Source organism: Bartonella sp. AU16XJBT (assembly GCF_028618665.1).
GTDB lineage: Bacteria > Pseudomonadota > Alphaproteobacteria > Rhizobiales > Rhizobiaceae > Bartonella.
The window spans coordinates 173014-215404 of sequence record NZ_JAQITF010000004.1; the positions used below are offsets into that span (position 1 = coordinate 173014).

Below are 42391 nucleotides of genomic sequence, written 5' to 3' on the forward strand. Positions count from 1 at the left end.
GGTTCTATTTCAGAGTAAAAGAACAAAGACGTCTGATGAAAGAACAGCCGCAGCGTTTTTGTTTCTCTAAAAAAAGCTGCAAAGAGATCGTGCAGCAAAACTTAGCACTGAACACAGAAATAAGTTCCCATGCGTTTAAAAAATGGCTCTCTTTTTCGCGAAAAAATTATGTCATCCACGCATGCCTCTCTTTCATCATTATGGTGTTCAAAGTTTATGTCTATGTGACTTTCTATACAAAGATGAATTTTTCGATCGATGAGAAGAGATTTATCTCTATGTACATTTTCTTTTTTTTCTTTGTTCTTTTATGGATATGTATTTTAGCAACGGTTCCTGTTATTATCATCCTTCGTGAAATTTTAACCTCTCGGCTCAACAAGAAGATTCAGCAATTGGAAGAAGTGACTAAAGAACCCCAATCAATCAATTTATAAAAGGAAGAGAATAAAATGGATTACGGTATGGCGGTAGCGTCCACGGTGGTTTTGATGGCTCTGTTGGGGGGCATTCTTGATTTTTTCTTAATAATACCTATTGCGGCACTGTATATTTCTTTTATCAAGCGTTTGATCTCGTATTATAAGGTTACACGGCAATTAAATGCCGCGCTGAAAAAGCGCGCGTAACCTTCATTCATCTCTTCTTTTTCCCTCCATCCTTCTCACAACCTTCATGCTCTTGATAAAGCACACACACCCTGTCTTTACAATTCCGCGCTTTTACGATTTTATTTATTTACAGAAAACTGTAAAGAGTTGATAACCATTCCAAGACTATTGATCACCAGCCTTTCTCTCAACGCCCCCACACCATTGCAACCTTTCTACCCGTGCCGTGTCCAAATCTTTATGCCTTTATATCGTGGGGAGATACAGAGGGCATATTGTTTCTTTCCATTTTATGTTTGCCTTTATTTGAAGAAGGCTGATGGCAATCAATAGGTTTTGGCAATGGGTTTGGAATGGTTATTGAATCTCTACTCATTTCTGCAAATAAGCAAAATCGTAAAAGCGTGTAACTGTAAAGGCAAAAGTGTGTGATTTATCAAGAGTATGGTGGTCGTGGGATGATAGGGCGAAAAGGGTGCTAATGGAGGCGTAGAGGTGAATGGAGACAAGATATTTGAGAGAGGGTTGTAGGGCAGCGGGTGAAAGATAAAGAGCGTCTAGGGAAGAGGCGTAAATAAGTTGGAATGGATAGGGATGAAAAGATTGAAATGGTGAGAGAACTGGCGGAAAGGCTGGTGATCAATAGTTTTGGGATGGTTATCTGGTCTCTACTAATCTCTGCAAATAAGTAAAATCGTAAAAGCGTGTAACTGTAAAGGCAAAAGTGTGTGATTTATCAAGAGTATGGTGGTTTTGGGAAGGATAGTTGAGCGAAAAGGGTGCAAATGGAGGCGTAGAGGTAAATGGAGATAGAATATTTGAGAGAGGGGTTATAGGGTTGCGGGTGCAAGATAGAGAGTGTCTAGGGAAGAGGCGTAAAGGTTGGAATAGCGTGTTGAAATATTGGGAATAAGGTATCGTGTGGAGAATTTTGTGATGGAAAAGTCGTGTGTAGAGCATGGGGTTTGAGGAAGGTATGAGGGGGCACTGAAAAGATAAGAAAGATGAAGATCGGTGGGGGAGATGCAAGAGAAGGAAAGCAGCTTAGTTTTTTGGGGAGATGATATTTTTTATTTTCTGCAAATTTGCAAAATTGTGAAACTGGAAAGGGATGCTTTTTTCTCAATAGAGTCGGAGCATCATGACTTTGATTTGCAGTAGTCTTTTTCTGTGCTTTGGATAATCCTTGATAATTTTTTGAACGATAGCTGTTGTAGCGCTGTATATTTCTTTTATCGAACGCTTTTTACCATAAAGTCACGCGGCAATGAGATACTGTGCTGAAAAAGTGTGTATCGTATTCGTTATGAGGAGAGGCATCATTTTAGATCATGCTATTGCTTTACGGCTTTTAGAGAGGGCATAGGGGCATAGTGTCATACGTTGTTTTTTCATTTTACGTTTGCCTTTGTTTGAAGGGGGCTGATGCCAATAATAGGTTTAGGCGATAGACTTGGATAATGAGCCTGGAATGTTCATCAGTTTGCTACTCTTTTCTGTAAATAAGCAAAATCGTAAAAGCGTGGAACTGTAAAGGCAAAAGTGTGTGACTTATCAAGAGTATGGTGGATTTGGGAAGGATAGTTGAGCGAAAAGGGTGCTAATGGAGGCGTAGAGGTGAATGGAGACAAGATATTTGAGAGAGGGTTGTAGGGCAGCGGGTGAAAGAGAGAGTGTGTCTAGGGAAGCGCTGTAAATAAGTTGGAATGGCGTGTAGTAGCGTAGGGAGGAAAGGGGTCGTGTGGAAAATTGGGTGATGGGAAAGCCGTGTGTGAAATGATGCTAAAGAGATAAGGAGTATGAGGTGCATGTGCGGTGTGTTGTTTGCTTTTTTATTAAACGTTTGAATTTTACAATGAAATCACGCGGCAATGAGACGCTGTGCTGAAAAAGTGTGTATCGCATTCGTTATGAGGAGAGGCATCATTTTAGATCAAGCTATTCCTTCATGGTTTTGAAGGGTGCATAGGGAGTATGATGTCATACGGTGTATTTTTATGTTATGTTTGCCTTTGTTTGAAGAGGGATTAAAGCGATAGGCTTGGAATGTTTATCAGCTCTCTGCTGTTTTGTGTAAATGAGCAAAATTGTGAAACTGGAAAGGGATGCTTTTTTCTCAATAGAGTCGGAGCATCATGACTTTGATTTGCAGTAGTCTTTTTCTGTGCTTTGGATAATCCTTGATAATTTTTTGAACGATAGCTGTTGTGGCATTGTATATTTCTTTTATCAGATGCTTGATGTCATATCACAAGGTCACGCGGCAATGAGACGCTGTGCTGAAAAAGTGTGTATCGCATTCGTTATGAGGAGAGGCATCATTTTAGATCAAGCTATTGCTTTACGGCTTTTAGAGAGGGCATAGGGGCATAGTGTCATACGGTGTATTTTTATGTTATGTTTGCCTTTGTTTGAAGAGGGATTAAAGCGATAGGCTTGGAATGTTTATCAGCTCTCTGCTGTTTTGTGTAAATGAGCAAAATTGTGAAACTGGAAAGGGATGCTTTTTTCTCAATAGAGTCGGAGCATCATGACTTTGATTTGCAGTAGTCTTTTTCTGTGCTTTGGATAATCCTTGATAATTTTTTGAACGATAGCTGTTGTGGCATTGTATATTTCTTTTATCAGATGCTTGATGTCATATCACAAGGTCACGCGGCGATGAGACGCTGTGCTGAAAAAGTGTGTATCGCATTCGTTATGAGGAGAGGCATCATTTTAGATCATGCTATTGCTTTACGGCTTTTAGAGAGGGCATAGGGGCATAGTGTCATACGGTGTTTTTCATTTTACGTTTGCCTTTGTTTGAAGGGGCCTGATGCCAATCAATAGGCTTCAATGGGGATGGTTATTGGAAATTTGCTTTTTTCTGTAAATAAGTAAAATCGTAAAAATGCAGAACTGTAAAACCAAGCGGGCCTGCTTTGTCAAAAAAGAAAAAGTAGGGATTGAATTATACATTTTGTTTTTTCATGTGGTATTTTATGGTGTCCAGGATTTGTTGGCTTATCTCCTTATGGGGTAGCCAGCGTAAACCTTTTGATGTTGTTTTTTGTCCTAAATGAATGGGGATGAAATCAACCTTGTTTTTGTGTGCGCACTCAATAATCATTTGATCATGAGTGTTGGAACCAAAAATATGAAGAATACACGGGGGGTGAGGCAAAAGAGCCAACTGCTCAATTAACGCGCAAGAAAATGCATGGGCGGGCGAATGAAGCCATAATACGCAATATTTTAGATCACGCCATTGGCTCACAGCTTCTAAAAATTGTGTTCGTGATGTTGCACAATCATAATTCAACGGTACGCACATATGCTGTTTTTGCAACGCTTCAAACTGGACTTTATGCGAAAGAAAGCGTGCGGCGATAATGGCTTCTTTTGGCTTGAGGGATTGACACAAAGGAGCAAGCATCCCTGTGCCCCCTACGATTAGATAACGATAGTGCGGTTCCTTTTTTTTCATGTCCCCTCCCTCTTTGCTTGAAGCGCGTTGCTTTAAAAATGTGCACTTTTCATCAGAAAGTCATTCACAACGTGTTTGTATCTCTTTACTTATAACTTGCCAAGTACAACCTTCGTCATTTGATGCAAAATCCTCGTTGGAAGAGGCGATTTGACATTGGAGGGCATACCCATAAAGCGTGTGCACTAGCAGCAATAGATGCTCACACGGTTATGCACATTTTGGGGTGGTTCTCCTATGAGAGATAAGCCCAACAGGGTTATTTAAAAAGGCATTATAGGCTAAATTATCAAGAGAATTTTTTAAAACGTTTCAATATGAGCCTTGATAAAGGGGACTTGTGAGAAGAATACCCTCGAGCCGCTGCGATGGTTTTGACAAACTGGCGGACCGCAGCACTTGGAAATGAGTCTCATCTTGATGATGATCTGGATTTGTTATCGGCAAGGGGGGGGGCACGCAAATCAACCCAATGAAGGGATGTACCCCGCTTCACGAGGCAATCCGCTAAATAATTGGCTAATATTCATGAAAGTTGACGCACAGACCCCAAAACAATTGCTCTATTCAAAAGCTTTCCCCTTTTTCATGATAAGTCTTATGCAAGGCTTATGGTGGATTGTAAAAAAATGATGCATATCATCATGCTGTTTATAAAGAGCCATTGTGTTTGTATCGCATGGTGATCGAATGAAGCGACTTTAACAGTATTGTTTAAAAAAACACCTAAAACTTGAAAGAAAACGTTGGCACTTTCATTCATGCTAAAACACTTTATCACAAAAAGAGTTGTTTCAGAGGGATCGTCTATTGGCTTGCAAGATCTCCAATGAAAATGAAAGAGCTCTATTGTGAATGTTTATGATCATTGGCTCTTCGTTGCATGAGAGTGCGTTAAGATGTTCTCATTGTAAATTTTATTAGATTGAATTTTTTAGATTGCATAAATCACTTTCTTGCATGTCATGAAGTGGGAGGAGGGGGAAATGGCTGAGAGAAGAATAAAAATGCCTTTTATGAACATTCTCAAAAAGGTTGTTATGGCAGCAGCAAGAATAGGCTGTTGCAGCCGCCAATGGTGTGGCTTGTCGTGGGGCGTGGGGTGGGTGTCCGTGGGGGCGAGGTGGCTGTTTGTTGCGGCTGGGGTGGCTGTTTGTTGCGGCTGGGGTGGCTGTTTGTGGAGGCTGGGGTGGTTGTTTGTGGCGGTGGGGGTGTTGTTTGTGGAGGCGAGGTGGCTGTTTGTTGCGGCTGGGGGGGGTGTCCGTGGGGGCGAGGTGGTTGTCCGTGGAGTGGGGTGGCTGTTTGTGGCGGCTGGGGTGGCTGTTTGTGGAGGCTGGGGGTGTTGTTTGTTGCGGCTGGGGTGGCTGTTTGTGGAGGCTGGGGTGGTTGTTTGTGGAGGCGAGGTGGCTGTTTGTGGCGGCTGGGGTGGCTGTTTGTTGCGGCTGGGGTGGTTGTTTGTGGAGGCTGGGGTGTTGTTTGTTGAGGCTGGGTGGTTGTTTGTGGCGGTGGGGTTAGGTGGAGGTGTTATGATGGCGCTAGATGATCCTTTTAAAGCGATGGGGGTGATGGTTTTTATATATTGATCAGAGTGTTACTGTTATATCCTTTATGGATAGGAGTATTTAGGGGCACCATCATGAAATGGCTGTGGTGGGCCTTGGTGTGGGAGTGTTGAGAAGATGGTTTCTTTAAAACAAGCCCGTAAAGGGGCGGTATTGAAAGATTGGCACCATAAGGAATATAAGAACTTTGCAATACACGTATCTTGTGAAGCATTCTGTTTGACGACAATGGATTTTACTTGAGAGATTATTTGTGCAAGAAAGAAAAAGAATAACTCATTGCGTAAAAAAGGAAGAGCAAATGAAGGGGGAAAATTCAACGGGGGGGCAAAGGCTGCGTTCTTTTGTTCTTGAAGAGACCTTTCTTTCTTATAAAGAGCACAGCATCATTTGCCTTATTTCTATCCTGATTGGGATAGGTCATAGCGCTCTTTTGATGCCCTTAGAATTTAAATGGAAATTGACTGTCGACCAAGATAGCACGCTTTTGGCACTCTTTGTGCTGCGTGAAGTCATCATGGTGTGTGTGTTTGCTTTGATGCCTGTTCTCTTGGTGCTTTATTTCATCTTAATGCATTTGTTGAAAAAAAAGATTCAGCAGTTGGATGAGGTTCTTCGGGAATGGGTCTTAATGGGGGGGCGACAAAATAATCCCTCAAAAAACGATAAAGAAAAAATAAACCGTGTTTTTATCGTATTCCTTTGCTTTATCGTTTTGTTTGAAATGTTTTTTACAGCGGGGATTGTCATGCTTATTCTGGAATTTTATTATTTTGTCTTCAAGCGCGTGAGAATGTATTGTCGCGTCAAAAAGGAATTGAAACGCGTGAAAGAAGAGCCTAACAGAGCGCTTGCGCAGTGATCGTGAGGGAGAAGATGCAAGGTTTACGCATTCTCGTGACACAAGAAGAGGGGGGAGAAGAATCATCAGGCAAAGAGGGGCAAGAAGTCTGAGGGGAAAGAAGCCCATTGTCGTTGGTGATGATGATGAGGCTCTTATCATTTGGAAAGTAAGAGCGTTTTTTTAATCTGGGGGATTTACCAGAAAACAAGGGAATGGCATATATCGCACTTTTCGTCGTGCTTAAAAGAGTGGGCGTGAGAAAAGAAATATGTTTGTCTAAAAAGGGAAGTGCAAATGAAGGGGAAAATTTCAAAATTTTATAACGGACTGCACGATTTTTTTGAGCAAGAGTTTTTTTTGAGCAAGAATGTATTGTTCTTTGTTTCCTCTCACTCATCATTGAGCTGGGGAACAGGATTTTCTTTTTTCCAGCTTTGGAACAAGAAAAATTGACAGGGTGGCAGGATACACCCCTTTTTCACTCTTTCTGCCTACTTTGGGAAGTGAGTGTCGCGTGTGTTGTTGCCTTGATTCCAATTATGTTGATCGTCTGCATAATATTGTGGCGTTTGTTGAAAAAAAATACTCGAAAATTGAAAGAAATACACCGGCAACGGGGGGAAATAACCCGTCACCAAAAGCATCGGTATAAAAAGGGTGATAGGTAAAAATAGATGATATTCTTGTCATGGTATTTGGTCTCGTGCTTCTGCTCGTGACACTTTGGACTGCGTGTTTTCCCATAACGATTTTGGAACTTTATTATGGTGTCTTTAAGCAGGCGAGAAAATATTACTGTTTAAAACAACAACTGAAAAGCGTGTGAAAGAACAGGAGATAGCGTTTGAGGAATCATGAGCGGGCAAAAAATGGTTGAAGAAATGATGAGAAATTCGAGATTGATGGTTATTGCTCTCTATCATATTTTGCTTCTTAAGATGTTTTGGGGTTCTTTATGGTTTTGTCCTAAAACCTTGCTGAGCAGAGTTGAGGGTGGACTTTTGGGGCAGAAAAAGCTTGAATTGTTGACTGTCATTGTTTAAAGGCAATACGGTGATTAAAGGCAATGTGGGCTGAGAGGTATGAGGTTCTAAAGCCTAGAGTGAGAAATTGGGATTTCCTTATCACATTTTTTCTCTTAAGATGTTTTGATGTTCTTTGGGGTTTTGTCCTAAAACCTTGCTGAGCAGAGTTGAGGGTGGACTTTTGGGGCAGAAAAAGCTTGAATTGTTGACTGTCATTGTTTAAAGGAAATGCGGTGATTAAAGGCAATGTGGGCTGAGAGGTATGAGGTTCTAAAGCCTAGAGTGAGAAATTGGGATTTCCTTATCACATTTTTTCTCTTAAGATGTTTTGATGTTCTTTGGGGTTTTGTCCTAAAACCTTGCTGAACAGAGTTGAGGGTGGACTTTTGGGGCAGAAAAAGCTTGAATTGTCGACCGCCCTTGATTAAAGGAAATGCGGTGATTAAAGGCAATGTGGGCTGAGAGGTATGAGGTTCTAAAGCCTAGAGTGAGAAATTGGGATTTCCTTCATCGTTTGAGTGGAGAGGGTGGTTAAGGGGCTAAGGCGCCACGAATATTATGATTTCTTTATAATTTTTATCATGACACAAGTCATAACGGCTTGTGCACTTTTCTTAATTCCGGATTCCAGTGATATTGGGGTTTTGCATGCATCATCATGCGTAAATTGAAAAAAAAGATCCAGAAACGAGAAAAAAACAATCTTTGTGCGAGAGCAAATAAGCTCTCTACCGTATGGGTTTTTTCAAAGAGTGAGAGGGAAAAATGCAGGAGCAAAATTGGGTATCAGAGCAAGAAGCGCATTCTTTTTCGTTTCAGCAAGCGTTGCTTTCAGCAAAGGATTATAAAATTATCTTCGCTATTGCGGTTATTATTATCATCTGGATAATGATGCTAAAATTACCAGAGGTCTTAAATTGGCAGCTGATAGGGTGGCAACATGTTGTGCATGCCGTTATCCTGAAAACAACAGACTTCATAATCGGTTGTGCCCTTTTATTGATTCCGGTGATGTTACGGCTTCGTAAAAAAGTGACGTGTGAATTGCAGGAAAATATTCAAAAACTAGACCAAGCGCTCTCTGAGCGAGAGCAAATAAGTTCTCTGTCGCACGGGCTTTGTAAATAATGAGGGGAAAAAATGAACATTGATCCTATCGTCGTACGTCTCTTAGATCCCGCATTCTGGGTGGTTATTGCTGTTTTCATAATTATTATCATGCTTGTTTTGGCTCTTTATATCTCTGTCTTTAAACGGATGAAAATGAATGTCCAAGTGAAAGGCGTGTTGGAAGAAGTGCTTAAAGAAAATGATCTCGCGCTTCAGCAGTTTTGGAAAGATGAAGGCGTGCTGCAGGAGAGGCGTTTGAAACTAAAGGAAAAGGAAAAAGAACCCTTTGTCGATTATGATGATCATGAAATTCTCACGATAGAAAGTGCAACAGTGCTTTTAAAAAGCTTGGGGTGGTCCGTGGACATTGAGGGAAAAGGAGATTATTTGGCAACGCTCTTTTTACCTGATCGTGAAGTGCAGTTTCTCTATAACGAAGAACAAGTGGAAGACTTTTCACCCTTTGATCGCGGGCTTCTCATTATGAGTGGTATTTTTGCGGCCGCTTGTCAGACCATTAATCCTCATAATTCGGGGGTTTTGCCAACGATGTTTATCAATTTTGTGCCCAATGGATTGGAAATTTTTGAAGAAAAAGTAAGCGTTGCACGTTTTAAAAAAGCCCTTGATAAAACTTTAAAATGGACAATGGAAGATGATTGTTTGCATGAAATGCTTTGCTCTCAATATCGTATTCCACCTTGGGAAAAAGACTCTTTAACATGGTCAACGGCTGAAGCAGAGTTGGCTCCTTATGCTTTGCTGCATCTTGGTGCTCTTGCCTTGCTGGGGGATGTGGAGACTTTAGGTTCTTATGACGAACGTTTTGCGGCAGGCGAGACACTTGGCTTTGATGAAACCATTGAAAAAGTTCATCTGGAACGCGCGATGGTAATGGCGCAAGAGGTGAAAAAGGCTGGAAAATTCAGTTACGGTCTGCTGGAACAGGTTGCTCTGATGTTCTCTATAGACGTGGAGGGCTATCAGATTTTTAGAGTGAGAGACCCTAATTTGTGCAATAAAAAACGCACTTTGCATAAAAATTTAGTCGAGGAGAAAAAACAAGAATTAAGGGAACAAGGATACACTGTGAGTGATAAACCATGTGTCTTTGAAAAAGGGGGCGTAAAATATTCCCCGGATATTACTTATATCAAAGATGGTGAACCTGCATTTATGGATATATAAAAATTGATTAGTTTATGCACTTGTTGAAGTCCCCCCTGATTTGAAGAAAAGCATTCTTGTTGAAAGGGGGAAGCGCCACCATTGAGATGCTTTGATACCAAAGCAAAATAAAAGGGCTCGAAAGAATCAAGAAGTACAGCATGTTTTAAAAAAATAATCTGAAAATAATTTGATTCTTAAAAATAGGGGCGGACAAATGATGGAAAATTTGTCCTTTTCTTGTTTTTTTGAAGTCTATTTCTTTTTTTTTAGAAGACGCGCTTTATGCTTTCATTATGTGAAAAAAAGCACGCTAGAGATAAGAAAATATTCTGCTGAATAAAGTAGAATACATCATGATTGACTGCGTAAAATGCTATGGTTTTAAGTAGGGTGATCTTTTACACATTCTGTTGTTTTTTGTAAAAGTGTATGATGAATATTTGAGGGCAAGATTTTCCCATAGAGCTTATGAAAACACTGTTGTTTCCGGCGTGGGGGGTGAAGTATGCAAGAGGCGAAAACGATTCAAGAAAAACTGGATTTTCTACCAATTGATATAGCCAATTGATATAGATTGAGAAATTTCGTTCTTTATAGGGGAGAGAGCGTGATAAAAACGTTCTTTGACGGCGTGGCGATACTCCTTTCAGGTGTGGATATTGGTATGAAAACTTGTGGTGTTTTCGTGTAAGTGCCTTGTTCATCGAGGCTTGGACATGAATCCTATGGTGTGGAGGGTACCAAGGCTATTTTCTTGAAAACAGAGAATTTACTGGAAGAACTGAGATTGTGGCCATCATTAATGAAAGAGGTGTGAGGGGAGAGCCTGGGATCTAAAGTTTTTGTCTTTTGAAATGTGGGAAAGTAAAAAATGTTGTCTTTTAGGAGAGTAACATTGGATCAATAAAAACAAAGGCCCCGTTTTAAAAGGGCCTTTTTATTTAATTTTGCTCTGTATACAAAATGTATACAATTTTACTCTAAGAACTTTTAGTGTCTTATGCTTTAGTAAAAATCAGCTGTATGAAATATATAATAAGGGAGCCTAAAAAGCTAGCGAAGGCATTTAATAAATTTATTCCTTTTCCATATATATTATCTATTAATGCTTGTTCTGATGCAGTTCTATTATTTATTTTCAGTATATTCAATGTATCCGATGGGCTCCCTACGGGTTTAAAAAACTGTAAATGCGTTTTCTCACCAGTATAAGGAGCAACAATAGGAGAGGGCTGTTTATTGACTATACGATCAGACTTTTGAATCGCAAGAGCTAAACCACTTGTAATCGCCCCCGCTATAAAAAAATATCTGATATTCATAGTTTTTTTCTCCTATATTTACTTCTATAAATAAATATCGATAAACAAAGGTCCTCTTTTAAAAGGGCCTTTTTGTTTAATTTTCAATGTATACAAAATGTATATAATTTTATTTTAAGCGCTGTTTGTATTTTATATTTTAACAGCAATTATTTTTATAAAATATACAATAATCAATCCTAAAAAACTAACTATTGCATTCAATAAACTTTTTGCTTTTTCATATATATTGTTTATTGATTCTTGTCTGTTATTTATTCTCAGTATATTCAATGTATCCGAAGGGCTCCCTACGGGGTTTAAAAACTGTAAATGCGTTTTCTCACCAGTATAAGGAGCAACAATAGGAGAGGGCTGTTTATTGACTATACGATCAGACTTTTGAATCGCAAGAGCTAAACCATTTGTGATTGCCCCTGCTACGAAAAAATATCTGATATTCATAGTTTTCTCCTATATTTATTTCTATAAATAAATATCGATACGGATCATATATAGATTCACTTTAAATGACTATAGTAAAAATACAACAGTCATAAAAAAGAATAAACTTTGTCTATATTTTGACAAAATTTACTCTTAATTGCCTAAATCAATTCTTTCTGATTCCATTTTTGGATATTTTAAAAAAGCTTGAAAGCTCTGTCCGGAAGTGGAATCCCGTAAGATGGGTGACAAAAGAACTGCTAACAAAATTCTTTTTGTGCCATTGACTAAAGATTTATAAAAATGAGGGTTCATTAAAATGAGATGTGGTGAAAGTTGTGTCAACCCCGTGAAGGGAAGGGTGCGCTCTTTTTATGCTTAAATACACCCTCTATGAGATTGGGTACGTGCCATGAGGGTTAGGCATGTATCCCTTGAGGGGAAGGGTGCACTCTTTATGAGGGCTAGAGTGCACCCTCTATGAGATTGGATACGTGCCATGAGGGTTAGGCATGTATCCCTTGAGGGGAAGGGTGCACTCTTTATGAGGGCTAGAGTGCACCCTCTAGAGATTGGATACGTGCCATGAGGGTTAGGCACGTATCCCTTGAGGGGAAGGGTGCACTCTTTATGAGGGCTAGAGTGCACCCTCTATGAGATTGGATACGTGCCATGAGGGTTAGGCACGTATCCCTTGAGGGGAAGGGTGCACTCTTTATGAGGGCTAGAGTGCACCCTCTAGAGATTGGGTACGTGCCATGAGGGTTAGGCATGTATCCCTTGAGGGGAAGGGTGCACTCTTTTGAAGGCAGAGTGCACCCTCTATGAGATTGGATACGTGCCATGAGAGGGTTAGGCATGTATCCCTTGAGGGGAAGGGTGCACTCTTTATGAGGGCTAGAGTGCACCCTCTAGAGATTGGATACGTGCCATGAGAGGGTTAGGCATGTATCCCTTGAGGGGAAGGGTGCACTCTTTTGAAGGCAGAGTGCACCCTCTAGAGATTGGATACGTGCCATGAGAGGGTTAGGCATGTATCCCTTGAGGGGAAGGGTGCACTCTTTTGAAGGCAGAGTGCACCCTCTAGAGATTGGATACGTGCCATGAGGGTTAGGCATGTATCCCTTGAGAGGAAGGGTGCACTCTTTTGAAGGCAGAGTGCACCCTCTATGAGATTGGATACGTGCCATGAGGGTTAGGCATGTATCCCTTGAGGGGAAGGGTGCACTCTTTTGAAGGCAGAGTGCACCCTCTATGAGATTGGATACGTGCCATGAGGGTTAGGCATGTATCCCTTGAGAGGAAGGGTGCACTCTTTGAAGGCAGAGCGCATCCATAGGGAAAGGCATATCTCATAAAAATAGAGAAAGCCCAGGAGATTCATTTTCTATTTTATCTCCACCGGTTTTTGTATTTACTATAGATATTTACTGTGTCTCCTAATATTTGAGAGGGTTATAGAGTGAGACTCACTGATCATGTCTTTATAATGAATACTGAGATCTCTATGAGAATTAAGATATTTTTGTGCTTTTTTTTTGTTTTTTTTTTGATTTTCTTAAGTCATGCAAGATTCATGAGGCATTTTCCTATAGTTTGGTTTTTGCTTGTACCAATAGCAGTGGTTTAATATTTCAATTATTTCAACGGCTTTATGAATACCGCCCTTAAAGAATGCTGCTTTATCATAATCAACTTTTGTATTTTGGGAGGCGGATCTCGATAAGGGGAGAAGGCTGGTACAGCTATTTTGGGTTTATCTCAGCAGAAAGAAAACACTTGTGGGAAGAATATGAGGTGCTATGCGCTTTTCTCACATTTTGCGACTCACGCTTTTGTTTCTCTAAAGGAGGAGAGTTCTCATGGAGGAATGCTTCTCATGCAAAACAGAACGCTCCAAACGGAATATGGGGGCTATCTTTTAATATTTCTCAATACGCGTCATATCCATTTCGCGGCTTTATCGGTGAAGGGGGATAAATCCCAAATGATATCAAACTTATTGCGCTCCCCATCTTTACGCTTCATATATAAAAGAGAAAGGCGGCATTCATCATACATTTTGCCAGTGCTCAATGATATGAGAGGCTGTGGGGGGAGATGATCGTTCGTGATGACGGTTCTTGGAGCGTGATAGTGTTGATTAAGAGGCATTATGATTCTTTATCATTTTGTTTGAAGTGTTTTATTTTACATGAGCTCTCCTGGGGTTCTGCTGTTTGTAACGGGTAAGGGGAGGGGTTGATAAACTCAATATAAAACAGCGTCGAAGGAAGAGAAGCTTAAGAGCGTTGGCTCTCTTAATTCTAATTCTAAGATTTTTAAGATGAGCAATAAAAAACGAATCCATCACCCAATTGCCATGATACAAGCCTTTCAATAAAGAAAAAATATCAGCGATTCTAATATCAGTGATTCTGTTGTGTCGTAAAACAGCGTATGCTGTAAAATCCCTCGTCCTTTGTGGGGGGGTATAAAGCAGCCTGATAGGTTGAAGTGTTTTTTTTGAAGGTGTGGTGAATATTTTTAAGCGCGATAAGCGCGCTTTAAGTTTTAGGTAAATTCTATGCATGGGAAAACCAAAAGTGAATGAGAAGCCAAGAGGGATAAGAACCCAGGCTGTTTGCAGGCCCGATTGAGACTCCTCGTCCTTTGAAGGGAGGAATGTTCAGTCAATTTGACAAAAGAATGACCTATTTTGCAGGGAGATCTTATGGAAGAATATCACAAAGTTAAGAAGGTTTAAGACAATACAGTCATAAAAAAAAGCCCTCCGCTACAAACAGAAGGCAATAACAGGAAGCTTTTCAACATTGGGTAATAAGAAATATCAAAAAAAGTAAATCTAAAAAAAATGCATTAAATACAAAAATTCACCTTTAAACAAGACTACTTCTTATAAGTAGCAGAGAATTGAAAATAGAGCAATATAAAGAATACTTTTTACAAAAAAAATTCTCTTTATGCCTTAAAAAGTCATGAATAGTTCTTTTCCATTGAATGTTTATTCTGAAATTCACTGTCAATTAAGTCTTTAAAGATGTTATGAGGCATGCAACCATACTTATGCTTCAATAAAAAAACGAACAAGCCCTTCATAGTTATGGACCAGCGTGGGGGGAGAGGCTTTGTTTTTTTAAAGGGTATGCCTCTTGATTGCCGGGGTTTTGTGAGGTTCGTGTGTCTGAGGTGTGGTGGAGATGGAGGGGGATACCATTTGGTGTGTTGCGCGGCGTGTGTGGGGAAATTTTCCCTTGAGAGTGGGGCAACGTCGGCTGCTGCCCTGAATGGCGAGAGGGATTATTCAGAATGTTTATGGTTTGCATATCCCCAATGAAAGGCAAGTAAGTCTAAACAATCTCGTAAATGATCGGCAAGGGAGTTTTGTTTGCGTTTTGAAGGACTTAATTCTTTGATCGCTTGGCCATAACCGATAACCCGCTCAAGCAGTGAATAGCCAAGAATACCAAGTTGTACTTTGATTGTTTTTAAATGATTGGAGGCTTCTATTTGCCGTTCAATGGGGTGGGTATAGCTTTGGCTACAGGAAACTTTTTCACGGGTGGTGTCAAGGCTCATGTGGAGGTTTGCCTGACTGTGTCGCCAGTAAAAATAAAAACGTTCTGCGGCTTTATATTGGGCCTTACTCAGATGTCCCTTCGCATATAAAAGCGCAATGGGATTTCTTTGTGCATTGACAAGGGCTTTGATGGTGCGCGGGTTGCTGGAACTTTCTGGATGCGTGGGCTGAAAATAAGGGTTGCTGGTTTCAAGGGGGATTTCTTGCGTCTTTAAATGACCCTTATGCTTTTCTTTCTCTTGGGGGGCGTTCTCGTAAGGCTTAAGAAGGGGTGTATTTTTTTTCTCTTGATGGTTCATATCATCTCCTTGAATAAATTATCGTTTGATTTTCGTTTAAAAAATGTTGCTTGGTTTCATGAATAGAGGGCGTGAGAGGGGAGACGTGGAGGAGGAAGGGGGCGTGAAGAGAGGGGGCATGGGTTGGCATGTGTGGGCGTGTATGGGCGCTTAGGTTATTTGCGGGTGCGGGTTGGGGCGCGTGGGTGGTGGCGTGGGCTGCTGAGGGTGTGCGTTGAGGCGTGTAAGGGCAAGTGGCGCAGGGCATGTTCATAAAAGAGAGGATTAGAGAGAAGGTGGGGGGCTTGGGGGTGGAGAGAGGGGGTGTGGTCTTGGAGTGTGGCTAGGATTGTTGTGCTGTGGGGGGGTGGAAAAACCATGGATTTGGTTCTTGAAAAGAGGGGTGTTTTGTTGCATTGTCTTTTGTTGTCGTGTGGATATTTTTCTTGAGTGATGTGTTTCTTGAGTGACTTGATGCGGGAGGAAAGTGATGGTGCGCAGGGTTTTGTCTCTGAGGGGATTAGTGTTGAGCGGCATTGTGGTCTTTGTCTCTGTGGCTATTTATATAGAAATGAAGGCTCTTGGGATGACGTGGGGCGTCTTTTTACGCGCTTTGGCATTTTATGGCATTCCCGGCATTGTCCTTATGTTTAGTTATGGAGTCATGCAGCGGCGGGGTGTAACGAAGGGTTTGTTCTTCAAGATGGTGTTGTTTAGCATCATTTTGGCTGCTCTTTCGGATTTTATTTATAAGCAAGCCGAGCATTTTGGTTTGACTTGGCTTTGGTTCTCAAATAAATGGGTGTTTTGTGTCCTTTGGGGCATTATCCTTGGGCTTGTTTATAAAGGGGCAAGTTTATAGAGAGGGAGGGCGTTTTGGGTTTAGGATTTCATTCTTTGAAAAGCTTTGCCTTGATTTGCTTGTTGGGCTTTATCCTTGGTTTGGCATATGGGGAGGTGAAGCATCTTGATGTGCCTTGGCATTGGGTTTCAAATGAGTGGGGTTCGATTTGCATTTTTGTATTTCTTGTTCATTTTATGAGCACTTTTTTTCATGAGGCAACGCTGTGTGTTGGTGTGATGTTAGGTTGGTTCTTAAAAAGGATGGGGTTTTTGCTTACATCGTAGGCGTTTTCTTTCATTTTATTATTTGTGGGGAGATATAAATGTCGCAGGGTTTGTGGCTTGTACTGTTGGTGTCTTGCCTTTTTGGGCTTGTCCTTGGTTTGGTGCATTGGGGTGTGGGGAGACTGCTGGTTTTCTGGCAAGAGTTCGTGAAGCCGATCCTATTTTGTTGTCTGATGGCTGTTATCCTTATGCTTTTTGCTGTGGGTATCAGGGATATGGATAGCGTCAGGGTGATGTTCTTGATGGGGTTGGTCTTTGCACTCTTGTTGAAGGGGCTCTTGGAGTTCTTTCTACGCAAACAGAGCGATACTCTGTTGCAGAGGGCGTTGCGTGTTTTGAATTTTCTGCTGTTTATTTGCATTTGGGTACTTATCTTTTTCTTTGTTTCTTTGGGAGCAAAGCATCTGGGTTTGAGTTGGCTTTGGTTCTCGAATCGGGATGTATTGACCATTATAAGTACATTTTTCTTTATTTTGACTTGTCAGGGAGCGAAGTCTGCGCGTGTGATGAGGAAGGCATTTTTTTAGAGGATCGTGTTTTGGGGTGGATATTCCACATAAACGTCGGCTTGTTTTTTAAAAAATTGAAATGTTGCTTGGGCTATCATGAAGGGGTATGGAGGAAGGTATGTATTGGTGTGTGTGTGGATTATATGAATTCCATGCTGCGGTTCGGGTGTAGAAGGAGATGTGGGCTGATGTGGGGGAGAAGATGTGTGAAAGCCCCGTATTGCAGGGTGCGTATGCGGAGAGTGTGCGCGTGGGGATTTGTGGGGGGGATTGGGTGTTTTTTTGTTCTTGAAAAGAGGGATGTTTTGTTGCACCATGAACGTTTTCCTTGCGTGATTTAATGGGGGAGCTTTAAGTGATGTCGCTTGATGGGGTCATTTTGCCGTTGTTGATGCTTTTAGGCATGATGAGTCTTTCCGTGGCTTCTATTTATATCAGTGCGCGTATCGCTATGAAGCGTTTAGGGCTTACAAAAAAGGCTTTCTTTAAAAATAGTGTCTTTTGCTTCTTTGTGGGTCTTGCCTCTCAGTGGGGTTATGGGATGGCGGAGCATCTGGGTTTGAGCTGGCTTTGGTTCTCAATCCCCTGGGTGCTTTATGTTCTGTGGGGCTTGATCTTTGGTCTTGTCTTTGCTCTTATTGATCTAAGGGCAAAGCGTTTTGGGTGACACTTAGGTGTTTTTTTTAATTAATTGGGGTATTTTTTTAATTGAGCGTTTTCTTTCATTTTATTATTTGTGGGGAGATATAAATGTCGCAGGGTTTGTGGCTTGTACTGTTGGTGGTATTTTGGGGCCTTTTTGCTGTTGCTTTGGTTTTTCTTGATAAGCTGGCTGCGCGTCGTGGGGTTACAAGATGGCGGTTTTGGGGGCGATGGGTGGTCTTTTATGGCTTGGTGAGTGTCTATCTTGGTTTTATTTCTGTGGGTGCGGGGCGTTTGGCTTGGAGCCAGGAGCTGTTGTTGAAAGGGGCGGTGTTTTCTTTTCTTTTTGGTGCTGTCCTTGGTTTGGGGCATTGGGGCGTCACGAGTCTGCCGGTTGCTTGGCAAGAGTTCGTGAAGCCGATCCTATTTTGTTGTCTGATGGCTGTTATCCTTATGCTTTTTGCTGTGGGTATCAGGGATATGAATGGTGTCAGGGGAATGTTCTTGATGGTGTTGGTCTTTGCACTCTTGTTGAAGGGGCTCTTGGAGTTCTTTCTACGCAAACAGAGCGATACTCTGTTGCAGAGGGCGTTGCGTGTTTTGAATTTTCTGCTGTTTTGTTGCATTTTGGGAACTGTCTTTAATTTTACTCGTTGGGGAGCAGAGCATCTGGGTTTGAGTTGGCTTTGGTTTTCAAATGAGGATATCTTGATCTTCATTACTGGATTTCTTACTCCTTTTATTTATCATGGCGTGAAGTCTGTGCGTGTGATGAGGAAGGCACTCTTCAAGCGAGGGGTGGTGTAGGGGCGTTAAAGATAACGCCGTGGGGGTGGTTGTTCAAAAGAACAGCGATAGCGGTAGGTTTGGGGATCAAACCAAAGACCGACTTTGCCTTCAAAATCACCAGAGCGTTGTTTGGCAATATTCATAATGACACCGGGGCGTTTGGCTAAATCTGCTTTTTCTTGGGCTAGCGAGGCGGCGAAGATTTTGTCTTCTAAGGATCGATTGCGCCAAATGGTGATGATGTTAAAAGCATTGGCACCAATTTCTGAGGCACCTTTGATATCTTCTGTTCCGGGGATATCTTTATCGAGACCCCCTTTGCGGGCATGGGCGACAAGATGAATATGCACACTGTTTAAAACAGCCCAATCCACCATTTTATAAACCGCTTGTTCTTGTCCCGCATAATCATCAGAGGCAATGCCAAGGCGCATCAGACTGTCGATAATAAATTGATCGCAACCATAGCGTGCGCGGCAATAATCAAAGACATCAAGCAAGGTGTCGACACTTGATTTACCAACATGTTCATAAAGAATAAGCCCATTGTCTAAAAAATGCAAAATACGTTCAATGGTCTCTTTTGTAGGCTTTTCTAAGCCGCCCGTTTGTTTGGTTAAACGCCGGAGGGATTGTTCTCCTTTCATCTCTAGAGATGCTAAGCAAAGACGGCTGTTTTGCGCAATCCAATGGGGAATACAGTCGGACAACAATTGGCTTTTGCCTGCTCCACTGGCACCGCTCCAAAGCGTTAATTCTGCGGGGCGAAAATGCAATTTGTCCTTCAGTTTCGGATAGGGAACCGTATAGCCAAGATGTTTTTCAGGCTCTGGCCAAAAAAGCCCAATCACTTGATCTTTATAGTCTGAGGCGCGCCGTAAGCCTTCTGGTGCAAAGCTTTTTGCTGAAGAAAAAGCTGCTTTTATGGTGGCTGCATCAATGCCTGCGGTTAAACAATCATTGGCATCTTTGCGGGGTAAGCGGACACGGTAGCAACGGTGGCGTCCAAGCCTGCTGGCAATTTCATGGGCGGCTTCTTCTCCAGGCTGGTCCATATCGGTGGCTAAAAAAATGGTTTCAAAAGCTTCTAAATGATCAAATTCATTTTCAATCCAATTGTGTTTCCCGCCCTTTCCCCCGCCAAAGGGTACAGAGACCGCCGGATATCCATAGGCGGCGAGCGAAAGCGCATCAATTTCCCCTTCCGTGATGACAATGGTCCGGCTTGTTGAAGAAAGCGTGGGAAACGACGCGTGATCTGAGGAGGTGTGGTGGGGCGCGTGAGTTGTTGCGAGTGTGGGTTGAGAGGCATGTGTTGGGGCGTGGTCTGTTGCGGGTGCGGGGTGCGGCGCGTGCGTGGTGGTGTGGGCTGTTGCGGGCGCGGGTTGTGAGGTCTGTGTGGTGGTGTTGGCTGTTGCGGGTGCGGGTTGTGAGGCGTGCGTGGTGGTGTTGGCTGCTGTGGATGTGGGTTGCGGCGCGTGTGTGGCGGTGTTGGCTGCTGCGGGCGCGGGTTGGGAGGTGTGCGTGGCGGTGTTGGCTGCTGCGGGCGCGGGTTGGGAGGTGTGCGTGGCGGTGTGGGCTGTTGAGGGTATGGGGTGAGAGGTGTGCGTGGTGGTGTTGGCTGCTGCGGGCGCGGGTTGGGAGGTGTGCGTGGCGGTGTGGGCTGTTGTGGATGTGGGTTGAGAGGCGTGTGTAGAGGTGTGGGTTGTTGAGGGTATGGGGTGAGAGGTGTGCGTGGTGGTGTGGGCTATTGCGGATGTGGGTTGGGGCGCGTGTGTGGGTATGTTGGCTGTTGTGGGTGTGGGTTGTGAGGCGTGCGTGGTGGTGTGGGCTGTTGTGGGCGCGGGTTGGGAGGCGTGCGTGGTGGTGTGGGCTGTTGTGGGCGCGGGTTGGGAGGCGTGCGTGGTGGTGTGGGCTGTTGTGGGTGTGGGTTGGGATGCGGGTGTGGCGGCGTGGGTTGCTGAGGGCGCGGGTTGGGAGGCGGGTGTGGCGGCGTGGGTTGCTGAGGGCGCGGGTTGGGAGGCGGGTGTGGCGGCGTGGGTTGCTGAGGGCGCGGGTTGGGAGGCGGGTGTGGCGGCGTGGGTTGCTGAGGGTGTGGGTTGGGAGGCGGGTGTGGCGGCGTGGGTTGCTGAGGGTGTGGGTTGGGAGGCGGGTGTGGCGGCGTGGGTTGCTGAGGGTGTGGGTTGGGAGGCGGGTGTGGCGGCGTGGGTTGCTGAGGGCGCGGGTTGGGAGGCGTGCGTGGCGGCGTGGGTTGCTGAGGGTGTGGGTTGTGAGGTGTGCGTGGGTGTGTGGTTTGTGGGGTAAAGGGCTTGCCAACCAAATAAAATCGGTTCACATTGGGCGGCTGTAGGTTTTGTTTTTGCTCCCGCTTGAGCGAGCCGTTCTTTGACTAAAGCAAGGGTGCCATCAGGTTTATAAAAGGGGAAAATGATTTTTTCGCCTTCTTCTCCTATGCGGTAACGTTTTATAATTTCTAGCGGGATGCAGCGTTCTTTATGGAGATAGTTTTTTACGAGATTTTGCGGGGTGTCCCCTTTAGGAACCGGTGGACGGTGATAGGAACGATGAGGGACCATAAAAGGTTTGGGGCGTGTCAAATTGAGAGTTGTGCGTGCTTCTTCTAAGGCTTGAGAGAGGCTAATGCCTTTGACTTCACACCAAAGGTCTAAAATATCGCCTCCAATGCCTTCTGCAAAATCATACCAAAGGCCTGCTTTACTGCCGCTTAAGCAAATCGATAAACTTTGTCCGGCTTCCCCGCGTGTGTTGCCAACAATCCAATGATTGCCGCGTTTATGCCCTTGGGGAAGAAGCATTTCTGCTATTCTATCTGCTTGTGCGATAAGTTTTTGTTTGATTTCAAAAATTGTGCTCATGGGTCTTCGGGATGTTATTCGTGTTTCTCAAAGATTTATTTTGCTGTGGGGGGCTGTTTTGCGGTTCTCGTGGTTCGATCTGATCTTGAGATCCGTAGCGCTATGGTACTTGCCAGTCCGCTTTGAGGGCTTCTTTACCGCTTTTTACTTGCCAATAATCGCGAAACTTTTTGGCTTGCCATTGGGCTTGGCGCTCACTCAAACCTTCTGAAACGGCCGCCTTGATGTCTGCTTGCTTGCCTGGGAAGGTAAGCTTTTGCGCAAAAGCAGTGGTGGGGTAAGGTGTGTTCGTGAAAGAGAAGGTGGATGTGGGGCGGCTGCAAGGTGTTGTGTTCCTTTGTGCGGAAAAGATGAGGCGTGTGGGGTATGCGTTGTTGTGATGAGAGCAGAGGGGGTGATGGTGACGCGTTTTGCTGTGTGAACGATTGCTCCACGGGGTGTTTTTATGCCCGTTGTTGTGCTCAAGGTTGTTTTGTTTGATGTGGTTTTGTTCTTGGTTTTGAAACATTTGGGCCCCCGCGTTGTTTGTTTGAGAAAGTGGTTGCGTGTGTGGTGTCAACAAGTGTCGCTATAGTTGATCAGACTGCGGTAAAGATTCTCGTTGCTTTGAGAGATGAGAGAGGAGGAGTCCCCCTGTTTTTGCTGCTCCAGCCGTTCGATTTCATAGCGAAACCAGTTGCGCCATGTGGCTTGCCAGTCTGCTTTGAGGGCTTCTTTGCCACTTTTCGCTTGCCAATAATCGCGAAACTTTTTGGCTTGCCATTGGGCTTGGCTCTCACTCAAACCTTCTGAAACGGCCGCCTTGATGTCTGCTTGCCAAGTTTCAGGAAGACGGTGCCCTTTGGGAACGCTTGAGGGGGTGGTTTTTTGTGCGACAATTTGTGGGAGAGGGATCCCTCGTGCCTCTGCTTGGGGAGCGGTGGGGTACCCATTTTCGTGCTCCGTTTCTTCTGGTGGTGGGGAGATGGGTGGGGAAGAAAGAGCCGAAGTGAGACGTTGAGCACTTTGTTCAAAACGCTCTTGGTAGGAAAGGGAAGTTTCTGACTCATCAGACAACATTTTCTTTTCAAAAACACCGATAGGTGTTTTCTTTTCTTCTGCCTTTTGAGCTTCTAAGCTTTGTTCACCATCTTTTGTCCGCTCGTTAAGCAGTTGTTGAATCTCAGCATTGATTTTCTTGCGCTTTTTTGCCGAAGAACGTCCCGCAAAGGATTTTTGCTCAAGCAATTTTTCACGCTCTTGAAAAACATTTTCGCAACGCTGGTTCCATAAGCCATTGGCTAAATTTAAAATCTTACCCTCGCGGATTAGCATTTCTAAAACATTAACAAAAGTTCGCTTGTCACAACCGCAAAGACGCGCTAAACGTTCTTCTGATATTTCTAGAGGACGACCGCGTGCATACATTTCATTGAGAAGAATCGTATAAATTCCAATCTCGTGTGCGCGCATGCCACGAACACCGCCTAGAAAGTCATTTTGATACCAACAAACATACGGAAGCCTAGACGATTCATAGTGAGGAGTTTCTTGTTGATTAGCGTGTTTCATACGGCAATCTACTTTCTTCTTTCTTATACAGTTTTATTGATGATAAAAGCGCAAACAGAAATTTAGCTCATGTTGCGCTTGGCTCTGCTTAATGACGAAAGGGCTTTTTGATGATGTTTGTAAATGAGTGGGGGGCTTGAAGGGCATGAAAACTACAATTTGAGATTGCGGTGATGGAAAAAATAAAGAGGACAACACTTCTCAATGCATCAGCTTTTGGAGGTTGTCTCTTGCATCCTATCGTGTGGTTAAAGTGTTTTTATGAGTGAAAAATGATTTTGTATTTCCCCCTGAAAATTAAAATTTGCCCCCTTAATTTTATCCTTTTTAGAGGATATTGCAAGCCCGTTTTGTAAAAAGGACGTGTTTTTTTCAAAAGACGCGCTATATGGTGAAATTATGAATATCGATGGTTGGCGTAAAAGATTAAGGACCGCTTTGGAAAAAAGCGGACGCTCAAAGAGATCTATCTCTCTCGCTGCCGGTAAAGGTGCGGGATATCTCCATTCTATCCTTTCTGAAGGAAAAGAACCAACAATCGAATCTCTCTCGCGAATTTGTCACGCGATTGATATCAGTATGAATTATATTCTTTACGGTAAGGAAGTCAGTCCTGAAGATAAAGAATTTATAGAGCTTATTTCAAAACTCTCTCCGGAAGAGAGACAGGCGATTTTGACTCTTTTGCGGCGACCCATTGACGAAGCTTCAAAATAAGTTCCTTCTGTGCTTTTGAATCAAGACGACTCCAGTATTCTATTAATATTATATCACTCATTTTACCTCTCCTGTGTTTTTATAATTGCAATTGAGTAAGAACAAATAGAGAACAACAAAAGAACAGGAGGAGAATAAGGAATAACTGATCTTTATTTATATATGTCATTTGAGCCCCGCAAAGATTTAAAATATATCTTTTATGAAGGATAAAATGGTTGACATCTCTCCTATAGAGGATATAAGACTAACGGTATATTTGATCTTGTCAAGATGAAGCTATGCTTTATCAACTATCTAAAGGGGGAAATCATGAAAAATATTCCATTCGTTAAAGAGGATGAAATCATTATCATTCTTTGCGAAGACGAAAAACCTGATACCTATGAAGGACCAATCGACGAAATCGAAGCAGTACTCGAACTGATTGAAGAATCTGAAACTGTTTATAAAGTTTTACGCCTTGATCTTACAACCAATCATGCGGAAGACGTGACAGAACAAATCGCTGATTTTTACGCGGAAAATTACGAAATAAATGAAGAAAATACACAATTGCAGCCCTTCATTTTGAATAGTGAAGCCTATCATGCGTGTTTAGATGAAAGAGTGGCGCGCGATTATGAAGATAATCTCTATGGCTCTTATGAAAAACAGCATCGTTTACGTCCCTGTGATGTCTTGTCAGATTATTGGTGGTAATCATGTCAAGTTATCTCAAGACTTCTTATCAAGGGTTTCCACTTTATTACGCTGGAAAAACTCGAAATCTCATCAGACTCGAACCACAAAAACATAACGCTGTTCTTTTCATATCGCAAGAGGCGGCTCAGTCTATGGCAAAAAACTTGGCAGAAGAATATTGCTGCTATGATTTTTCTGTTGTGCAATAGCAGCATGGAAAAAAGGCTCTCCCCCCATGATGACCAGGTTGCCGGATAATTGACGGGACAAGTATTTTTTCATTGGGGAGAGAATGGCGCCCGTTGTGCTTTCGTTCATTGGGGGAAGATGTTGGGAGGGGAAGCCGTTTTGTGGGGAATTTTTTAGCCGATGGGGGGGGCAAGTCGGGAAAAAGGAGGTGTGTGTGAGTGCGGCGTGTGAGGAGGAGAAGTTGGCGGGCGGTTGGTTGATTTTTGAGGGATAAGGAAATGAGGGAGGGGTGAAGAGAACGGTACCATTGGAGGGGCTTGGAGCGACAAGTGAAAGCATGCTGGAGAACGAAAATGAGGGTGAGGCGGGGATGAAGAGAGGTAGCCAAGTACAGCAAGTTGAATAAGTACAGCAAGTTGAATAAGTCACACCTATAAATGGGCAAGTTTAAGAGGGGGGGAGAAGAGCGAATTTTTGTGTTGGAGGAGGACGCAAGCAGGGGGCTTAGTGTGTGACAAGTATTTTGGGAAATGGCGGGCGGTTTTGGGGGGGAGCCAAGTAGGGGATAAGGAAGCACTTTGGGGGAAAATGTTGGGGGGGAGCCGTTTTGTGGGGGAGTTTTTTAGCCGATGGGGGGGCAAGTCGGGAGAAAGGAGGTGTGCGCGAGTGCGGCGTGTGAGGGGGAGAAGTTGGTGGGCGGTTGGTTGATTTTTGAGGGATAAGGAAATGAGGGAGGGTGAAGAGGATGGTACGATTAGTGGGCTTGGAGTGACAAGCAAAACGTCTGTTGGACAGTGAAGTGCGAGAGAGGCAGAGGAGCAGTCGTACAGCGTTGAATGGGGAAAAATTTCTATAAAAAGGTAAATTCAAGGGGCAAGTGGATGTTGAAGGGAGACGCCAGAAGCTTGGAATGACAAGTATTGCTTGGGAAGATGGCGAGCGGTGTTTGAAGGGGAAAGCTTTCATCACAAGGCAAAAGTAGGTGGAAAAGCAGGTGGGTGTTGGAGGAGGACGCAAGCAGGCAGCTTAGTTGTGTGGGTGAAAGTATTGCTTGGGGAAATGGCGGGCGGTTTGGGGGGAGCCAAGTAGGGGATAAGGAAGCACTTTGGGGCAAGATGTTGGGGAGAGAAAGGAGACGGGGGCGGTTTTGTCCACTTTTGTATTGCGTGTGCGGGGGGCAATGAAAAGCAAGTAGTTTTCTATGGGGGAGACAGTGGTGCGCGTTATGTTTCCGTCTATCGAGGAGGAGCTGATTGAAGGAATTTTTTGCCGATATGGGGGTGCAAGTCGAGAGAAAGGAGGTGTGTGCGAGAGAAAAGAGTATGTGCGAGGTGTTCGCGGGGGCGTTGGGGGAGGATGCGTCTTTTGCGTTTTCAGCGGCACAATGAGGAGGGGTGCGTGTGGGGGATAGATAAAGTGTGATGTTTCAAAGAGAATATTTTGTCAAAAAAGCACCAGATAAAGGAGGAAAACATGCCAATCATTATCGATTGTATTCAGGGAACAGAGGAATGGCATAAAGCGCGGAATGGTTTGATTACAGCTTCTTTGTTTGAGATGGTCATGGCACAAAAAAAACAGGGGCAAAAAACATCACGATATCATAGCGTGATGATGAAATTGGCAGGAGAAAGAATTACCGGAAAAACCGTGGAAGAAGGGACAACGCTTTCTCAGCGACGCGGGACAGAGTTAGAACCAAGCGCACGACATCTTTATGGAAAACTGACACAGACAGAGCCGGAATGTATTGGCTTTGTTTTAGCAGATGATCGCAGAAAAGGATTTTCTCCCGATGCTTTTGTGGGAAAAAATGGCTTGTTGGAAATTAAAACAAAAAAACCTGAAATTTTGATCCCTCATTTTGCACAAAAGAACTTTCCAGAAGAACATAAAGCACAATGTCAAGGAGGGTTATGGATTTCTCAACGTGAATGGGTGGATTTAATGCTCTATTGGCCGGATATGCCCCCTTTGATTAAACGCGCTTATCGTGATGAAGCCTATATCAGCAAGCTTGAAAATGAAATTAGTCGTTTTAATGAGGCTTTGGAGAAGATGGTACAGCATATTCAGCGTTTCGAGACAGGCTTTAGGATAAGAACAGAGCGTGCTTTGAAGGAGGGGGAAGAAAGGGGGCTTGGAATGAAGACAAAACGTCTGCAGAAGGGCAAAACAAGAATGAGGCGGGGAAGAGGCGGATCTGTACAGCGTTGATGAGGGGCAAAGCTTTTGTCATAAAGCCCAAAAGCAGGGTGGAAAAGAGCAGGGTGGAAAAGCGTGGGTGTTGGAGGGGGAAAAACATTTAGCGCGACAAGCATTGCTTGGGAAAATGGCGGAAGGTTTTTGAAGGGGAGCCAAGTAGGGGATAAGGAAGCACTGTGGGGCAAGATGTTGGGGAGAGTGAGGAGACGGGGGTGCGGTTTAGGAGCGCTTTTGTGTTGAGGGTTAGGAGGCAATAAAAGGCTCCTCCATGATGACCAAGTTGCTGGACAAGTGTTTTTTGCATGGGGGAGAAAATGGCGCTTGTTGAGTTCTCGTTCATGGGGGGGAAGTTGTTAGGGGAGAAGTTTTTGGTCAAGAGGGCGTTATGGAGAAAAGAGGAAAGGGTAGGCGTGGTGTATGAGGGGGAAACGTTAGCGGTCGGTTGGTTGATTTTTGGGGGATAAGGAAATGAGGGGTATGAAGAGGACGGTACCATTGGTGGGGCTTGGAGCGACAAGTGAAAGCATGCTGGAGAACGAAAATGAGGGTGAGGCGGAGATGAAGAGAGGCAGCCAAGTACAGCAAGTTGAATAAGTACAGCAAGTTGAATAAGTCACACCTATAAAAGGGCAAGTTTAAGGGGGGGGAGAAGAGCGAATTTTTGTGTTGGAGGAGGGCGCAAGCAGGGGGCTTAGTGTGTGACAAGTATTTTGGGAAATGGCGGGCGGTGCTTGAAGGGGGAAGCTAAGGACGTAGGGGCGGGAGGAAGAGGCGGATCTGTACAGCGTTGATGAGGCGCAAAGCTTTTGTCATAAAGCCCAAAAGCAGGGTGGAAAAGCGTGGGTGTTGGAGGGGGAAAAACATTTAGCGCGACAAGCATTGCTTGGGAAAATGGCGGAAGGTTTTTGAAGGGGAGCCAAGTAGGGGATAAGGAAGCATTGTGGGGCAAGATGTTGTGGGGAGAGTGAGGAGACGGGGGCGCGGTTTAGGAGCGCTTTTGTGTTGCCATGTTCGGGCGGAAATGAAAGGCCCCCTTTATGATGGCCAAGTTACTGAACAAGTGTTTTTTCACTGGCGAGAAGAGGGGTGTGTGTGCCCCTGTTCATTGGGGGAAAACGTTGGGGGGAAGCCGTTTTGTGGGGGGCGTTTTTTTACCGATATGAAAAAAGGAGGGAGGGGCATGAGAAAAAGACTATGTGGAATTAAGTGGGCTTATTGGGGAAAGGTGGGGGCGGTCGAGGAAGAAAATGGAGGAGAAACGGGGGGATAAGGAAAGAACGGATAGAGACGCTATATACCTTTATGGTTCTCAACAATCTCTTGTTATAGAAGAGCAAAAATTACCACACCTTGTGAATTCGCTTCGGGTTACTCTTAAGGCGCTTCAAAAGTACTTTTATCAGATAATTCTCCATATCAATCTGATAAATGCTAAAAATGCTTGGAAGAGGATGAGCCAGACGATCAATTGACCAATCTTTGCCAGGTATCCTTTTCTACTGATGAGAATTAACAATCCGATACTTATTATGCCTAGCTTTATATTCCACGTAAAAAGCGAAATTATACCATAAATGAGAGGTGATATTCCACAAATAATGAAAATTATACGCTTGATATCATTGAAAATTATACGATTACTATCATAGTGTCGTCTATTCTCTTTATTAATTTCAAAAGTCTTGTGATGGTCTTTAAAAGTTTCATGATAGAACTGATTGTAAACAGCTCTTTTTTGAGGATCTTTAAGAATTTCATAGGCTTCAAGAATTTTTCTGAATTTTTGTTTAGCTTCGGGGCTAGAATTATGATCAGGGTGGTATTGTAGCGCTAATTTACGAAAAGCAGATTTTATCTGTTTATCATTGCATTCGTAGCTTACACCAAGAATTCCATAATAATCGTCTTCATTTAAGCTCATTAAATACTGCTACTTGTGCATTGTTCTTATTTTTATAGGATAGCTTAACGGATCCCTTTTGAATAGATCAATATTTGTTATTTTATATTGAAAATATGTAGAAAATTACCTTGAAGGAGGGGGCTATACTTAAGTCTAGAGGAGAGGGACAGTTCAAAACGCTTGAAAATATCGGATATTCTTCATGCTTTTAGAAGTGTTTTTTACAAAAATAGATTAAAAGAGAGACGATAAATCAAAGATAAAAGGGGCGGTAATAATAGCCAAGGTTGTTATGATTGTAAATAAATAGGCAGGAATTTTAAATTTAAAACGCCAAAGTAAACAAATGGGAACAGACATTAGTGTCGTTATTATGAAGCCTACGATAAACCATTGCAGGGATAATTTCATTATATTAAGCTTATCTTTATTAAGACGACTTTGTTTTAGTTCTTCCTCTGAAACACAATCGATAATAGAAAAACCATGATAAACAGGAAACTCTCCACTTGGACAAGCAGGAACAGAAAATTTTTCAAGCTCTAATCATTCTTTTTCGTGTTCTTTTTCCAATATCTTCTTTTTTATTTTTTGTTTTATATATTCTTTGGAAATACAATGGATCGGAGAAGTACTCCCAACGAAAAAGTCATCTTTTGTACAGCCACTTGTTGTATGATGCGTGAATAAAACAGCGCTTATTGTTATAGCAAATAAAATAAACCGTTTAAACATGGGGTATCTTTTAAGCAATCTATAGTCTTTTATTTCTAACGCGCTTTTATAAGTGATTTCTGTTGAATAGATCAATATGTGTTATTTTTGTGTTGCAAATATCTGTAAGAACGTGTTTAATGAAAACTGCGATAATGTTGTATTGTATCTAAATAAGGGTGTGGTACAGGTTAAAACCCCGCCTCAGCGGGGTTTTTATTTGTTGGAGGAGATGTGACAGCAGAAAATATGAAAATATAAGGTGGGCGCTGTAGCCAAAATGCTTGTTCTAGGGCAGGAATAGGGTGTATCCAAAATATTCTAAATGAAATATACTTGTTGTTGCACATTTACGCGCTTGTTTTAAAAAAATATCTTGCTCCAAGCTCATTTCATACTCGTTTGATCCCCATGGCATGCCGGTGTTCATGAATTTCATACTGGCGCTTGTGAGCAATATCGTGAGGGGTATATAAAGCTCTGTCAATTATAAATATTGTGCACCCCATCTTACTTCATGAAAAAAAGCCCCCATCTTTGGCGCGCTCCCAATCTTGCGACACGGGTTTTAGATATGGGTTTTATTGCGAGATGGGCTTTGGCTCTTGAGATAATTCATGCGTATGTTCACTGTGGGGGCTTATGAAGAGGTATGCTTTTCTTGTACCGTTCCACGTCATAGGGATCTTTTTGCTTGTGAACTGTAAGTGATATGAGTTTGATTGATTGCAATAGAACAGTAAGGGAGAGAATTTTTTGCTCTTCGGGTTCTTCTTCAAGAGGAATAACGCTATTAGTATCAATCAAAGTATTCGTATAAAAAGGATGCGTCTTGAAAGAAGTGCGGATGAGAGCTCGTGGAAAAGGTTGGGCATAAAATTGGCAATGAGGAATCTTCTTTGAAAAAGCGGGCTATCAATTGTCTGGCTCATGGGGTGGCTAGCTCATGAGATATTGGGTTTATGGGGATATTGGGTTTATGGGGTGGCTTATTGAGGGATTGTTGAAGGGGGGATCGTTGCTTGTTGTTGTCTTTGCAGGGGATAGGGAGCACAAGGGGGAAATTAAGTTGAGAGGAGGGTGTCGAAATGGCTCTGTTATATCTGTTATCAATGACGAATAGGATCGATGAAGCTTATTCTAATTTTTTTCAGAGAATGCTTGTGTTGCATGTCGCTTGGGCTGGACAGAGAGGCTGGAAAGATAAGATGATTTGCGTGGGGCGCGCGGGCTAAGGGGATCAATGAGGTGTGTTCAAACAATCGGTTTATAATAATTATTGAAATCCAATGAGAGCCCGAAATAGCGTGAGGATGTTCTTATTTCAAATTTCCTTATTCAAACGCTCTTGTATTGAATCAAGCAAAATCATTTGTCTGCATATCACAAGCGGAGTGGTCTCATGGGGAAAAACATTCTCAAAAAATAAAAATATCTATGCAAGATGTCTATACAAAAGCCAAGGAGGAATGGGGTCTAAGGGGGCAACAGTGAGGCTTGGCGCAAAGAGGGATAAGGGGGAATAGAGCATTTTATATGAAGGAAAGAGAGGGAAGCAATGGGGGGTGAGAACTATTCATTTGTTTGCATATTACAAGCGGGGTGGTCTCATGGGGGAAAACATTCTCAAGAAATAAAAATATCTATGCAAGATGTCTATACAAAAGCCAAGGGGATAGGGTCTAAGGGGGCAACAGTGAGGCTTGGCACAAAGAGGGATAAGGGGGAATAGAGCATTTTATATGAAGGAAAGAGAGGGAGGCAATGGGGGGTGAGAACTATTCATTTGTCTGCATATCACAAGCGGGGTGGTCTCATGGGGGAAAACATTCTCAAGAAATAAAAATATCTATGCAAGATGTCTATACAAAAGCCAAGGGGAATGGGGCCTAAGGGGGCAACAGTGAGGCTTGGCAGAAAGAGGGATAAGGGGGAATAGAGCATTTTATATGAAGGAAAGAGAGGGAGGCAATGGGGGTGAGAACTATTCATTTGTCTGCATATCACAAGCGGAGTGGTCTCATGGGGAAAAACATTCTCAAGAAATAAAAATATCTATGCAAGATGTCTGTACAAAAGCCAAGGGGAAATGGGATCTAAGGGGTGTTGCAACAGTGAGGCTTGGCGCAAAGAGGGATAAGGGGGAATAGGGCATTTTATATGAAGGAAAGAAGGGGAAAGCAATGGGGGGTGAGAACTATTCTTTCGTATCGCGTCAATTTCAAAACTTGTTCGCGGAGCTTTTTGGAGATTAAGTGCGTCATTGACGCCATTGATTGTGAAGACATTAAAGCGCATGCATGGTTTAAAGGATAGAGGATTCGATAAAGCCGATGGAGGGAGGGCAAAGAAAAAATTGGTGGCTTATAGGGAAGAAGAGCGAGGCAAAAGAAGAAGAATAAAATGGTGCTGCGAGAGAGGATTGAACTCTCGACCTCTCCCTTACCAAGGGAGTGCTCTACCACTGAGCTACCGCAGCCGTTTTCAATCTTTGCGCTGTCTTGTGCCATATTGTCAGAAAATAGGCAAGAGAACATTTGTATATTCTTGCAAGAAAACGTATCTTATGTCATGACATAGTGTTCTTATACTCTTATAGATATTTTTTAAAGCCATGAGTTGCTTGAATAGAAGCTCAACACTGCTCAAAAGGTTGCGCAATGACACAAATGCATCAAAAACAAAAACACGATGAAATGAATCATCAAGACGAAAAAGCAAAACGACGTCAAGAAAGATTGGCTCAACAATTGCGACAAAACCTAAAACGTCGAAAAGAGCAAAGTCGAAAAAGAGCGCAGTCAGAGCTCTAAAATGCAAAAAAATGTTTTTTTTAGTGCATCTTTGCAACCAAACTTCTCAATAATCTGTTTTCATAGTTAGAATGCGTTTTTAAAAAAACGATCAATAAAGCATAACTTTCCAAAGAGGGAAAAACTTTTGGAAGGGGTGGCGCAAAAGAAAAGAGGGAAAACATTATGGATTCTATTCAAATTGTTGGTGGGGAAAAACTTAAAGGAACAATTCCTATTTCAGGGGCAAAAAATGCTGCATTGCCTCTTATGATTGCGGCGCTGTTGACAGAAGAAACCCTCACGCTAGAAAATATTCCTCATCTTGCCGATGTTGAATTACTTATTCGTATTCTTAATAATCACGGTGTTGGATATGCCGTTGATGGACAAGAGTGCCATGATGATTATGTCAATTCAAGAACAATTCATTTTACCGCGCAAAAAATAGCCACAACACGGGCTCCTTATGAATTGGTGAAAAAAATGCGGGCAAGCTTTTGGGTTATTGGGCCTTTACTTGCACGGTGCCTAGAGGCTTATGTTTCGCTTCCTGGGGGGTGCGCTATCGGAACAAGACCTGTCGATTTTATCCTTGAAGGATTGAAAACTTTAGGGGCCCATATTGCGATTGAAAATGGATATGTTCATGCAAAAGCACCAAAGGGATTAAAAGGGGCTCATTACCGTTTTCCTAAAGTCACGGTCGGGGGAACCCATGTACTGTTGATGGCAGCGACAATGGCAAAGGGAACAACCATTCTTGAAAATGCGGCTTGTGAACCAGAAGTCACAAATCTTATTCGAACCTTGAATGCTATGGGCGCTCAAATAACCGGTGAAGGAACATCAACGCTCACCATTGAAGGGGTGAAAAAACTTAAAGGAACAAGAATACGAGTCATTGCGGATCGAATCGAAGCGGGAACATATGCAATGGCGGTGGCTATGGCGGGGGGGGATGTCTTTCTTAAAAATGCCAACCCTAACCATCTCACAAAAGTGCTCAAAGTTCTCCAAAAAACCGGACTCGAGATTCAAATAGAACCCCAAGGAATTCATGTTAAGCGAAATCCAAGGAATACAAAAATTATGCCCGTTGATATTAAAACAGGACCTTATCCTGCTTTTCCAACGGATCTCCAAGCACAGTTTATGGCGCTTATGACACGGGCTGAAGGAATTTCCCATATTACAGAGACGATTTTTGAAAATCGTTTTATGCATGTTCCAGAACTCAACCGTTTAGGGGCGAAGATAAAACGCGATGGACAAACAGCAACCGTTTATGGAACAGAGAATTTGCAAGGAGCCCCGGTGATGGCAACGGATTTGCGTGCTTCTGTTTCTCTGGTGATTGCGGCATTGGCAGCAAAGGGAGAAACAATCGTCAATCGTGTTTATCATCTTGATCGTGGATTTGAGCGGTTAGAAGAAAAACTAGTGCGATGTGGGGCAAAAATTCAACGGTTAACGGCGTAAATCTTGCCAAAGCTATGCTTCTGAAGCGGCTGAGAGAGATTGCCTGAGAGCTATTTCTTTGGGGGAGGCTGTTTGGGGGGAGGTTGCTTTGTGAGGGGGTGAGTGGCATGTTTTGGGTGTGCTTTGGAGTGAGATAGCGTTAAGACGATGCCTTGCTCTTTTAAGGTTTGCTTTCTTTTGTGCGTGAAATTTGGGGTGGGGATGATGATTTTCTAAAGAGTCCCCTTTCATCTTTCAAGGGTAGTATGACTTTTATGGCTGTTTTTTTGGGGGGGATTTTTTCTTTTCGGAATGATTTTCCTTTAGAACTTTAATTTGCGCGCTCTTGAAGGGGGAAGAGGTAAGATCATGAGTATTGTTATGGTGCTCCATGACACGGGCTGAGAGAGAACCCACGCATATTAGGGAGATGCGTTTGTTGTCATAATGATAAGGCTGAAGATTTTCTTCTTTGTTTTTATTGTATTCTTATTTCTTCAGAAAATTATTCAAAAGTATATATATCAAAATGATATTAAATTTTTGTCGCTCTTAGTGTTTATTTTAATATAAAATTAGAGCAATAAAATAATTTATGTATTTTATAATTATTGATCATTGTTCAAGGATAATGACATGAAATATACTTTGAACTTATTGATCGCTCTATTTATAATACTTGGCTGCTGTGAAGTTCAATTTTTGCAAACGATTGCAGGTATATGGAAGAAGTATGATACAAATCAACTTGAAAAAAAAGTTCCTCTTTATATGGAGGAAAAGGAAGAAGATTTGCGGAATAATCCTGCATATATAGAATGGTGTATTGTCCATGACAAGCATCCGGATTGCAATGAAGGATCACCTCGCGGTGAAATAGGGAGGAACGGAAGTCATGGGCACTGGTAAAAATGGTGATGTCATCTCTTTAACTGATGAAAAATAAACATGGAAAACTTATAAAAGGCGGGCACACTAAAAAAGTAGCTTCATGTTTTAAAAGTTGGGAAAGAGTGGTGTTGTTCATGGGGCGCACAAATGCAGATAGAGCCTCATGGGTGGAGACGGCTAAGGTATCTTTATGGAATAGAGCCTTGGGGATAGAGCCTTTACAATGGGTGCGTCATGGTTCTTAATTCGCGTGCCTTTTTTTTGTATTTTTTCTCTGGTGATTGCGGCCCTTTTAGTCTTATTACCTTGGCAGCAAAGGGAGAAACAATCGTCAATCGTGTTTATCATCTTGATCGTGGATTTTTGGGGTTGAGACGAAAAATTAGCACGATGTGGGGTAAAAATTCAACGGTTAACGGCGTAACACTTTAAAAGGTATGCCTCTATTGAAGCGGCTGAGAGAGATTGCTTGGGGGAAATTATTTTGGGGGCGGCATGATTTTTAAAATTCCCTTTTTGAGGGGGGTGATCTCAAAAATCAAGAGGGATTTCTTATCTCTCCATAAACGCAGGTTTTATCTCATGGTTTTGGAGTGCGCGCATAAGAGTTTGAAAAAGCTCCAACCTAAACAACAAAAAGCAATCTTGTGTTTGATTACTCATGAGATAAGAAATACGGCTTTAAATTTTATTGTAAATCCTTTGAAATTACTTTATACCTTAAAGGGTGACTTTGGTCGTAGACGCAACGACCAAGAGGGTCTGAAAGCCCTAAAGTTCGATCATAAAAATTAACCTACTTTTGTGGGTATCCCGGAATTCCGGGAGATTTTGCCATGTCCAGGTGTGTCTACACACTAAAAGCAAAAAAAGCTGATTCGAACTCAGTACTTTCAGACTCCCGGAATACTTATGCGAGGGCGCTCGCAACCGGTAGGGGGTCTTCAGTGCAAGCTAAAAATCCACATTCTAACGATATTTTGATAGGCAAGAGAATTCGTTTGAGACGAGAAATGTTGAAAATGTCTCAAAAACAATTAGGGCACCGTTTAGGCGTGACCTTCCAACAAATCCAAAAATATGAAAAAGGATTGAACCGTGTGGGGGCAGGGCGCTTACAAGAAATTGCTGATATATTGGATATCTCTATTTTCTTTTTTTATGCTGATATTTCAACAAAAGAACATGTCTTGCTACCTTATGAAGAAATGACCTCAAGCCAAGAAGAGCATACCCTTTTGAAAAGTTTTAGAGAGCTTAAACCTAAACAACAAAAAGCAATCTTGTGTTTGATTACTCATGAGATAAGAAATACTGCTTTAAATTTTATTGTAAATCTTTCGAAATTACTTTATACCTTAAAGAGTAACTTTGGTCGTCTACGCAGCGATCAGTAGGGTCTGAAAGCCCTAAGGTTTGGTACGTGAATTTAACCTACTTTTGTGGGTATCCCGGAATTCCGGGAGTTTTTGCTATGTCCAGGTGTGCTTGCACACTAAAAGCAAAAAAAGCTGATCCAAACTCAGTACTTTCAGACTCCCGGAATACTCATGCGAGGGCGCTCGCAACCCGAGGGGGCACAAAGTGCAAATTAAAAATCCACATTTTAATGACATTTCAATAGGGCGAAAAATTCGCCATAGACGAATTTCAATGAGGCTTTCTCAAAAGGAATTAGGGAAATATCTAGGTGTTAGTTTTCAGCAAATCCAAAAATACGAAAAAGGCGCCAATCGTGTAAGCGCAGGATGTTTGCTAGAAATCGCTAAAAAACTAGAAGTTCCGATGAGCTTTTTTTATGCGGATCTTTTAACAGCTGATATTGCCACAAAAGAACATGTCTTGTGCTCTTATGAAGAAATGATTTCAAGCAAAGAAGAGCATATTCTTTTGAAAAGTTTTAGAGAACTCAAACCTAAACAACAAAAAGCAATCTTGTGTTTGATTGCTGAAAGATAAAACACGGCTTTAAATTTTATTGTAAATCTTTCGAAATTACTTTATACTTTGGGTGACTTTGGTCGTAGACGCAACGATCAAGAGGGTTTCAAAAACCCTAAAGTTCGATCATAAAAATTAACCTACTTTTGTGGGTATCCCGTAATTCCGGGAGTTTTTGCCATGTCCCAGGTGCTGCGCAGCACTAAAAGCAAAAAAGCTGATTCGAACTCAGTGTTTTTGACTCCCGGAATACTTATGCGAGGGTGCTCGCGCTTGGCGGGGGCTTTCAGTGCAAGCTAAAAATCCACATGTCTAACGATATTTCGTGAGGTCGAAAAATTAGAAACAGTCACTGGAGCTAATGCCAGACAAGCGTTTTTTTCAATGTTTTTACCGTGTTGTCAGAGGTTATTTGCTTTTTTCCGTTTGCAAAACTCTTTTTAAAACTAACCAAGCGGCATATTCTTGTAAGACAACACCTAAAAGCGGTCGCGTATAGGGAAAGGTAAGTTGATCTTCATCATAGCCTTTCATCTGTACGGTTATTGTTGCATGTCCAAGGCTTTCTTGCTGCTGTTCTAGGGTCTCGATGGAAGGTGATAAGCGCACTTCAACCGCAAACTGTGGAAGGTTTTTTGCATTTTTTTCTGGGGCGTGGAAATATTTTAAAAGTTGTGGATCATGGATGGACCAATGTACCTCTGCGTGCATGGCTAATTGTTTACACGCCGTGGTGACTTCTCTGCCAACCAAATAGGGGTGAAAATGATTTTCAAATTCTTCGATAAGATGTGGTGCCAAGGGGGTGGAGGACTGACCAATCAGTTGCACCAGAACATAAGGGCTTTTCCATAAAAAATGGCGTTCAAAGGGTTCATTTGCAAAATGACGATCAACAAAATGTGCTATGGTACTTTCATCAATTCCAATCAAAGTCCAGGCATACTCCGCGCGCGATAGAGAAGAATATTTCTTCTCATTTTGCTGTAAATAATCTTCTAAAAGGGCAAGAGCTTGTGAGGGGGGACCAGGCAAAACAACAAGTGTGCTTTCATCACAAGAAAGGTAAAAACCAGGGGCTGTGCCTGTAGGATTATCAAGCACTTTTGCTGTTTTCGGAAACAAGGCTTGACGCGCATTATTCTTATCCGGTGCAATTCCTAATCGCGCCAATTGACCTTTTACTGTGTGCCAAACATCTTCATGATGCACCAAAGGTTGCCTTACAGCTTGGGCAACGCTATCTCGTGTTTTATCATCAGAGGTTGGTCCCAACCCCCCACTGATAAGGATAAGATCTTCTTGTCCAAGACAAGAGACAATCGTCTCACTGATTTGCTGTAATTGATCCGCACAAACAAAATGACGCGTGACTTGAATATTTCTTTTTTCCAAGCTTTGGCTTAAATCTTGTAAATTCGTATTCAAATATTGACCTGAAAGAAGTTCATCACCTACAGTAATAATGGCTGCACGATACACAGAGATAGGCTTCACAAGAAAATGGCCAACAGTTTCAGCCATTTGACGGGATGAGGCTTCGCCTCCTCGATCATAAGGGACGATTTTCCCCGCACGAATAACCTGATCAACACTTTGAGATAATTGTTTTGCTTCCTCTTGAAAGCCTAAATGTTCCAAAAGTAAAGCGGTGGTATAAAGCATGGCAGAAGGGTTTGTTTTATTCTGTCCAGCAATGTTTGGGGCGCTTCCATGAGCGGGTTTAAAACAAGCAATCTGGCTTCCTACATTGGCTTGAGGTGCAAGCTCCAATCCGCCCATGACACCAGCAGCACAATCAGAGAGAATAGCGCCAAACATGTTTTCAGCAACAATCACACCAAATTGCTCTGGCTTTGTGGTAATCCACAAAGCAACCATATCAACATGATGAATATCTGCTTCAATTTCTGGATAGTTTTGCGCGATTTTCTCAAATATTTCCTGCGCAAATTGTCCACTTTCTCGCATAACATTCAGCTTATCAGCAAAAGTAACGCGCTTTATCCCATGCGCACGTGCATAAGAAAAAGCATAGTCAAATAATCGCTCTAAACCAAAGCGTGTCTGTAGACGGACTGTCCATGCGGCTTCTTCAACACCATATTTTGTCAAATTAGGATGTTTTAACCAAGCAGATGTTTCTGGCGTGATACCCAGAAAATCTAATCCCGCATCGAGACCTTCACTCTTCTCTGTGATCACACAAAACTCAAAAGGTTTTCGCGGACCAAAAATGTATCTTACCGGACGTATCGTGGCAAACAGACCTAACTTTTGGCAAAGTTGAAGGATAGGAGAAACATAGGCAAGGTTTTGCTCCTTTAAATGTGGTGCGCATTCTTTTAAAGCTGCTTCTTTTCCGGGTTCTGTCACAGTGCCAAGTAAAATGGCATCACTTTCAGCTATTTTTTGCCATGTTGCTTGAGGAACAGAATCCCCTTCCTGTTGCCAACATTTCCAACCAATATCACCATGCGTGAATTCTATTGGCAATTGAAATTGCTCTAAGACCATTAACGCTGCATCACAGAGCTCTGGTCCTACGCCATCCCCTGATAGCACAAGAACTTTTTTTTTCATCATCTCTCCCTCCATTCATCAACGACTGCATTCGTCATGACAGTACTCTCCCTCCCACAAATGCAACCACACCCTAGAGAGGTAATCTTATATTCATGATTTATACAATGGCTTTTTGTGTGATGATGAACCAAAGCTGTCACTTTTTCCCTCTTAACGCTTAAAAACGTGTCCTTATCCTTAATAAGCTTATCTCTACCATGCTTTCCCAATAAGCGTTTAAATTCACGTGTCATACTTTTTTGATCTTTTGGAACTCCCATAAGACTCTTTTTTCAATGGTGCCTATCGGTTGCACGAAAGAGTCTCATGTTTCTAAAGCCGCCGACAGATTACCTTCTTGCCAATACAGATCACCTTCTTGCTAATAAGGTTAGAAGATATCCAAGGCATTGTTGCAAAACTTTATCTGGATAGTCTGGAGCATTTAAAGTCAAGGAGTGCGCGCGCATTGGGGAGCCCGTGCTGCCAATATTTGTCCTCGTGTTCCAGTTCATAGCAAAGCATACAAGCGCAAAAGCCTCATAAAAGCGCTCCTTTGAACTTTGCTGTAAGGGGATACCTTCTAGCGTAGCGTTGCTCGAAAAAAGAGATAATGTGTTTCATCGTGTAACCTTAAATCCTCTCGCTAAAAATAAATTTTTAAAAGAGAGAAGCTTCCTTTGTTCCCAATGGGTATTACAAGCGCAAGAATAACACGGTGTAAACACATGGCGTTTAAACGCTTTGTGTGCTTTTTTGTTTTAAAGTTTGGAGAGTCATGAGTCCCTCTTCTAATCCTAAAGACATTTTACTTTCTAGCAACGCTTAAATTATTTAAGGCTAAAAGAAAATCGTGAGCGCTTTGATGCACTGGTCAAACAAAAGAATGGTTCTTTAGATTTTCTGTTTGTTGCAAGATTTTACTTCATCATTTTTATTGAGACAGAGTCGTAAAAGTGTGACCCTTTATATTTCCCCATAGAAAAAGAGCTGTGTTTTATACTTTATCTGCCTTTATCATCACTGCTTTTCGTTCACTCATTTTAATAAATGTTCATTTGTAAAAATGCGTGAAAATGATAGAGAGATCTATAATTTATGAGGGGCTGGAATATTGGGGGCTTGAAAAATCGCCTTGCAAAAAACAGTTCCCGAAAGGAAAAAGTGGCGCGTGACACTTCAAAGGAGGTGGCTTTGAAAGAGCGATCAAAGGGGGACTGGGAAGAGCGATCATCAAAGCGGGGCTTTGAAAGAAGCCTACCAAAAATCTGGAACTTCAGGCTTTAAATGAGGACCAATCCGTACCGCTGAGACCTTTTCTGCTAAACCAGTGCGATCTGAAATCTCAACCGCGAAACCACAAAGGGTGGCCGGACCACACGCTGGTTCAAAGCGATCTTGCTTTGTCTTATAAAGAAAACGGTGTAACGGTTCTTCTTTATCCATGCCAAGGGATGAGTTGTAATCGCCACACATGCCAGCATCTGTTAAATAAGCACTGCCGCCTTCTAAAATCTGCGCATCAGCGGTGGGAATATGTGTATGGGTGCCAACGATAACACTTACACGACCATCAAGAAAATGGCCAAAACATTGCTTCTCACTCGTTGTCTCTGCGTGAAAATCAAAAATAATCGCATCGGCTTGCTCCATCAAGGAACAGGCGAGCAGAATATTTTCCGCTATTTCAAAGGGATCGGTAACTTTATACGGCATAAAAACACTGCCCAACAGATTGGCGACAAGAACACGGGCGCCATTTTTTGCGGTAAAAACACCTGCACCTCTTCCTGGAGTGTCTTTCGAGAAATTGGCAGGACGTAAAAAACGATCACTCTCATGGGCATACTGTAAGGCTTCTTTGTGGGAAAAAGCATGGTTGCCGGTGGTGACAACATCAACACCCGCCATTAAAAGATCTTGATACGTTTCTTGCTTGAGACCAAAACCATCAGAGGCATTTTCACCATTCACGACAACAAAATCAAGCTGCCATTTCTCAATTAGCTGAGGAAGATGCTCAAAGACAACTTTACAGCCTGTGTTCCCAACAATGTCACCTAAAAATAAAAACCGCATAGGCACTTTAATCACATTTTAGTGTTTTAAGAAACCTTTTTCTGTAAAAATTCCCTGAACCTGGAGATCATGTTCGGCTCTGGGAATAGAGGAAACCTCCTGACACGAAAATCCTATGCCCCATAAGGTCATTTTATGTCCTTGTTTTTCAAGGGCTTCAATCGCACGGTCATAATAACCACCTCCATAGCCAAGACGGTGACAGTGACCATCAAACGCAGAAAGCGGAACAATGATCATGTTGGGGATAACAATGGCATTGTCTGCACCTGGCCCTAAGGTGCCAAAACGCATGGGCTCGAGTCGCGTGCTCAGCGAAAATGCTCGAAAAATCATGGTGGTGGAGTCAAGCACGGCTGGTAAGGATAGGCGCCCACCGCGTAGTGCTATTGCCTCAAGGAGAGGGCGTGGGTCAATTTCCGATTTGATGGGCCAATAGCCTGCCAAAATGAGGCGTGAAAAATCTGTTCCTTTTTTTTCAAGGGTTTCAATAAAGTGGCGACAAGCGCGTTGTGAAAATAGGGCACGCTCTTCTTTTGAAAGAGCCTCACGCCGCAATAAACCACTCTTGCGCTGCTGTGCACGAAGAGATGAAGCTGTTTCAGAAAGGGAATTTGGGGTCATTGTCTCGCCAATTATTCAGCCGCTACTTTATAAGCTTTTGGTATTTTATCCATTGTTGGCATTTTGTATGTTGGCATTTTGTAAATCGCTTTATGGACAAAAGTCCGTGTGCGCAAAACAAGCGCATTGTGAAAATAGGGACCGCTCTTGTGTTTGCGACAATGTCACCTAAAAATAAAAACCGCATAGGCACTTTAATCACATTTTAGTGTTTTAAGAAACCTTTTTCTGTAAAAATTCCCTGAACCTGGAGATCATGTTCGGCTCTGGGAATAGAGGAAACCTCCTGACACGAAAATCCTATGCCCCATAAGGTCATTTTATGTCCTTGTTTTTCAAGGGCTTCAATCGCACGGTCATAATAACCACCTCCATAGCCAAGACGGTGACAGTGACCATCAAACGCAGAAAGCGGAACAATGATCATGTTGGGGATAACAATGGCATTGTCTGCACCTGGCCCTAAGGTGCCAAAACGCATGGGCTCGAGTCGCGTGCTCAGCGAAAATGCTCGAAAAATCATGGTGGTGGAGTCAAGCACGGCTGGTAAGGATAGGCGCCCACCGCGTAGTGCTATTGCCTCAAGGAGAGGGCGTGGGTCAATTTCCGATTTGATGGGCCAATAGCCTGCCAAAATGAGGCGTGAAAAATCTGTTCCTTTTTTTTCAAGGGTTTCAATAAAGTGGCGACAAGCGCGTTGTGAAAATAGGGCACGCTCTTCTTTTGAAAGAGCC

38 protein-coding genes, 1 tRNA gene and 2 pseudogenes are annotated in these 42391 nt (G+C 42.7%); 26 read left to right on the forward strand and 15 right to left on the reverse strand.

Annotated elements, in window-relative coordinates:
- Window positions 1–452 precede the first annotated feature (452 nt).
- Window positions 453–629, forward strand: coding sequence for a hypothetical protein (locus PVV66_RS03950; protein ID WP_273718937.1), 177 nt, complete (start codon window positions 453–455; stop codon window positions 627–629).
- 2935 nt (window positions 630–3564) lie between these two features.
- On the opposite strand, the gene PVV66_RS03955 is transcribed toward PVV66_RS03950, so the two are convergent.
- Entirely contained in the window at window positions 3565–4080 is a 516-nt protein-coding gene (locus PVV66_RS03955) for a short-chain dehydrogenase (protein WP_273718938.1), read from the reverse strand.
- Between the two features lie 986 nt (window positions 4081–5066).
- Here PVV66_RS03955 and PVV66_RS03960 point away from each other — a divergent pair.
- The 5 genes from PVV66_RS03960 (at window position 5067) to PVV66_RS03980 (ending at window position 9809) form a co-directional block, all read left to right on the forward strand.
- A complete protein-coding gene (locus PVV66_RS03960) occupies window positions 5067–5663 on the forward strand; it encodes a hypothetical protein (protein ID WP_273760953.1) in 597 nt (198 codons plus the stop codon).
- A 280-nt stretch (window positions 5664–5943) separates the two neighbouring features.
- Window positions 5944–6504 carry a hypothetical protein gene (locus PVV66_RS03965; RefSeq protein ID WP_273719238.1) on the forward strand — a complete coding sequence of 187 codons (561 nt, stop codon included), beginning with the start codon at window positions 5944–5946 and terminating at the stop codon, window positions 6502–6504.
- Between the two features lie 836 nt (window positions 6505–7340).
- The gene (locus PVV66_RS03970) at window positions 7341–7529 is read left to right on the forward strand and encodes a hypothetical protein (protein WP_273719237.1); all 189 of its coding nucleotides are present in this window, start codon (window positions 7341–7343) and stop codon (window positions 7527–7529) included.
- A 747-nt stretch (window positions 7530–8276) separates the two neighbouring features.
- Window positions 8277–8639 carry a hypothetical protein gene (locus tag PVV66_RS03975; protein ID WP_273719236.1) on the forward strand — a complete coding sequence of 121 codons (363 nt, stop codon included), beginning with the start codon at window positions 8277–8279 and terminating at the stop codon, window positions 8637–8639.
- Window positions 8640–8651: 12 nt separating this feature from the next.
- The gene (locus tag PVV66_RS03980) at window positions 8652–9809 is read left to right on the forward strand and encodes a DUF6990 domain-containing protein (protein ID WP_273719235.1); all 1158 of its coding nucleotides are present in this window, start codon (window positions 8652–8654) and stop codon (window positions 9807–9809) included.
- A gap of 980 nt (window positions 9810–10789) precedes the next feature.
- Here PVV66_RS03980 and PVV66_RS03985 read toward each other — a convergent pair.
- The 4 genes from PVV66_RS03985 to PVV66_RS04000 all read right to left on the reverse strand — a co-directional run bounded on the left by PVV66_RS03985 (window position 10790) and on the right by PVV66_RS04000 (window position 15418).
- Window positions 10790–11113, reverse strand: coding sequence for a hypothetical protein (locus tag PVV66_RS03985; protein ID WP_273719234.1), 324 nt, complete (start codon window positions 11111–11113; stop codon window positions 10790–10792).
- 132 nt (window positions 11114–11245) lie between these two features.
- Window positions 11246–11557 carry a hypothetical protein gene (locus PVV66_RS03990; RefSeq protein WP_273719233.1) on the reverse strand — a complete coding sequence of 104 codons (312 nt, stop codon included), beginning with the start codon at window positions 11555–11557 and terminating at the stop codon, window positions 11246–11248.
- A gap of 1923 nt (window positions 11558–13480) precedes the next feature.
- Window positions 13481–13693 carry a hypothetical protein gene (locus PVV66_RS03995; protein WP_273719232.1) on the reverse strand — a complete coding sequence of 71 codons (213 nt, stop codon included), beginning with the start codon at window positions 13691–13693 and terminating at the stop codon, window positions 13481–13483.
- A gap of 1146 nt (window positions 13694–14839) precedes the next feature.
- The gene (locus PVV66_RS04000; protein ID WP_273719231.1) at window positions 14840–15418 is read right to left on the reverse strand and encodes a hypothetical protein; all 579 of its coding nucleotides are present in this window, start codon (window positions 15416–15418) and stop codon (window positions 14840–14842) included.
- Between the two features lie 505 nt (window positions 15419–15923).
- Between PVV66_RS04000 and PVV66_RS04005 the strand changes: the two genes are divergently transcribed.
- The 4 genes from PVV66_RS04005 (at window position 15924) to PVV66_RS04020 (ending at window position 18483) form a co-directional block, all read left to right on the forward strand.
- On the forward strand, window positions 15924–16259 hold the full coding sequence (locus tag PVV66_RS04005) for a hypothetical protein (RefSeq protein ID WP_273719230.1): 336 nt from the start codon (window positions 15924–15926) through the stop codon (window positions 16257–16259).
- A 318-nt stretch (window positions 16260–16577) separates the two neighbouring features.
- Window positions 16578–16748 carry a hypothetical protein gene (locus tag PVV66_RS04010; RefSeq protein ID WP_273719229.1) on the forward strand — a complete coding sequence of 57 codons (171 nt, stop codon included), beginning with the start codon at window positions 16578–16580 and terminating at the stop codon, window positions 16746–16748.
- A 644-nt stretch (window positions 16749–17392) separates the two neighbouring features.
- Entirely contained in the window at window positions 17393–17701 is a 309-nt protein-coding gene (locus tag PVV66_RS04015) for a hypothetical protein (RefSeq protein ID WP_273719228.1), read from the forward strand.
- An 83-nt stretch (window positions 17702–17784) separates the two neighbouring features.
- The gene (locus PVV66_RS04020) at window positions 17785–18483 is read left to right on the forward strand and encodes a hypothetical protein (RefSeq protein ID WP_273719227.1); all 699 of its coding nucleotides are present in this window, start codon (window positions 17785–17787) and stop codon (window positions 18481–18483) included.
- Window positions 18484–18488: 5 nt separating this feature from the next.
- Here PVV66_RS04020 and PVV66_RS04025 read toward each other — a convergent pair whose 3' ends face one another.
- The 3 genes from PVV66_RS04025 to PVV66_RS04035 form a co-directional block, all read right to left on the reverse strand.
- The gene (locus PVV66_RS04025) at window positions 18489–21341 is read right to left on the reverse strand and encodes a toprim domain-containing protein (RefSeq protein ID WP_273719226.1); all 2853 of its coding nucleotides are present in this window, start codon (window positions 21339–21341) and stop codon (window positions 18489–18491) included.
- A 100-nt stretch (window positions 21342–21441) separates the two neighbouring features.
- Entirely contained in the window at window positions 21442–21849 is a 408-nt protein-coding gene (locus tag PVV66_RS04030; RefSeq protein WP_273760957.1) for a hypothetical protein, read from the reverse strand.
- Between the two features lie 47 nt (window positions 21850–21896).
- On the reverse strand, window positions 21897–22892 hold the full coding sequence (locus tag PVV66_RS04035) for a DUF1376 domain-containing protein (RefSeq protein WP_273719225.1): 996 nt from the start codon (window positions 22890–22892) through the stop codon (window positions 21897–21899).
- A 399-nt stretch (window positions 22893–23291) separates the two neighbouring features.
- On the opposite strand from PVV66_RS04035, the gene PVV66_RS04040 reads away from it, so the two are divergent.
- The 8 genes from PVV66_RS04040 (at window position 23292) to PVV66_RS04075 (ending at window position 27957) form a co-directional block, all read left to right on the forward strand.
- The gene (locus tag PVV66_RS04040; protein WP_273719224.1) at window positions 23292–23609 is read left to right on the forward strand and encodes a helix-turn-helix domain-containing protein; all 318 of its coding nucleotides are present in this window, start codon (window positions 23292–23294) and stop codon (window positions 23607–23609) included.
- 312 nt (window positions 23610–23921) lie between these two features.
- Window positions 23922–24311 (forward strand): hypothetical protein, encoded by a 390-nt coding sequence (locus PVV66_RS04045; RefSeq protein ID WP_273719223.1) that lies wholly within the window; start codon window positions 23922–23924, stop codon window positions 24309–24311.
- Window positions 24312–24313: 2 nt separating this feature from the next.
- Complete coding sequence (locus PVV66_RS04050; protein ID WP_273719222.1) at window positions 24314–24502, forward strand: hypothetical protein; 189 nt, start codon at window positions 24314–24316, stop codon at window positions 24500–24502.
- A gap of 487 nt (window positions 24503–24989) precedes the next feature.
- Window positions 24990–25190 carry a hypothetical protein gene (locus PVV66_RS04055; protein ID WP_273719221.1) on the forward strand — a complete coding sequence of 67 codons (201 nt, stop codon included), beginning with the start codon at window positions 24990–24992 and terminating at the stop codon, window positions 25188–25190.
- A 326-nt stretch (window positions 25191–25516) separates the two neighbouring features.
- Window positions 25517–25666: a hypothetical protein gene (locus tag PVV66_RS04060; RefSeq protein ID WP_273760954.1), complete on the forward strand. Its 150-nt coding sequence runs from the start codon at window positions 25517–25519 to the stop codon at window positions 25664–25666.
- Between the two features lie 289 nt (window positions 25667–25955).
- A complete protein-coding gene (locus PVV66_RS04065) occupies window positions 25956–26699 on the forward strand; it encodes a lambda exonuclease family protein (protein ID WP_273719219.1) in 744 nt (247 codons plus the stop codon).
- Between the two features lie 302 nt (window positions 26700–27001).
- Window positions 27002–27151, forward strand: coding sequence for a hypothetical protein (locus tag PVV66_RS04070; protein WP_273719218.1), 150 nt, complete (start codon window positions 27002–27004; stop codon window positions 27149–27151).
- 476 nt (window positions 27152–27627) lie between these two features.
- The gene (locus tag PVV66_RS04075) at window positions 27628–27957 is read left to right on the forward strand and encodes a hypothetical protein (protein ID WP_273719217.1); all 330 of its coding nucleotides are present in this window, start codon (window positions 27628–27630) and stop codon (window positions 27955–27957) included.
- Window positions 27958–28374: 417 nt separating this feature from the next.
- Here PVV66_RS04075 and PVV66_RS04080 read toward each other — a convergent pair.
- A pseudogene (locus PVV66_RS04080) lies at window positions 28375–28608 on the reverse strand (DnaJ domain-containing protein); the annotation flags it as partial.
- 1642 nt (window positions 28609–30250) lie between these two features.
- On the opposite strand from PVV66_RS04080, the gene PVV66_RS04085 reads away from it, so the two are divergent.
- Together PVV66_RS04085 and PVV66_RS04090 are read left to right on the forward strand one after the other, a co-directional pair.
- Window positions 30251–30427, forward strand: coding sequence for a hypothetical protein (locus PVV66_RS04085; protein WP_273760955.1), 177 nt, complete (start codon window positions 30251–30253; stop codon window positions 30425–30427).
- An 826-nt stretch (window positions 30428–31253) separates the two neighbouring features.
- A complete protein-coding gene (locus tag PVV66_RS04090; protein ID WP_273760956.1) occupies window positions 31254–31454 on the forward strand; it encodes a hypothetical protein in 201 nt (66 codons plus the stop codon).
- Window positions 31455–31708: 254 nt separating this feature from the next.
- On the opposite strand, the gene PVV66_RS04095 is transcribed toward PVV66_RS04090, so the two are convergent.
- Window positions 31709–31783 (reverse strand) — tRNA-Thr (locus tag PVV66_RS04095).
- A 181-nt stretch (window positions 31784–31964) separates the two neighbouring features.
- Here PVV66_RS04095 and PVV66_RS04100 point away from each other — a divergent pair.
- From PVV66_RS04100 to PVV66_RS04125, 6 genes and pseudogenes are all read left to right on the forward strand, one after another.
- Window positions 31965–32117, forward strand: coding sequence for a hypothetical protein (locus PVV66_RS04100; protein ID WP_273719215.1), 153 nt, complete (start codon window positions 31965–31967; stop codon window positions 32115–32117).
- A 165-nt stretch (window positions 32118–32282) separates the two neighbouring features.
- Window positions 32283–33578 carry a UDP-N-acetylglucosamine 1-carboxyvinyltransferase gene (gene murA / locus PVV66_RS04105; protein WP_273719214.1) on the forward strand — a complete coding sequence of 432 codons (1296 nt, stop codon included), beginning with the start codon at window positions 32283–32285 and terminating at the stop codon, window positions 33576–33578.
- Between the two features lie 615 nt (window positions 33579–34193).
- A complete protein-coding gene (locus tag PVV66_RS04110; protein WP_273719213.1) occupies window positions 34194–34466 on the forward strand; it encodes a hypothetical protein in 273 nt (90 codons plus the stop codon).
- A gap of 216 nt (window positions 34467–34682) precedes the next feature.
- On the forward strand, window positions 34683–34880 hold the full coding sequence (locus PVV66_RS04115) for a UDP-N-acetylglucosamine 1-carboxyvinyltransferase (RefSeq protein WP_273719212.1): 198 nt from the start codon (window positions 34683–34685) through the stop codon (window positions 34878–34880).
- Between the two features lie 404 nt (window positions 34881–35284).
- A pseudogene (locus PVV66_RS04120) lies at window positions 35285–35817 on the forward strand (helix-turn-helix domain-containing protein).
- A 215-nt stretch (window positions 35818–36032) separates the two neighbouring features.
- Window positions 36033–36407, forward strand: a complete 375-nt coding sequence (locus PVV66_RS04125; protein ID WP_273719210.1) for a helix-turn-helix transcriptional regulator — start codon at window positions 36033–36035, stop codon at window positions 36405–36407.
- Window positions 36408–36797: 390 nt separating this feature from the next.
- Here PVV66_RS04125 and PVV66_RS04130 read toward each other — a convergent pair whose 3' ends face one another.
- From PVV66_RS04130 to PVV66_RS04150, 5 genes are all read right to left on the reverse strand, one after another.
- On the reverse strand, window positions 36798–38972 hold the full coding sequence (locus PVV66_RS04130) for an isocitrate/isopropylmalate family dehydrogenase (protein WP_273719241.1): 2175 nt from the start codon (window positions 38970–38972) through the stop codon (window positions 36798–36800).
- Window positions 38972–39235 carry a hypothetical protein gene (locus PVV66_RS04135; RefSeq protein ID WP_273719209.1) on the reverse strand — a complete coding sequence of 88 codons (264 nt, stop codon included), beginning with the start codon at window positions 39233–39235 and terminating at the stop codon, window positions 38972–38974. The genes PVV66_RS04130 and PVV66_RS04135 overlap by 1 nt, the downstream gene beginning before the upstream one ends.
- Before the next feature lie 976 nt (window positions 39236–40211).
- The gene (locus PVV66_RS04140) at window positions 40212–41033 is read right to left on the reverse strand and encodes a TIGR00282 family metallophosphoesterase (RefSeq protein ID WP_273719240.1); all 822 of its coding nucleotides are present in this window, start codon (window positions 41031–41033) and stop codon (window positions 40212–40214) included.
- A gap of 18 nt (window positions 41034–41051) precedes the next feature.
- Entirely contained in the window at window positions 41052–41657 is a 606-nt protein-coding gene (locus PVV66_RS04145; protein ID WP_273719208.1) for a 5-formyltetrahydrofolate cyclo-ligase, read from the reverse strand.
- Window positions 41658–41862: 205 nt separating this feature from the next.
- On the reverse strand, window positions 41863–42391 hold a 529-nt coding region (locus PVV66_RS04150), incomplete at its 5' end, for a 5-formyltetrahydrofolate cyclo-ligase (RefSeq protein ID WP_273719207.1).

Coding starts and splice junctions, on each gene's coding strand:
- PVV66_RS03950 (WP_273718937.1), top strand. CDS start 453: ATGGATTACGGTATGGCGGTAGCGTCCACGGTGGTTTTGATGGCTCTG.
- PVV66_RS03955 (WP_273718938.1), bottom strand. CDS start 4,080: ATGAAAAAAAAGGAACCGCACTATCGTTATCTAATCGTAGGGGGCACA.
- PVV66_RS03960 (WP_273760953.1), top strand. CDS start 5,067: ATGGCTGAGAGAAGAATAAAAATGCCTTTTATGAACATTCTCAAAAAG.
- PVV66_RS03965 (WP_273719238.1), top strand. CDS start 5,944: ATGAAGGGGGAAAATTCAACGGGGGGGCAAAGGCTGCGTTCTTTTGTT.
- PVV66_RS03970 (WP_273719237.1), top strand. CDS start 7,341: ATGAGCGGGCAAAAAATGGTTGAAGAAATGATGAGAAATTCGAGATTG.
- PVV66_RS03975 (WP_273719236.1), top strand. CDS start 8,277: ATGCAGGAGCAAAATTGGGTATCAGAGCAAGAAGCGCATTCTTTTTCG.
- PVV66_RS03980 (WP_273719235.1), top strand. CDS start 8,652: ATGAACATTGATCCTATCGTCGTACGTCTCTTAGATCCCGCATTCTGG.
- PVV66_RS03985 (WP_273719234.1), bottom strand. CDS start 11,113: ATGAATATCAGATATTTTTTTATAGCGGGGGCGATTACAAGTGGTTTA.
- PVV66_RS03990 (WP_273719233.1), bottom strand. CDS start 11,557: ATGAATATCAGATATTTTTTCGTAGCAGGGGCAATCACAAATGGTTTA.
- PVV66_RS03995 (WP_273719232.1), bottom strand. CDS start 13,693: ATGCCTCTTAATCAACACTATCACGCTCCAAGAACCGTCATCACGAAC.
- PVV66_RS04000 (WP_273719231.1), bottom strand. CDS start 15,418: ATGAACCATCAAGAGAAAAAAAATACACCCCTTCTTAAGCCTTACGAG.
- PVV66_RS04015 (WP_273719228.1), top strand. CDS start 17,393: ATGTCGCTTGATGGGGTCATTTTGCCGTTGTTGATGCTTTTAGGCATG.
- PVV66_RS04020 (WP_273719227.1), top strand. CDS start 17,785: ATGTCGCAGGGTTTGTGGCTTGTACTGTTGGTGGTATTTTGGGGCCTT.
- PVV66_RS04025 (WP_273719226.1), bottom strand. CDS start 21,341: ATGAGCACAATTTTTGAAATCAAACAAAAACTTATCGCACAAGCAGAT.
- PVV66_RS04030 (WP_273760957.1), bottom strand. CDS start 21,849: ATGTTTCAAAACCAAGAACAAAACCACATCAAACAAAACAACCTTGAG.
- PVV66_RS04035 (WP_273719225.1), bottom strand. CDS start 22,892: ATGAAACACGCTAATCAACAAGAAACTCCTCACTATGAATCGTCTAGG.
- PVV66_RS04040 (WP_273719224.1), top strand. CDS start 23,292: ATGAATATCGATGGTTGGCGTAAAAGATTAAGGACCGCTTTGGAAAAA.
- PVV66_RS04045 (WP_273719223.1), top strand. CDS start 23,922: ATGAAAAATATTCCATTCGTTAAAGAGGATGAAATCATTATCATTCTT.
- PVV66_RS04050 (WP_273719222.1), top strand. CDS start 24,314: ATGTCAAGTTATCTCAAGACTTCTTATCAAGGGTTTCCACTTTATTAC.
- PVV66_RS04065 (WP_273719219.1), top strand. CDS start 25,956: ATGCCAATCATTATCGATTGTATTCAGGGAACAGAGGAATGGCATAAA.
- PVV66_RS04070 (WP_273719218.1), top strand. CDS start 27,002: ATGGCGCTTGTTGAGTTCTCGTTCATGGGGGGGAAGTTGTTAGGGGAG.
- PVV66_RS04085 (WP_273760955.1), top strand. CDS start 30,251: ATGAGATATTGGGTTTATGGGGATATTGGGTTTATGGGGTGGCTTATT.
- PVV66_RS04090 (WP_273760956.1), top strand. CDS start 31,254: ATGAAGGAAAGAGAGGGAGGCAATGGGGGTGAGAACTATTCATTTGTC.
- PVV66_RS04100 (WP_273719215.1), top strand. CDS start 31,965: ATGACACAAATGCATCAAAAACAAAAACACGATGAAATGAATCATCAA.
- murA (WP_273719214.1), top strand. CDS start 32,283: ATGGATTCTATTCAAATTGTTGGTGGGGAAAAACTTAAAGGAACAATT.
- PVV66_RS04110 (WP_273719213.1), top strand. CDS start 34,194: ATGAAATATACTTTGAACTTATTGATCGCTCTATTTATAATACTTGGC.
- PVV66_RS04115 (WP_273719212.1), top strand. CDS start 34,683: ATGGTTCTTAATTCGCGTGCCTTTTTTTTGTATTTTTTCTCTGGTGAT.
- PVV66_RS04130 (WP_273719241.1), bottom strand. CDS start 38,972: ATGAAAAAAAAAGTTCTTGTGCTATCAGGGGATGGCGTAGGACCAGAG.
- PVV66_RS04135 (WP_273719209.1), bottom strand. CDS start 39,235: ATGGGAGTTCCAAAAGATCAAAAAAGTATGACACGTGAATTTAAACGC.
- PVV66_RS04140 (WP_273719240.1), bottom strand. CDS start 41,033: ATGCGGTTTTTATTTTTAGGTGACATTGTTGGGAACACAGGCTGTAAA.
- PVV66_RS04145 (WP_273719208.1), bottom strand. CDS start 41,657: ATGACCCCAAATTCCCTTTCTGAAACAGCTTCATCTCTTCGTGCACAG.